The sequence below is a fragment of the Variovorax sp. 01N429 genome (assembly GCF_056399425.1).
On the sequence record NZ_JBFTRG010000001.1, the window covers coordinates 112272 to 168602 of the forward strand.

A 56331-nucleotide genomic window follows, 5' to 3' on the forward strand; every position below is an offset into this window, starting at 1 on the left:
TCGGCTTTCGTGTCTTTTATGGCGATGCAACGCGGCTCGACCTGCTGCGCACCGCAGGCGCGGGCACGGCGAAGGTGGTAGTGGTGGCGGTCGACGACATGGAGCAGTCGCTGAAAATCGTCGATCTCGTCCGGCAGAATTTCCCGAACGCCAGGATCGTTGCGCGCGCGCGCAATGTGGCGCACGTTTATCAACTGCTCGACCGCAAGATCGAGCACGTCGAACGGGAACTCTTCGAGTCTTCGCTACGGAGCGCCCGCTCGGTGCTCGAAGGCCTCGGCTGGCCCGCGCACGAGGCGCGCGAAACGGCGATGCATTTCAGGCTTCGCAATATCCAGCTCATGCACGAGGTCTATCCGCACTACAAGGACCGCGCCAAGCTGATCGCCGCCCAAAAGGAAGGGCGCCATCAATTCGAAGAGCAGATCGCACGTGAGCGCGAAGAGCACCGCCAACGCACCGCCCATCTTGACTGGGACAAGAACGAGCAGGAGCAGACCTCGTAGCCCGCCTTACTTCGCGAGCTTGAGCAAGCGAACCGCGTTGTCCTTCAGGATGCCGGGCACCACCTCGGGCTTGAACCCCGCATCCTCGAAATCCTTGAGCCAGCGGTCGGGCGTGATCAGCGGATAGTCGCTCGCAAACAGCACGCGATCCTTGAGCAGCGTGTTGGCGTACTGCACGAGCTGCTTGGGAAAGTACTTCGGGCTCCAGCCCGAGAGATCGATCCAGACGTTGGGCTTGTGCGTTGCAACACTGAGCGCCTCGTCCTGCCATGGGAAGCTCGGATGCGCCATCACGATCTGCATGTCGGGGAAGTCGATGGCGACGTCGTCCAGGTGCATCGGATTGCTGTACTCGAGCCGCAGGCCGCCACCGCAGCGCATGCCCGAGCCGATGCCGCTGTGCCCCGTATGAAAGACCGCCGGCAGCGCGTACTCATTGATCACTTCGTAGATCGGCCAGGCCATCTTGTCGTACGGGTGGAAACCCTGCACTGTGGGATGGAACTTGAAGCCCTTGACGCCGTGCTCCTCGATCAATCGCCGCGCTTCGCGTGCGCCCATCTTTCCTTTGTGCGGATCGATGCTGGCAAACGCAATCATGATGTCGGAGTTCTTCTGGGCCGCTTCGGCGATCTCCTCGTTGGGAATGCGGCGCCGACCCATGTTCGACTCGGCATCGACCATGAACATCACCAGGCCGATCTTGCGCTCGCGGTAGTAGTCGATGCTCTCCTGGATGGTCGGGCGGCGGCTCGACCTGAAATATTTGTCCGCGGCGCGATCGTATTCCTCGCCGTAGTTATCAAAGGGATTCCAGCAACTCACTTCGGCATGCGTATGCGTGTCGATCGCGATGAGGTTCTGATAGTCCATGGCAGTGTCTCCAAGGGTTGGGGGCTTAGGGTAAGTCCTCATGCCGCACACCTTCATGCGGCTTGAATTGATTATTTTCTATAACCATAATCGATCGCACTCCGGAATGCAATCATGATCCACACCGACCTCCAGCTCGACATCCAGGACAACATCGCCATCGTGCGCCTCACCCGCGCCAGCAAACGCAACGCGCTGTCCGACGCATTGATCCTCGCCCTGCGCAACACCTTCGAAAAGCTGCCCAGTTCCGTGCGCGCAGCCGTGATCGACGGCGAAGGGCCGCACTTCTGCGCCGGGCTCGACCTGTCGGAACTCCAGGAGCGCGACGCCGGCCAGGGCCTCGTGCATTCGCGCATGTGGCATGCGGCGCTCGAACTCGTGCAGCACGGCCCTGTGCCCGTGATCGCGGCGCTCCACGGCGCCGTGGTTGGCGGCGGACTCGAACTCGCCAGTGCCTGCCACATCCGCGTTGCCGATGCGACCACCTTTTACGCGCTGCCCGAAGGCTCTCGCGGCATCTTCGTCGGCGGAGGAGGTTCGGTGCGCATTCCCAAGCTGATCGGCACCGCCCGCATGACCGACATGATGATGACGGGCCGCGTCTACAACGCCGAAGAGGGCGAGCGCGCCGGCTTCGCTCAATACCTCGTCCCCGAAGGCACCGCCCTGGACAAGGCGGTCGAACTCGCCAGGCGCGTGGCTTCGAATGCACCGCTGACCAACTACGCGCTGATGCACGCGCTGCCGCGAATCTCCGAGCAACCCGCGGACCACGGATTCTTCACCGAAGCGCTGATGGCAGGCATCGCGCAAAGCGCGCCAGAGGCCAAGGAGCGGGTGCGCGCCTTCCTCGAAGGCAAGGCCGGCAAAGTGCAGAAAAACTGAGGTCATCCATGCAAGCCCCTCGCTCAGCGGCAATCACGCCGCGCTACCGTCCCGTGACCTTCGGCGTGCGTCGTGTGAGCGTGCGCGAAGGCGCCGCGGGCGTCCGCTACATCGAGGCGACGGAGCCGCTCAAGGAATACGCTGAGCGCATCACCGACCGCCTGATGCACTGGGCGCACGTGGCGCCCGATCGCACTTTCGTGGCGCGGCGCGCGCAGCTTCCTGACGGGAGCACCGGGGAATGGCGGCACCTCAGCTATGCGCAGGCGCTGCAGGATGCACGGCGCATCGGGCAGGCTCTGCTGAACCGTGGGCTGAACGCCGAGCGGCCGGTCATGATCCTGAGCGAGAACAGCCTGGAGCATGCCCAGTTGTCGTTGGCATGCATCTACGCCGGAATCCCCTACTGCCCCGTATCGCCTGCCTATTCCATCGTCAGTCAGGACTACGACAAGCTGCGACACATTTTCGAGACGCTCACCCCAGGACTCGTCTTCGCGAGCGATGCCGCGCGCTTCGGCCGGGCAATCGCCGCAGTCGCGCCTGCGGACGTCGAAATCGTGCTGCAGCAGGGCCATGGCGGCGCGGCGGACGTCGGTGCGGCTTCACCCGATCTGGCCGGCCGCAAGATCACCACTTTCGACAGCCTGCTGGCCACACCGGCCACGCACGCGGTGGACAGGGCCATGGAAGCGACCGGGCCGGACACGATCACGAAGTTTCTATTCACCTCGGGCTCGACCAAGATGCCCAAGGCCGTCATCAACACGCAGCGCATGTGGTGCGCCAATCAGGTCCAGATCGCGCAATCCATGCCCTCGCTGGCCGAAGAACCGCCGGTGCTGGTCGACTGGCTGCCGTGGAACCACACCTTCGGCAGCAATCACAACGTCGGCATCACGATCTATCACGGGGGCACGCTCTACATCGATGACGGCAAGCCCACGCCGGCACTGATGGGAGAAACGCTGCGCAACCTGCGCGAGATCGCCCCCACCGTCTATTTCAACGTGCCGACCGGCTTCGAGGCCATCGCCCACGCCATGAAAGAAGATGCGCAGCTTCGCAAGACGCTGCTGTCGCGCGTGCGCATGTTCTTTTATTCCGGCGCCGCGCTGGCGCAGCCCGTCTGGGACCTGCTGCACGAAATCCAGGAAGCGGAGATCGGCGAGCGCATCGTGATGGCAACCGGCCTCGGCATGACCGAATCGGGCCCTTCGGCGATGTTCATCAACAGCCCCGACGTGCGCGCAGGCGATGTCGGCGTGCCGACGCCGGGCATGACGCTCAAGCTGGTCGACGTCGACGGCAAGGTGGAGGTGCGCTATCGCGGACCGAACGTCACGCCCGGCTACTGGCGAGCCCCTGAAGCAACGCGCGAAGCTTTCGATGAAGAAGGTTTCCTGTGCACGGGTGACGCGGTTCAGTGGATCGACGATGCAGACATCCACCGCGGCTTGCGCTTCGATGGCCGCATCGCGGAAGACTTCAAGCTCGCCACCGGCACCTTCGTCAGCGTGGGACCGCTGCGGGCCCGGATCAGCGCGGCCGGGGCGCCCTACGTACAGGACGTGGTGCTGACCGGCATCAACCTGAAGGAAGTCGGCGCGCTCATCTTTCCGACGCAGGCGGTGCGGCAACTCTCGGGCCTTCCGGAGGGCGCTTCCATGAAGGATGTCGTCGAAAGCGCACCCGTGCAGGCGCGGTTCCAGGAACTTCTGGACACGCTCGCCGCCGCGAGTACCGGCAGCGCCAACCGCATCGCGCGCGCGCACATCGTTTCCGAGCCGCCATCGATCGACAAGGGAGAAGTGACCGACAAGGGCTCCATCAACCAGCGCGCCGTGCTGAAGCATCGCGCCGCATTGGCCGAGGCCTTGCACAACGACACCTTGCCCTTCACGCTCAAACCCCGCTAAATCACCCAAGGACCACCCAAGGAGACAACCGCCATGAACATCCAAGGACAAGCAGCACTCGTCACCGGTGGGGCATCCGGCCTCGGTGAAGCCACCGCACGCGAACTCGCGCGGCTGGGCGCGAAGGTGGCTGTGCTCGACGTCAACGCCGCTCTCGCCGAAAAAGTTGCGGCCGAAATCGGCGGCATCGCCTGCGTCTGCGACATCACGCAAGCCGACAGCGTCACGGCGGCCCTCGACAAGGCCGAGGCTGCGCACGGCCCTGCTCGTATCCTCATGAACGTCGCGGGCATCGGCAGCGCCAAGCGCATCGTCGGCAAGGACGGCAATCCCGCACCGCTCGAAGACTTCGTGCGAGTGGTCAACGTCAATCTCATCGGCGCCTACAACATCAGCCGGCTCTACGCAGCGCGCTGCGCCAAGCTCGACCCGGTCGAAGGCGGCGAGCGTGGCGTGATGATGTTCACCGCATCGGTGGCGGCCTTCGACGGCCAGGTGGGCCAGCAGGCCTACAGCGCGTCAAAAGGTGGATTGGTCGGCATGACGCTGCCGATGGCGCGTGATCTTGCGCAGCACGGCATCCGCGTTTGCACCATCGCACCGGGGCTTTTCGCGACCCCGCTGCTCAAGGAACTGCCGGAACCGGTCCAGCAATCGCTCGCGGCTTCGATCCCCTTCCCGCCGCGCCTGGGCAAACCCTCGGAGTTCGCCGAACTGGCATGCCATATCGTGACCAACGGGCACCTGAACGGCGAAGTAATCCGCCTGGACGGCGCGCTTCGCATGGCCCCACGCTGACCAAGTCCCGAGTTTTTGTTAGCTACCCAAGGAGACAGTCCTCATGAACTTCAAGAAAGCAACCCTCGCTGCCGCGCTCGTGCTCGGCCTCTTCGGCGCCGCGCATGCTGACCTCACGGTCGGTGTCGTGCTGCCGCTCACCGGCCCGGCTTCGGGCCTGGGTATTCCGATGAAGAACCAGATCGCGCTGTGGCCGAAGACCATTGCGGGCGAAAACCTCAAGGTCGTCATGCTCGACGATGCGACCGATCCGACCACCGGCGTCAAGGACACCCAGCGCCTGGTGACGGAAGACAAGGTCGACGTCATCATCGGCTCGGCGGCTACGCCGGTGGCGATTCCGATGGCCGACGTGGCTGCGGAATCGGGCACGGTGCAACTCGCCGCATCGCCAGCAGGCCTGCCCCCCGGCAAGGACAAGTGGACTTTCCGCCTGCCGCAGTCGAACGACGTCATGGCCTACGCCGTGGTGCAGCACATGAAGGCACAGAAGATCAAGACGATCGGCTTCCTGGGCTACACCGACGCCTATGGCGAACTGTGGCTCAAGGCGCTGACTGCCGAAGCCGAGAAGAACGGCATGAAGATCGTCGCCGCTGAGCGCTTCGGCCGCGCCGACACCAGCGTCACCGCCCAGGTGCTCAAGCTCACGTCGGCCAACCCCGACGCCATCCTGATCGTCGCCTCGGGCAGCGGCGCCGGCATGCCGCAGAAGGCAGTGATGGAGCGCGGCTACAAGGGCAAGGTCTACCAGACGCACGCCGCCGCCACGCAGGATCTGATGCGCACCGCCGGCAAGGACGCCGAAGGCACCTTCGTTGTCTCGGGCCCCGCCACCGTCGCCGAGCAGCTGCCCGACAACCATCCGTCGAAGCAGGCAGCGGTCGCATTCGTTCAGCAGTACGAGAAGGCCTATGGCCCGGGCTCGCGCAACCAGTTCGCGGGCCACGGCGCCGACGCGCTCACGGTGCTCGAAAAGGCAGTTCCGATCGCGCTCAAGAAGGGCAAGCCCGGCACGCCTGAATTCCGCGCCGCGCTGCGCGATGCCATGGAGACCATGGGTCGCACCGTGCTCGCGCATGGCGTGCTCAACTGGACGCCCGACAACCACTGGGGCTACACGAACGAAACCGGCGTGATGCTCAAGGTGGTGAACGGCCAGTTCAAGGTCGACGCGCAACCCTGATCACGGACGAACTCGAGCGCAAGCCCCGCCATGGATTTCTCAATAGCCAGCATCCTGACGCTGGACGGACTCACGAACGGGGCGGTCTATGCGCTTCTCGGCATGGGCATCGTGCTCGTGTTCACCGTCACACGCGTCATCTTCATCCCACAGGGTGAGTTCGTCGCTTACGGCGCACTCACGCTGGCGATCTTCCAGACGGGCAAGGTGCCTGGCACGGTTTGGCTGCTGCTGATCCTTGCCGGAGTCGCCGCGCTCATGGACCTGGCGAGCACCTGGCGGCACCGCGGGCGGCTCGCGCCCGCTCTGGTGGCGGCTGTGCGCACGTTTGCCGTGCCTGCCGTCATCTGCGCCATCTCCGCATGGGCCGCGCCGCGCCAGCTTCCGCTTGCATTGCAGGCGCTGCTGACGATCTGCATCGTCACGGCGTATGGCCCGCTGGTCTATCGCGTCGCCTACCAGTCTCTCGCAGGCGCGAGTTCGCTCGTGCTGCTCATTGTCTCGGTCGGCGTGCACTTCGCGATGACTGGCCTCGGGCTGCTTTTCTTCGGCGCCGAAGGCTTTCGCAATCCGCCGTTCTGGGACGAGCGCTTTGCCATCGGGCCGCTCAATGTCAATGGCCAGGCGGTGATCATCTTCATCGCGTCTGCTGCCCTCATCGTGATGCTGTGGCTGTACTTCGAGCGCACCCTGTATGGCAAGGCGCTGCGGGCCACGGCCGTGAACCGCCTCGGCGCGCGCCTGATGGGCATTTCCACGCAGACCGCGGGGCAGCTCACCTTCGCGATGGCCGCATTGATCGGTGCGCTCTCTGGCTTGCTGATCGGACCGACGACGACGATCTTCTACGACTCGGGCTTTTTGATCGGGCTCAAGGGCTTCGTGGCTGGCGTCATCGCCGGGCTCGCGAGCTATCCCGGTGCGCTGATCGGCGCATTGGGGGTGGGCGTCATCGAATCCTTCGGCTCGTTCTGGGCCAGCTCGTTCAAGGAAGTGATCGTGTTCACCATCATCCTGCCGGTATTGCTCTGGCGTTCGCTGCGCAGCGGCCACTCGGATGAGGACCACTGATGAAAGCTCTCCCCCAGGCTTGCCCACTTCGTGTGGCCGCCACCCCCCGTCCGGGGGCAACCCCTGCGGCCCGGCAGAGCCGGTTCCGCGGGGTTTTTGGCCTCGGGCGCACCACTTGCGTCGCGGGCCAAGTCATCGCTTAGTGGAAAACTGATATGCAAGCTACGCTCAATCCACCGGCGACCGAGGCACCTCGCAAGAGCGGGCTGCGCACGTGGGGCCCTCTCGCGCTAGTCGTGTTCCTCGCGGTGCTGCCGCTGCTGCCGCTGCCGAATTTCTGGATCATCCAGCTCAATTACATCGGCATCTACACCCTGCCGGTGCTCGGGCTGGTGCTGCTCACCGGTGTAGGCGGGCTCACGTCCTTCGGGCAAGCAGCCTTCGTCGGCATCGGTGCCTACACAACCGCCTACCTGAGCGTGAACTACGGGCTGTCTCCCTGGCTCACGCTGTTCATCGGGCTTGCGCTCACGGGACTAAGCGCCGCGATCATCGGCGGCATCACGCTGCGGATGTCCGGGCATTACCTGCCGCTGGCGACCATTGCGTGGGCGCTCTCGCTGTATTACCTGATGGGCAATCTTGAGGCCCTCGGCAAGTACGACGGCATCCTGGGCGTCAAGGGTCTCACTCTCTTCGGCATCGAAGTTGGTCAGCAGCGGGTTTTCTATGCAGTGACCTGGACCTTTGCCCTGCTCGCGACTTTCGCGGTGATCCGCCTGCTTGATTCGCGCAGCGGCCGCGCCATTCGCGCGCTCGCGGGCGGTTCGCAAATGGCTGAAGCCATGGGCGTGAACACGCTGCGGCACAAGGTCGGCATTTTTGTGCTGGCCGCGATGCTGGCTTCGATCTCCGGCTGGCTCTTTGCGCACTTCCAGCGCACGGTCAACCCGTCGCCCTTCGGCATCAAGATGGGCATCGAGTACCTGTTCATGGTGGTGCTCGGTGGCGCGGCGCATGTCTGGGGCGCGATGGCGGGCGCCGGCGTGGTCAAGCTGCTCGAAGATCAGTTGCAGGTGCTGCTACCCAAGCTCATCGGCACGAGCGGAAGCTACGAGCTCATCGTGTTCGGCATCATGATCGTGCTGGTCCTCAAGTACCTGCCCGATGGGCTCTGGGACTTCGTCGACCGGCGCCTGCCGCGTGCGCCACGCCCCATCGACTGGAACGGCGCTGCGGATCTGCCGGCACGAACGAAGCCGGCCGCTGGCGACGTGGTGCTCGATGTCCAATCGATCCGCAAGACCTTCGGCGGCCTGGTGGCGGTGAACGACATCAGCTTCCAGACGCGCGCGGGCCAGATCGTCGGCCTGATCGGCCCCAATGGTGCTGGCAAGTCCACGACTTTCAACCTGGTGACGGGCGTGCTGAGCCTCACGAGCGGCGCGGTGAAATTTCGCGGCGAGGCCATCGGCGGGCTCTCGTCGCGGGCCATCGCCCAGCGCGGCGTCTCTCGCACTTTCCAGCACGTCAAGATGGTTCCGGACATGACGGTGCTGGAGAACGTCGCACTCGGCGGGCATCTGCGCGGCCACAAGGGCGCGGTTGCGGCGATGCTGCATGCCGATCGCGCCGAAGAACGCCAACTATTTCGTGAAGCCGAACGGCAACTGCAGCGCGTCGGCATGGGCGACTACCTGCAGGAACTCGCCGGCAATCTCGCGATGGGTCAGCAGCGCCTGCTTGAAATCGCCCGCGCGCTGTGCGCCGATCCGGCGTTGCTGCTGCTGGACGAACCCGCTGCCGGCCTGCGCCACAAGGAGAAGCAGGCGCTCGCCGATGTGCTGCGGACCTTGCGTGGCGAGGGCATGAGCATCCTGCTGGTCGAGCACGACATGGATCTCGTGATGGACATCTGCGACCACATCGTGGTGATGGAATTCGGTACTCACCTGATGGAAGGCACGCCGGCGGAAGTGCAGCAGAGCCCCAAGGTGCGCGCGGCCTATCTCGGAACGGAACACTGACATGACGACGCCCCTTCTGAGAATCAAGGACCTGCGCGCCGGCTATGGCCGCGCCGAGGTGCTGCACGGCATCGACCTGCAGGCGGGCGAAGGCAGCGTGGTGACCGTGATCGGCCCGAACGGCGCTGGCAAATCCACCTTGCTCAATGCGCTGATGGGCGTGCTGCCTTCCAAGGGAAGCATCGAGTTTCGTGGCCAGGCCATTGGTGGCCTGTCGCTCGAGGAACGCGTGATGCTCGGCGTCGCGCTGGTGCCCGAGAAGCGCGAACTCTTCGGCACGATGCCGGTGGAAGACAACCTCGTGCTCGGCGGTTTCCGTCAGGTGCGCCTCGGCAATCGCCAGTGGCGTGATCGCATCGACGAGGTCTACACCATCTTCCCGCGCCTGAAGGAGCGTCGCGCTCAACTCGCGGGCACGCTCTCGGGCGGCGAAAGGCAGATGCTGGCGGTGGGCCGCGCGCTGATGTCGCGGCCAGCGCTGCTGATGCTCGACGAACCCAGCCTCGGCCTGGCGCCGCTCGTGGTGCAGGAGATCTTCCGCACCGTGACCGCGCTGCGCCAGACGGGCGTGACGATCCTCCTTGTCGAGCAGAACGCACGCGCAGCCCTCGAAGTCGCGGATCACGGGTACGTGCTCGAGATGGGCAGCGTGAGCGTCGAAGGCGAAGCGCGCCAACTCGCCGGCGATTCGCGTGTGATCGACACCTATCTTGGCGCCAAGCGCGCCTGAGAACCGCGGCGCAAACCAGCGCCATAGCCGGAGACGCATGATGGATGCACGAAAAGGCCTGTCGATCTGCGCGATCGCACTCGCTTGCGCCCTATTGGCAGCCGCCTGCGCGAGCCCGGGGCACCCTGGTCGTGCCTTGCCGCAGCTCACCTCCGCAAAGCCCGGCGCGCTGTTGTCGTGCGCCGACTTGGCGAACAAGGCTGCAATGCAAGGAACGGTCTATACGCAAGTCACGTCGGTCCCAGCCGGCGCGCTCACTGTCGGCAATGCCACGGTACCCGCGCCCGCTCATTGCCTGGTGCAGGGCCGCATGAACGATCGGGTCAGTCCGGTCGACGGCAATCGATATGCAATCGGCTTCGAGATGCGCCTCCCGCTCGAATGGAACGGCCGCTTTTTCTACCAGGCGAACGGCGGGCTCGACGGTGTCGTGATTCCGGCCGTCGGCGGCATTGGTGGCGGTGGGCCCACGAGCACTGCGCTACAGATGGGATTCGCCGTCATCAGCTCGGATGCGGGGCATGCAGGTTCTCTCGGCCCGCGCTTCGGCATCGACCTGCAAGCACGGCTCGACTACGGCTACAACGCGGTCGCACAGCTCACCCCCATGGCCAAGAACCTGATTGCGAAGGCATATGGCCGCGGACCGGATCGCTCGTATTTCGGCGGATGCTCGAACGGCGGCCGGCACGCGATGGTCGCAGCTGCACGGTCGCCAGGCCAATACGACGGCATCATCGCCGGTGACCCGGGCTACAACCTGCCTCGGGCCGCTGTCGCGCAGCTCTATGGCGCACAGCAGTACGCAAAGGTGGCCGCTGCGACGTCCGCAGGCCAGCCCGATCTGCAGACCGCTTTCACGCCTGCGGAACTGAAGCTGGTTGCAGACCGTGTACTGGCGCGCTGCGATGCGCTGGATGGGCTTGCGGATGGAATCGTCGCTGACGTGAAGTCATGCAAATCGCGCTTTCACCTCGAAAACGACGTACCCACGTGCATCGGCGCCCGAGACGGGCAATGTCTCACCAGCGCGCAGAAGACCGTGTTGTCCAGCGTGTTTGCCGGTGCACACAACAGTTTCGGAAAACCGATCTACAACACCTTTCCGTTCGATGCCGGAATCAGCGGGAGCAACTGGCGCGAGTGGAAGTTTGCCAGTCCGGCAACCCGCGACGCCGGCGCGGTCGCCTTCATCTTCGCGTCGCCGCCGATGGCGGATCGCCCGGCCGGACTGCCCTTCGCGCTCGGCTTCGACATGGATACGGACGCACCCACCATCTACGCGAGCAGCGGCATCTACAGCGAATCGGCCATGTCCTTCATGCCGCCGCCAGAGCCGGACAACCTTGCGGTACTGCGCGAGCGCGGCGCCAAACTGATCGTCTATCACGGCACGAGCGACCCGGTGTTTTCGTCCGACGACACGGCCGAGTGGTACGAGCGACTGCAGGTGGCGAACGGCGGAGATGCCTCGGCCTTCGCGCGCTACTTTCCCGTGCCCGGAATGAACCATTGCGCCGGTGGTCCGGCCACCGACCAGTTCGACATGCTGACGGCGCTGGTGGGCTGGGTCGAGCAAGGCCAGGCGCCCGCGCGGGTAGTTGCGAGCGCGCGCGGCCCTGGCGCCGCGACGGCTAATCCCGAAGCGCCAGCCGGATGGTCGCCGCACCGTACGCGTCCACTGTGCCCCTATCCGCAGGTTGCGGCCTACACGGGCGGCGACATCGAAACCGCCGCCAGCTTTGCATGCCGCGCGCCTGCCCATTGAAGACATCGCCATGAACTACCAGCCACGCCCCGACGATGTGGGCTTCGTTTTGAACGCCGTACTGGGTGCCGTTCCGCGGTTGGGCGCCCTGCCGCCCTTTGCAGAATTCGACCTTGCGCTGCAAACGCAAGTGCTCGACGAAGCCGGCAAGTTCGTCGCCGAAGTCATCGCGCCGCTGAACCGTGGTGGCGATGAAATCGGCTGCCGCATGGTCGATGGTCAGGTCGTCACGCCGCCGGGGTTCCGCGACGCCTATCGCGCCTTTGTCGAGGCCGGCTGGCCTGCACTCTCAGCCGCGGCTGAAGACGGCGGACAGGGCTTGCCTGCCGTGCTCGAAGCGGTGCTCTTCGAATGGCTGAGTGCCGCGAACCACGGCCTCACGATGGCGCCAGGGCTATTGCACGGCGCATACGAGTGCCTCAAGCATCACGGCAGCGACGAGTTGAAGCAACGCTATCTCTCGAAGATCGCCACCGGCGAATGGCTGGCCACGATGTGCCTGACCGAAGCCCATGCAGGCAGCGATCTGGGTCAGGTGCGCACGCGCGCAGTGCCCGTTCTGGACGGTAGCTTCCTGGTGTCGGGCAGCAAGATTTTCATTTCCGGCGGCGATCACGATCTCTCGGACAACATCGTTCACCTGGTGCTCTGCCGCCTGCCCGACGCGCCGGCAGGGCCGAAGGGCCTGTCGCTGGTGCTGGTGCCAAAGGTCCTGCCCGACGGATCGCGCAATGGCGTTCATTGCGAGCGCATCGAGGAAAAGATGGGCCTGCACGGCAGCTCGACCTGCGTCATGCGCTTCGATGAAGCCATAGGCTGGATGATCGGAAATGCGAACCGAGGTCTCGCCGCGATGTTCGTCATGATGAACGCGGCGCGCCTGCATGTCGCATTGCAGGGGATCGGCCTGCTTGATGCGGCCTGGCAGAAGGCGGATGCCTATGCACACGAGCGGCGGCAAATGCGCGCGCCTGGCCCCGCGCCGGTCAGCCGCGGCGACGAACCATCGGACCTGGTCGCTGAACATCCGGCCATTCGCCGCATCCTCGACACCCAGCGTGCCTGGATCGACGGGGCGCGCCTGATCGCCTATCGCACCGCCGTGCAACTCGACGTCGCGCGCCACGACGCAGATCCCAAGGCACGCGAACGCGCACAGCGCTGGTGTGCGCTCATCACGCCCGTCCTCAAGGCTGCCTGCACGCAGCAGGCCTTCTACGGCGCAAGCGAATGCCTGCAGGTGTTCGGCGGGCATGGTTATGTGCGCGAATGGGGTATCGAGCAAATCGTGCGTGATTCTCGCGTGACCATGATCTACGAAGGCACCAACGAGATCCAGGCTATCGACCTGCTGGTGCGCAAGGTGCTCGCCGATGGCGGCGCGGGGATGTCGGCGCTGCTGGTCGAATTGCGTGACGAGCTGGAAGCGGCCCGCGAAGTCGATGCCGACGTGCAGCGAAGGCTGGCGCAGCTTCGTTATCTCACGACCACCATCGCCATGGCGGCGCAGGCTGACACCACGTTGTCCTACGAGGTGGCCGATGACTATCTGAGGATCGTCATGCTCACCCTGCTGGCATGGGCATGGGCTCGCATCGAAAGCGCTTCGCCCGACGACGCTCGCTGGTCCGCTTCGGCGGCGGCGTTCCGTCGCTGGGTGTTGCCGGAATTCGAGATGCGCCTCGGGATCGTCAAGCGCGCCTGCGAAGCGGTCACCGCGCGAGTTGTCGCCTGAGAATCGCCACTCGAAGCTCGAAGACAGTTACGCTTGCGCCATGGCAGTTTCCCGAAAGAAGCCCACTTCCGACATCCATGCCCGTGCCCACGCTCAGCGGCCTGACACACTGGATATCCGAATGCTAGAGACACTCGTCGGCTACAACGCTCGGCGCGCATGGCTGGTCGTGAGCCAAGTGTTCGCGGAGCGCATGGCAGCCTATGGACTGAAGCAGGTCGACTTTTCGGTCCTGTCGCTCATCGCGCACAATCCCGGCGCCACTTCGAGGCAGTTGTGTTCGACGCTCGACATCCTGCCGCCCAACCTGGTGAGCCTCATTGCTGCGATGGACAGCCGCGGGCTCATCGAGCGCAGGCCGCATCCGCATGACGGCCGCGCCATCGGCCTTTACCTCACGCCGGCCGGCGAAGACCTGATTCGCGAGGCAGAGCAAACGGTCATGCAACTCGAAGCTGACGCCAGCGCACGGCTCACCCCCCGCGAGCGCGAAACGCTGATCCGGTTGCTCCAGAAGATCTACCACTAGCCGCAGCCGCGAGCCACAGCGCCCGTGCAGGCCTAGAAGCGTTCCGTCAGGCGCAGCACGTCGTAGGCCGCGTCAGCGATCAATGAAGGATTCGGGTAGTAGAGCTCGCCATTGAACTCATGACGCGAAAACGCCGATCGCGCCTGGATATAGCGAGTCCGCGCCGATTGAAATGCCTGTCGCCGCCAACTGGGCTGCAGCGATTCAATGCGTGACCAGTGCGCGGGCGTCAATGTAGGGCTTTGCGGATTCGGCGCCGTGCGCTCCAGCAGCAGAAGTTCGCGCGCCTCGCGCATCAGTGGATCAAGCTCTCGATACCTGTCTCGCCGACGCGCAAGCACGTTGGACAGAAACGTTGCGGCAAACAAGCTGAGCAGGGCCAGACCGATTCCAAAATCGATGGTGATCATTCAGTCAGAGAGGAAGTCGGTGGCAGGAGCTTGTCACCAGAATTTCCACCAGGGCGTGGAAGCGCGACTCGATGGTGCGGGCGGCAGAGTTTGCAGCCCGGTATCGCGGATCCTGCGGCGCTGCTCGGCCTCGAGGGCCTGCGCCATGCGATGGGCGAGCTGGTCGCCCTGCATCGCGCGCAGCCGCCATCCCGATGCGAGGTTATGAAGCTCTTCATCCTCGAGAGATCCGGGCGACTGCGACGGGGCGGACATGCCGAAATTCTGCACATGCCCGAGCCGCGCCGCAATCGTAGAGGTTTGCATTACATCGGCAGCCCGATACCCCCGGCGGACCGCCTACTTCATCGCGCTCCGCACGACGGCGGGAAGCGCTCCCCCCGCCGTCAGACGCGCTCGAGGATGACCGCGATGCCTTGCCCGACGCCGATGCACATCGTGCATAGCGCGTAGCGACCGCCGCCCTTGTGAAGTTGGTTCACAGCCGTCGTTGCGAGCCGCGCGCCGCTGGCGCCGAGCGGGTGGCCCAGCGCGATCGCGCCGCCGTTGATATTCACACGCGCATCGTCGTCCTTGAGGCCCAGGAGCCGCAATACGGCCAGCCCTTGTGCGGCGAAAGCTTCGTTGAGTTCGATCACGTCGATCTGGTCGATCTTGAGGCCCGTCAGCTTGAGCACCTTCTCGGTCGCAGGCGCCGGGCCGATGCCCATGATGCGCGGCGGCACGCCGGCCGTCGCCATGCCGACCACGCGAGCGCGCGGCTTGAGACCGTACTTGGCAGCACTGGCTTCGTCAGCGAGCAGCAACGCGGCCGCGCCATCGTTCACGCCGCTGGCGTTGCCGGCGGTCACGGTGCCGTCAGGGCGCACGACGCCCTTGAGCTTGGCCAAGGCTTCCAGGCTGGTGTCGCGCGGATGCTCGTCCTTCGAGACGATGATCGGATCGCCCTTCTTCTGCGCGACCGTGACCGGCACGATCTCGGCGTCGAAGAAGCCTGACTTCTGCGCGGCAATGGCACGCTGCTGCGAGGCGAGCGCCATCCGGTCCTGCGCTTCGCGCTCGATCTTGTAGTCGGTTGCGACGTTCTCGGCCGTCTCGGGCATGGAATCCACGCCGTACTGCGCCTTCATCAGCTTGTTGACGAAGCGCCAGCCGATGGTGGTGTCATACACCGCGTTCGCGCGGCTGAAGGCACTCTCGGCCTTCGGCATCACGAAAGGCGCTCGGCTCATGCTTTCGACGCCGCCGGCGATCATCAGGCCCGCCTCGCCGGCCTTGATGGCGCGCGCCGCGCTGCCGAGCGCATCGAGGCCCGATCCGCACAGGCGGTTGATCGTGGCGCCGCCGAGTTCGAGCGGCAAGCCCGCCAGCAGCGCCGACATGCGCGCCACGTTGCGGTTGTCCTCGCCGGCCTGGTTGGCGCAGCCATAGAGCACGTCGGTGACGGCTTGCCAATCGACGTTCTTGTTGCGCTCCATGAGCGCCTTGAGCGGCACGGCGCCGAGATCGTCGGCGCGCACGCTGGCGAGCGAACCGCCGTAGCGGCCAAAGGGGGTGCGAACGGCGTCGCAGATGAAGGCTTGGTTGGTCATGATGATGTGTCTCTTCGTCGATTCAGATGGCGATCGGCAGGCCGACCAGTTTTTCGAGTTCGACATGCTCCAGGCCGTCGACCTTGTCGATCAGCTTCAGCCCCGTCGGCGTGCATTCGAGGGTAGCGAGATCGGAATACACCCGCTTGACACAACCGATGCCAGTCAGCGGGTAGGTGCACTTTTCGACGATCTTGCTCTCGCCCTTCTTGGTGAGCAGATCCATCATGACCCATGTCTGCTTGGCGCCGATGGCAAGGTCCATTGCCCCGCCGACCGCCGGGATGGCACCTTGCTCTCCGGTGCTCCAGTTCGCGAGATCGCCGGTCGACGAGACTTGGAATGCGCCCAGCACGCAGATGTCGAGATGGCCGCCGCGCATCATCGCAAAGCTGTCGGCATGGTGAAAGTACGCGCCGCCGGGCAGCAGCGTGACCGGCTGCTTGCCGGCATTGATCAGGTCATAGTCTTCCTGGCCTTCAGCAGGCGCCGGGCCCATGCCCAGGATGCCGTTTTCGCTGTGCAGGATGACTTCACGGCCGGCGGGCAGGTGATTGGCGACCAGCGTGGGCTGACCGATGCCCAGATTGACGACGGCCCCGTCGAAGATGTCCTGCGCGACGCGCGCTGCGAGCTGGTCCTTGGTGCGGCGTTGGTAGTTGCTCATGGTCATGCTGCCTTCTTGAAGCCGCCGGCCTCGGTGGCGACGCGCTCGATCTTGACGATCCGGTTGACGAAGATGCCCGGCGTGACGATGGTCTCGGGGTCCATTTCGCCGAGCTCGGCGATCTCGTGCACGGTGGCGATCGTCCGGTCGGCTGCCATGGCCATCACCGGGCCGAAGTTGCGCGCGGCCTTGCGATACACGAGGTTGCCCCAACGGTCTCCCTTCTCGGCCTTGATCAATGCCACGTCACCGCGAATGGGGTATTCGAGCACGTACTGCTTGCCGTCGATTTCGCGCGTTTCGCGGTCGCCTGCCAGTTGCGTGCCATAACCCGTGGGGCAGAAGAAGGCGCCAACGCCAGCTCCCGCGGCACGGATGCGCTCGGCCAGATTGCCCTGCGGCACGAGTTCCAGTTCGAGCTTGCCGGAGCGATAGAGCTCGTCGAACACGTAGCTGTCGGCCTGGCGGGGGAAGCTGCAGATGATCTTGCGAACGCGTCCGGCCTTCAGGAGAGCCGCAAGGCCGGCTTCGGCGTTGCCAGCGTTGTTGTTGACGACGGTGAGGTCCTTGGCCCCTTGTTCGATCAGGCCGTCGATGAGCTCGTTGGGAATGCCGGCGGTGCCGAAGCCGCCGATCAGCACTGTGGCGCCATCCTGGATGCCGGCCATGGCATCAGCGATCGAAGGCGCGATCTTGTTGATCATGAATTCTGTCTCCGGGGAAGAAAAAGAAGCCGAATGAAAGGTCGAACGCGCCGGCTGCGATTTTTTGCCAATTTGTTCGATACGCGAACAGTTGTTCGTATAATGAATTCTAGAGAAGATCACCACCCATGGCAACCCATCGGAAACACCCCGTTGCACCCGCACCCGGCGACAGCTACGTGCAGTCCTTCGCACGCGGTCTCCAGGTTATTCGTTCGTTCAGCGCCAACACGTCGCGTCAGACGCTCAGCGAAGTTGCCGCCGCGAGCGGACTCACCCGCGCGGGGGCGCGCCGCATCCTGCTCACACTACAGACGCTCGGGTATGTCCACAGCGACGGAAAGCATTTCACACTCACGCCGCGCATCCTGGACCTGGGCTTTGCCTACCTGTCGTCGATGCCGATCTGGAACCGCGCCGAGCCGGTGATGGAAGCGCTCGTGCAGCAGGTGCAGGAGTCCTGCTCGGCGGCCGTGCTCGACGCCACCGATATCGTCTACGTTCTGCGCGTGCCCACGCACAAGATCATGCGCATCAGCCTCGGAGTGGGCTCTCGCCTGCCGGCCTACTGCACCTCGATGGGCCGCCTCCTGCTCGCAGACCTCGAAGACCAGGAAATCCGGGACAGGCTCGCCGCCTCCACGCGCGAGGCTTTCACCAAGCACACGCTGACTGACGTGGACGCACTTTTCGCGAAGGTACTTCAGGCGCGGAAGCAGGGATGGTGCCTCGTCAACCAGGAGCTCGAAGAAGGACTGGTTTCGATCGCAGCGCCCATCGTGGATCGCGCAGGCCGCGCGGTCGCGGCGCTCAACATCAGCGGCCAGGCCAACCGGACGAGCGCAAAGGTGATGCAGGACACCATGCTGCCGGGGCTGCTCGCCTCGGCCGCGGAGATATCGCGGCTTCTCTGAGGCCCTCTGAAGCCCCGGTCAGGCGTCTGACCGAATGCCTCGCATCAGAATCACGCCGCCCAGCTGTGCGGTGTCGCTGCGCATGCGGTAGCCCAGCGCCCGCGGGGTACCGCCTTGCGCCTGCCATCCTGCGGCGAGCAAGCGCGCCTTTACATCCGGCGACCGAACGACCTCCGCCAGCGCCGCGTTCAGCTTGGCGACCGCTGTCTGCGGAAGCGTCGCAGGCGCAGCGAGTGCGGTCCAGATCTCGAGATCCGCGCCCCGGACATTGGCTTCACGCAAGGTCGGCAATTCGGCAAACAGCGGGCTTCGATCGGACGAAGTCACGCCCACGGCCTTCAGCTTGCCTGATTTCACATGCGGCTTGGCCAGCCCCGGCGGCAGAAGCGCCAGTTGAATCTGCCCCGCAAGCATCGCGTTGATGACCTGAGGATTGCCGGTGAAGGGCACGTGCTGCGCGGTGATGTTGGTTCGGCTCTTGAGCAGTTCCATGCCCAGGTGGCCCACCGTCCCGACCCCGGGAGTCCCATACTTTCCCGCGCTGCTGAGGTTGCGCGCCCATAGGAGCAACTCCTCGGCGTTGGTGCCGGCAGCGTCGCCTGAAACGGCGAGTACCAGAGGCGCAGTGCCGATCAGGCTCACCGGCGCGAAGTCCTTCTCCGGATCGAACGGGGTGTTGGGGTTCAGGAGCTTTGCGATCGTGAGATTGCCGTTGATCAGCGCGCCGATGGTGTGGTCGTCACGCGCCTTTGCCACCTGATCGGCTGCGAGGTTGCCGCTCGAACCCGGCCGGTTTTCCACCAGCACAGGTTGCCCGAGAAGCTTCGAGAGCGGTTCCGCCACCGCGCGCGCTGCAAGGTCCGGCGAAGCACCGGCCGGAAATCCGACGAGGATGCGGATGGGCTTCGAGGGCCAAACGGGCGGCGCGGCCAGACTCGGCGCGGTGCGCGTGCGGGAAGCGTCGTCCGCCCATGCGCCGGTCGTACAGAGCGATGCTGCAAAGGTCTGCAGGAGGCGGCGTTTGGTGATCATCGAATGGCGGGTTAATCGAGTTACAGAACGTTACGCGAGCTCGCTCCCGTATGCAAGTCAGCCCAAATGCTTCGTTTCGCCAGGGTCGCCCTGAGAATTCAACCTTTCACTGAAGTCAACACAGCCATGCCCGACATCGCAGTCTTTGGCAGTCTCAATATGGATCTGGTCGTCCGCGTGCCGCGCATTCCGGCGGCAGGAGAAACCCTGCACGCGCATTCATTCATGACCACACCTGGCGGCAAGGGCGCCAATCAGGCAGTCGCCTGCGCGCGACAGGGCGCGAAGGTCGCCATGATCGGCCGGGTGGGCGATGACGACTTCGGCATGGCTTTGAAGGCGTCCATGTCCAGCGACGGCATCGACGTGACCCACGTCGCCACGGCCGCCGCCTCGACGGGGGTGGCGCTGATCATGGTGGACGACAGCGCTCAGAACCGCATCTCCCTGATTTCGGGCGCCAACGCTTGCGTGAATGCCGAAGACGCGCGGCGATGGGCATTGGATTTCGCGCCCGCGAAACTCCTGTTGCTTCAACTCGAGGTCCCCATGGAGGCCGCTTCAGACGCAGCAGCACTCGCGCATGGGGCCGGTGTGACGGTGGTGCTGAACCCTGCACCGGCCCGTCAGTTGCCTGATTCGCTGCTTCAGCAAGTGGGCATCCTCGTGCTGAATGAAACCGAGGCCACCCTCCTGAGCGGCATCGCCGTGAAGGATCTGGGCAGCGCCGCGCGCGCGGCCAAGGTGTTGCTTGAGCGAGGGCCCGTCCACGTGATCCTCACGATGGGCGCCGAGGGCGTCATCGCTTGCGACGCTGCAGGTTGCCGGCACTTCGAGGCACTCGAGGTGAATGCCATCGACACCACGGCCGCCGGCGACACCTTCATCGGCGCGCTGTGCGCCGCACTCGCGAGAGGCGACGCGATCGACGCGGGCATCGCCCTGGGCATCCAGGCGGCGGCCGTGTGCGTGACCCGAGCCGGCGCCCAGGCTTCCATTCCGTACCGGCACGAACTCTCGGGGCTGCCGCCGGTAGGCCGTCCCAGGACGGTCATCCCTTCTTAAATGCCCGGCTTGACCGCCGTGAATTCCGAGAAGATGCCAAGTTCGGCATTGCGCTTCACGTCGACGAAGCCGGCCATGCGCAGTGCGTCCATCACGGATGCCGGTGCGATACAGGCCTCGATCGTGTCCCAGTAATAGCGCCAGAGTTCGGCCGTATCGTGCTGGTGCGCCACGACCTTGGCGATGACGGGTACGACGCCCCGCATGTACGCCTTGAGCACGGCAGTGCCGATGCGACCGCTGGGCTTGCTGATTTCGAGAACCAGCAGCCGGCCACCCGGCCTCAGCACACGAAAGAACTCCGCGAAGGCCGCATTCACGTCCGCAATATGGCGCAGCGCGTACCCCATGCTGATGAAATCGCTGCTCGCATCAGGGCGAGGCAATGCCTCCGCGCGCCCGCGAACGAGTTCCACGCCTGGCAACTTCACTTCTCCCATCATCCCGGGGCTTGGATCGACACCGACCAGCCTGCCTTGGGGACCAATGAGGGTGAGCGCTTCGCGCGCGACCAGCCCGGTGCCGATGCCGACGTCCAGCACCTCCGCGCCTTTGGAAAGGCCTGCCCGCTGGAGCGCCGAACGCCGATACCAAGGGCCCGAGCCCAGCGCCAGCACACGCTCGATCCGGTCGTAGTCGGGCGCCGTGTCATCGAAGATGCGGCGAAGGAACTGCTGATGCTCGGCTTCGTCCCCGTAATAGGCAGGCAGCGGGACGTGAGGCGCGAGCACCTCGGCCGGCAAGTCGGCTTCCTCCTTGCGCCCGCCATGACGACCCTGGTGTTCAGCAGATTGCACGTTCGCGGTTTCCATGACTTCGGGTCCTCCTTCGAATCCCTGGCGGCGATTGTGACCCAGTGATTGACGCGGGGATTGATGCAGGGATCGACCCTAAGATTTACCCGGCACCGGCCCCATCACCAGATCGGGCAACGCAGTGGAGATGCCTGGGAAGACACAGATCAGGAACACCGCCACGAACATCAGCAGCACGAAGGGCAGGACGCCCCAGATAATCTCCGACAGCGCAATGTCCGGCGCGATGTTCTTGATCACGAAGATGTTGAGCCCGACCGGTGGATGAATCAATCCGGCTTCCATCACGATCGTCATCAGGATGCCGAACCAGATGAGATCGAACCCCGCAGCCTTCAAAGGCGGCAGGAAGATTGGCGCCGTCATCAGGATGATGCTCACGGGCGGCAGGAAGAACCCCAGCACGATCACCAGCACCAGGATCGCCGCGAGCAGCAGCCACTTCGACAAGTGAAGCGCGACGATCCAGCTCGCCATCGACTGGCTGATGTGCAGGTAGCTCATCACGTATGAAAAAAGCAGCGACATGCCGATGATGAACATCAACATGGTCGACTCCTTGATCGTGGCCGCGAGGATCGGCGCAAGATCCCTGATGCGCCACACGCCATAGATCACCGCGATGAGCAGCAGCGCCAGAAGCCCGCCAAGGCCGGCGGTTTCGGAGGGCGTGGCAAAGCCGCCGTACAGCGCCACCATCACGCCGATGAGCAGCACCACGAACGGCACCACGCGCGGCAGCATCTCGAACTTCTGCCGCAGGCTGAAGTGCTCGTCGTCGAGCAACGCCGATGTGCTGCCGTCGCGCTCGAATGCACGCCTGGCGCGGCCATACTCCTTCCGGTAGTTGAGCATCGCGTAGCCCGCGAAGAGCGCCACCAGCAGCACGCCCGGCCCGATGCCCGCCAAAAATAGGCGCCCCAGTGATTGCTCGGCCGCAACCGCGTAAAGAATCATCGTGATCGACGGCGGCAGCAGGATTCCGAGCGTGCCTCCGGCCGCGATGATGCCGGCCGCAAAGCCCGGCGAGTAGCCTCGCTTGCGCATCTCCGGAATGCCGGCACTTCCGATGGCCGAACAGGTCGCCGGGCTCGATCCGGCCATGGCGGCAAAGAGCGCGCAGGCGAATACGTTGGCGATGCCCAGGCCGCCGGGCACCTTGTGCATCCACACGTGCATCGCCGCGTACAGATCCTGTCCCGCTCGTGAACGGCCGATGGCCGCCCCTTTCAGAATGAAAAGCGGAATCGACAACAGCGTGATGCTCGACATCTCCTCATAGACGTTCTGCGTCACCGTATCAAGCGACGATCCCGGCATGAAGAAGGCCATGAACAGCACGGCAACCGCGCCGAGGGCAAACGCGATCGGCGTTCCCGAAAACATCAGCAACAGCGTCGCGACGCCGAACAGGAGCCCCAGCGCGAGCATCGACATCAATGCACCTCCGCGCCGCTGACGGTCCGGTTCACAAGCCGGTTGATGCTGGCGCAAAGCTGCACCAGCAGTTGCACCGTGAGCAGGCTCATGCCGAGAGACATCAGCCCGTAGGGAATCCACAAGGGCGGCGCCCAAGAAGACGATGACGTCATGCCATCGACCCATGCCTCGTGCAACAGGGTCCACGATTTCCACGCGAAGAAGCCGCAAAAGGCCAGGCTGACGAAATCGATCACCACCATTCGCACGCGATTCGCGGCCGCCGACAACTGGGAGCTGATGGCCTCGATCCCGATATGCCCACGAATCGACTGCACGAACGCGCCGCACATGAACGTCATGCCGACCAGGCAGAACACCGCGGCCTCGTCCTGCCAGTCGGTGGACGCTTTCATGAAGTAGCGCGACACCACGCTGTAGGTAAGCACCACCGAAGCGGCCAGGAGCGCAAGCATGCCCAGGGCCATCGCGATGCGATTGACCGCTTGCAGTGCGCGCGCCAGCGGCAGCAGCACGCGCGGCGTGGCCGGATCGATCGGTATGCCGAGCCCGAGTGGCGCAGGCTGCAGCGCGCCGCTCACAGAAGCTTCTGCGCGGCCGTCAGCAACGCCTTGCAAGACGCGTTGCGCTCGCCGTAGTCCTTCCAGGCAGTCTCGCGTGCGATGACCTGCCACTTCTTCATCGTCGCATCGTCGATGTCGAAGACCTTCGCGCCAGCCTTGGCATAGACCTCGGCGGCGAGCTTGTCGTCGGCGCGTGCCGAGTCGATGGCGAACTTCTCCTGCTCGGCACCAGCGGCCATGATGATGTCCTGCTGCGGTTTCGGCAGCTTGGCAAAGACATCCTTGGACATCATGAGCGGCTCGAACATGAACCAATAGGCCCTGTTGCGGCCGCTCGTCAAGTTCTTCGCGATCTCCTCGAGCTTGAAAGAGATGAAGCTGGTCGACGAAGTCATCGCGGCATCCATCGCGCCCGTTTGCATCGCGGCGTAGATCTCGTTGGATGGCAGCGTGATCACCGAAGCGCCTGCCGCCTTGAGCATCATGTCCATCTCGCGGCTGCCGCCACGCACCTTCTGGCCCTTGGCATCCTCAGGCGCCACCAGCGGAGCGGTGCGGCTCGCGACGCCGCCGGCCTGCCAGATCCAGCTCAGCACGATCACGCCTTTGTCGTCGAGCATTTTCGAGAGCAGCTTGCCGACTTCGGCGGTCTTCCATGCCGCGCCGACTTCATAGCTCGGGACAAGTGCGGGCATCAGGCCGATGTTGGTTTCGGGCACTTCGCCGCCGGCATACGACAACGGGACCAGCCCGATGTCGAGCGCGCCCTTTCGGAGCGCGGAAAACTGAGAGTTGGTCTTCATCAGCGAAGAGCCGGGGTAGATCTCCGCCTTCAGCGCGCCATTGCTGCGCTTTTCGATGTCAGCGGCGAAGCGACGGCACAGCCGATCACGGAAGTCGCCCTCGGTCAGCGTCCCACCGGGAAACTGATGCGAGATCTTGAGAGTGCTCGACTGCGCACCGGCGCGGCCAGTTATCGCCAAAAGTGACACCGCTGCCGCGGTGGACAGGACGTCGCGTCGTTTGAAGTTCATAGCGTGTGTCTCCAGTTGCCGTCTTTGCGCGGCGCCAGACATACACCTTATTGGCGATGGCGCAGCGGCGCCCTTGGTGTTATCCATGACATTCCGCCGCCCAGACGCGCCGTGGTCGACCGGGCACCCGTCACTTCACCGCGTTCGGCTCCAGCACGAAATCGAACTTCAACGTATGGAAAGGCGTTGCCTGAGCGGTCCCATCCGGCGCGGCGCCCGCGGGATGCGACACGAAATCGCCGATGAGCGAGCTGCGCACCCCAAAGACCGCGTCGCTGTCGAGATAGTCGTCGCCGTCCCTGAACACATGCGTGATGAGGGTTTCGTAGCCCGGCGCCTGGATCATGAAGTGAACGTGGGCCGGCCGCCACGGATGCCGCTTGGTGGCGCGCAGCATGTCGCCCACCGGGCCGTCCGTCGGGATCGGGTACGCCACCGGCATGACGCCGCGGAACCACAGCAATCCCTTGTCGTCCGTGCGGAACACGGCGCGTCCCTGCGGAACGTCCAATCCGGCGCGCTGAACGTCGTAGAAGCCTTCCGCATCCGCCTCCCAGACGTCCACCTGGGCATTGGCGACCGGCTCTCCGTCTCGGCCACACACCGTGGCGTTCACGAACAGGGGCTCACCTTTGGCGCCGCCAGAGATGTCGGCGCCGAGTTCAAGGTGAGGGGCGCCGTGTACATGGAAAGGGCCGAACACCGTCGCCTCGGTCGCCTGCGCGCTCTTCGCATGGTTGAGCGCCACCGTGAGCATCGACAGCCCCAGCGTGTCCGACAGCAGAATGAACTCCTGCCGCTTGTCGCTGCACTTCTGCCCGGTCGCCGTCAGGAACTCGATGCCGGCTGCCCACTCGGCTTCCGTCAGGCGCACTTCGCGCGCGAAGTCATGCATATGGCGCACCAACGCCGACATGATCTCCTTCAGCCGTGCGTCCGGGGTGCCGGCGATGCGTTCGAGCACCGCGGCGGTGATGGTGTTTTCATTGATGTTTCGCATGGGGATGGAACTCCAGGTCAGAGGAACGGGCCAACGATTCGACGCGCTTCGCCCCGATGCGGTCGAGCACCACGAGGCGCCGCTGGGTGGGGAACAGCGACCAGCCCCAGCGCTGCTGCGCGAAGCCCCACAGTCCCTGTTTGAAGAAGATGGTGACGACGATCGCGAGAAGGCCGAGGCCCAGCAAATACCAGGTCCCGTAGTCGCTCAGGAATTTGTTGAGCGCCCAGAAAATCACGGCACCCACGAGGGGCCCCTCGATGCGGCCGATCCCGCCGATCACGACCATGAAAATCGCGAAGGCAGTCCAGTTCACGCTGAAGGCGGCATCAGGGCTGATGCGCAGGTTGCCGACGAAATAGAGCGCGCCCGCCAGTCCGGCGCCGAAGGCAGCGACCACGTATACCGCGAGCTTCATGCGCGCCACCGGAATGCCCTGCGATTCCGCCGCCACCTCGTTGTCGCGGATGGCGAGCAAGGCAAGGCCGCGTTTGCTCCGCAGAAACAGATAGACCAGCGCGATCGCTGCCACCACGCACGCCAACGCCATCCAGTACGTGACACTCTCGCGCGTCGCCTTCTCGATGCCGCGCAGCGCCGTCAGCGTCGTGCCCGACCCACCACCCACCGCTGAAACGTTCGCGAAGCTGAGCCGGAACACTTCGGCGATGACCCAGGTGCCGATGGCAAAGTAGCCGCCCGACAGCCGAAACGCGACAAACGAAACCGGCACTGCGATCAACCCCGCGGCGATCGCGCCCAGCGGAATCGCGATGAAGGGGTTGAGCCCCGCGAAGTTGCCCAGCATCAGCATCACGTAGCCGCCGAAGCCGAAGAACGCTTGCTGCCCGATGCTCACCATGCCTCCGTATCCCGCGAGCAGGTTCCACATCATCGCGAAGATGAAGTAGCAGGCGATCTCGACGAATTCGCGCATCCAGCTCGACTCGCCCCACAGCGGCAGGCTTGCGGCCAGCACCACAAGCGCCACCGCTGCCCAAAGCGCAGAGCGGCTGACGGCCGTGCTGCGAACCACGTTGAAATTGTTGGTCATGACAGGTTCCATGGCGTCCGTACTCAGCCGCGCGTCTTCGGAAAGAGCCCTTGAGGCCGCAACACCAGCACCAGCAGAAACACCAGATGGCCCATCCAGATGCCCCAGCCTGGATCCAGCCTGAAGCCGATCTGCTGCGTAATGCCCAAGATCATCGCGCCCGCGAGCGTGCCCCAGAACGAGCCCATGCCGCCGATGATCACCGCCTCGAAGGCAAAGAGCAGCAGCAGTGGTCCATCCGATGGCGACACTGTGGTCCGCATGCCTTGCAGAGCGCCAGCGATGGCGATCAGCACGAAAGCGATGGCCGTGGCCAGCGCATAGACCTTCTTTGCGTTCAGGCCCATCAGCTCGGCGATTTCCCTGTCGTCCGACACGGCGCGAAAGGAGCGACCGAGCGAGGTATTGGCGAAGAGCCATTGGAGCGCCCCCGTCGCAACCAGCGCGACCGCGAGTACGATCAGCGGCAGGACGCCGACCGACAGCGACTCACCCAGTTGCAAGCCCTGCGTGCTGAGTCCTCCGGTCTCGATCGAGCGCGGATCGGCCGAGAACAACTCGAGCAGCAGGTTCTGGATCACGATCGACAAGCCGAAGGTCACCACCAGCGAGGGCAATGGGTCCTTGCCCAGCGTGCCGTTGAGCACATAGCGCTGCAAGGCATAGCCGAAGCCGAAGGCAATCGGCAGCACCGCCAGCGAGATCAGCAGCGGAGCGTCGCCGAAAAGCGTGACGCCGCCGATGACGGCGAATGCGCCGAGGATGATGAAGTCCCCCTGCGCGGTATTCGTAAGGCGCATGACGCCGAACATCAACGACTGCCCCAGCGCAAACAAGGTATAGAGGCCGCCGAGCAGCACGCCCTGGACAATGGTTTCAAGCACGGGATGTCTCCTCGCTCACATGCCGAAGTAGGCCTGCGAAATCTGCTCGCGCGTGATCGAATCCGAGCGGCCCTGGAGCGACACGCGACCCTCCTGCAGGCAATAGATGCGTTGGGACACGCGCTGCGCCATCGTCACGTCCTGCTCGACGATCACCACGGTCATGCCCTCTCGCGTGATGGCGGGCATCGCAGCGTAGATCTCGCGAATCACGATAGGTGCCAAGCCCAGCGACAGCTCGTCGCACAACAGCACCTCCGGATTGCTCATCAGCGCGCGGCCGAGCGCCACCATCTGCTGCTGGCCGCCCGAGAGTGCCGTGCCCGGGTTATGGCGCTTCTCCGCCAGGATCGGAAACAGCGTGTAGAGACGCTGCAGGTTCCATGGCCCCTTGCGGCCCGTGAGGCCGCCGATTTGCAGGTTCTCCTCGACGCTCAGGCTGGGAAAAAGACGCCTGCCTTCCGGAACCATGGCCAACCCGCGCTTCACGACGTCGCCCGGTGGCAAGCCGCCGATTGCTTCGCCCTTGAATTGCACCGCCTCACGCGGCGCACGCACGAGCCCCGTCAGGCACTTGAGCAAAGTCGACTTCCCTGCGCCGTTCGATCCGATGATCGCCACCAGTTCGCCTTGCGAAAGCGTGAAGTCGACGCCGAACAGCGCCTGGGCATCGCCGTAGAAGGCCTTGAGACCGTGGGCTGCGAGCAGTGCGGTCATGGCTTCATGCCTCCATCCCCATGTACACGCGCCGAACCTCTGGGTCGTTCATCACCGCGCGCGGCTCACCCTCCGCCAGCTTCTGCCCGAAGTTGATGACGAAGAGCCGGTCGGCCAACGACAGAAGCGCGTGCACCACGTGCTCGATCCAGATCATGGTCACGCCGCGCGCCTTGATCTGCTGCAGTTCCTCGACGAGTTGCTTCGCCTCGGGTTCGGTGAGCCCGCCCGCAATCTCATCGAGCAGCAGCAGCTTTGGCCGCGTGGCCAACGCACGCGCGAGTTCGAGGCGCTTGCGGTCGAGCAGCATGAGCCCGCCCGCGGGCTTGTTCGCGTGCGGCATCAGACCCGTCTGCGCCAATACTTCATGCGCCGTCTGCCAGGCATCCTGCTCGCGCTCCTGCGCGCCGAAGCAGGCTGCGGTCACGAGGTTCTCGAACACGCTCATGTTGCCGAAGGGCTGCGGCACCTGATAGCTCCGGCCGATGCCCGCATGGCAACGCTGGTGCGGCTTGAGCGTGGTCACGTCGTGCCCTTCATACTCGACACGCCCGGCATCCACACGAACATCACCCGAGATCAGGTTGAACAGCGTCGTCTTGCCTGCACCGTTTGGCCCAAGGATGCCAAGCGTCTCGCCTTCGGTCACGGAGAGCGTGATGTCGTCCGTCACCTTGAGCGCGCCATACGACTTGCTGACGGCATGAAGGGCAAGCAGGGTCATGGCTTTTTCATGCCGGCATGGGGCGCAGGGTTCCGCCGACGGGGATGTTCGGCGCACCTTCGTTGCTCACGATGGTGAGCTCGTGCTTGTACTTCGTGCCTTTGCCCCACTGGCCGAGCACCAGTGGCGTCTTGCTGACGTTCTTGAACGGACCTTGGCCGCCCCACTTCACCGGGCCGATCACGGTCGTGAGCGTCGTCGCCGCGACAGCGTCGCGCACGTCCGATGCCTTGTCCGACTTGGCCCGTTTGAGGGCATCGGCAGCGACCTCGAACAGCGCATGCGCGAACCCGACGGGCTGCGTCCACTGCTTCTTCGTGCCGGCCTCGTAGGCATCGGCCAGCGCCTTGGCGCTCTGCTTGGTGAGGCTCGACGTGAAGGGATGAGAAGGGCTCCACCACACCTCCGTCGACAGGCCGTCGCCCAGATCGCCAAGCGCGTCGATGGCGCCCGGGAAAAGCAGCGCCTTGCCCAAGGTGATGATCTTCGGACGAAATCCCTGCTGCCTCGCCTGCGTGAGGAAAGTCTTTGCATCGGGCGGGATCACCACGCCCGTGACGATCTCCACATTGCCACCCTTGAAGGCCGCGATCTGCGCACTGAAGTCCTGCGTGCCATTCTGGAAGCGGCCCGGATCGATGAGCGTGAAGCCCATCTGCGACAGCGGCTTCGGAAAACCGAGTTCCTTGTCGCCCCATGCATTGCCGTCGCCATCGTTCGGAAACAGCCCGCCCACCTTCTTGTTGGTCTGCAGCGATTTCCAGCCGGTGGTGTAGTTGGCGATGACGTCCTCCAGGCCCCAGAAGAGGTGATAAGTCCAGTTGAAGCCCTTGGCCGGGTCGCCCTTGCGTCCAAAGAACCAGGGCTGCCAAGGTACGACCGTCGAAATGCAGGGCAGCTCGTTGAGTTCGCAGGCATCGCTGACCGGATTCGCAGTCTCCGGCGTTCCGGCGGTGAGCACCAGCGCGACCTTGTCCTTGAGGATCAGGTCGTTCGCGACCTCGCCCGCGCGATTGGGGTTGGACTGGCTGTCCTTCAGCACGATCTGCACCGCGTACTTCCTGCCGCCAACGCTGATGCCGTCCTTGAAGGCCGTCTTCATCTGGTCGATGACCCACTTGTCCGCCTCACCGAAGGGTGCGAGCGGACCCGTCTGCGGCGACACATAGCCGATCTTGATCGTGTCGGCGGCAAACACCAACGGCGCTGTGCCGCCGGCTGCCAAGGCGGCCGCGGCCTGGGTGAACTGTCTGCGATTCAATGACATGGTTGTCTCCTTCTTTTCGGTTTTCGTTCTCTACCTGCACAAATCGCTGGGTGATCGCTCGCTTGCTCAGCCCGGCGGGTCGCCGTCGAAGGCGCGCTGCAGCAGCGCACGGATCTCATCGCGCTGCGCCGGGCCGAAGGGCCTGGGATTCCAGTAGGGATTGCCCACCGCGAGGTCGGCCGCGCGGTCGAGGTCTTCGGCGCGCATGCCGATGTCCTTGAGGGCTACCGGCGCGCCGTTGTCGCGGGCCAGCGCCTGCAGTCCCAGCGGCGCCGATGTCGAACCGAGGGCCTGCGCAATGCGTTCCATGGCACGTGGAGCGGCCTCGGCATTGAACGCAATGGCATGCGGCAGCACCACGGTGTGCACTTCCGCATGCGGCAGGTTGAAGCTGCCGCCGAGCGTATGACAGAGCTTGTGATGCAACGCCATACCGACGCTGCCGAGGACGCTGCCGCAGAGCCAGGCACCGCAGAGCGCATCGGCGCGCGCTCCGATGTCCTGGGGCGCCCGACGGATGACCGGCAACGATCGCGCGATCGCAGCAATGCCTTCCTGCGCCATCAGGTCCATGACGGGATTGCTGTCCTGCGCATAGAGCCCTTCGGCAGCATGCGCAACGGCATTGATGCCACTGGTCACGCTGAGCCCCACGGGCAACGTGCGCGAAAGCTCCGGGTCATAGATGACGGTACGCGGCAGCACCCGCGGGTCCTTGCCCGTCTTCTTGAGCCCCGCCTCCGTCAGTCCGTAGATCGGCGTCATTTCGCTGCCGGCATAGGTGGTCGGGATCGCGACGATCGGCAATCCCGAATCCAGCGCGATGGCTTTGCCAAGCCCGGTGGTCGAGCCCCCGCCGATGGCGACCGCGCAGTCGGCGTCGAGCCGCAATGCAAGCTCGCGCGCTTCTCGTGCAGTTTCGATCGGCACATGCATCACCGCGCGGTCGAAGATGCCCGCAGCCTGCGGCCCGAGCATCTCCGCCACAAGCTCAGCCTGGCCGCGCTGCTCGGGCGTCGACAGCACGAGCGCCCGTCGCGCTCCGAGCGCGTCGATCTCTCGCGCGAGATGCTGCAGCGAACCCGCGCCGAAGACGACGCGCTGCGGATGGGTGGTGTAGATGAAGTCGCGCATGGCAGTCAGCGAGCGAAGTGGGGAGGAATCTGCGCGTCGATGTTCACCCACACGCTCTTGACCTGCGTGTATTCGCGCATCGCATCGAATCCCATCTCCCGGCCATAGCCGCTCTGGCCCACACCGCCGAAAGGCGAACCGGGGTTCACGCGCTTGTAGCTGTTGATCCAGACCATGCCGGCATGCAGGTCGCGCGCCACGCGATGCGCTCGCTGCAGGTTGCTGGTCCACAAGCCACTGCCGAGGCCATAGTCGGTGCCGTTGGCAATCTCCATCGCCTCTTCGTCGGACTTGAAGGTGAGCACCGTGACGAAAGGACCGAAGACCTCTTCCTGCGCCACGCGGTCGCGGTAGGACTTCGCGCGCACCACTGTCGGATCGACGAAGCAGCCGCCCGCCAGCTCGCCGCCCGGTGATCGGCCGCCGGCAAGAACCTCGCCGCCCTCGCCTTTCGCGACATCGACATAGCTCAGGACGCGCTCCTGATGCTGGGCGCTCGTGAGCGGACCCATCTCGGTTTCTTCGTCCAGCGGGTTGCCCAGACGGATCGACTGCGCAAGCGGAATGAACTTGTCGAGAAACGCATCGGCGATCTTCTCGTGCAGCATCAGCCGCGAACCTGCGATGCAGGCCTGCCCCTGGTTGTGAAAGATGGCCCATGCACTGCCATTGATCGCAGCCGGCAGAAAGGCATCCTCGAACACGATGTTCGGTCCCTTGCCGCCCAGTTCGAGCTGGACCTTCTTCAGGTTGCCCGCGCTCGCCTGAACAACACGCCGACCGGTGGCGGTGCTGCCCGTGAACGCGATCTTCGCGACGTCCGGGTGCTCGGCGATGTACTGCCCGACCACGTGTCCCAGTCCCGGAACCATGTTGACCACGCCATCGGGCATGCCAGCTTCCGCCATCAGCTCGACGATCTTCAGCGAACTCAGCGGCGTGATCTCCGCCGGTTTCATCACGATGCAATTGCCCGCTGCGAGCGCCGGCCCCATCTTCCAGCTCGTGAACATGAGCGGGAAATTCCACGGAACGACCTGTCCGACGATGCCCACCGGCTCACGCAGCGTGTAATTCAGAAAGCCCGCCTCCACCGGAATCGTCTCGCCCTGGAACTTGTCCGCCATGCCGCCGAAGTATCGGAAGCAGGCAGCCGTGCGCGGCACGTCGAGCCGCCGCGAATCGCGCACCGGATGCCCCGTATCCAGCGATTCGAGCCGCGCCAATTCCTCCGTATTGGCCTCGATCAGATCGGCCAACTTGAGGAGAATCCGCCCTCGATCCGCCGCCGCCATGCGGCTCCACAGCGGAAAAGCCCGCTTCGCCGCAACCACAGCCTTGTCCACATCGGCCTTCCCGGCCAGCGCGACCTCAGCAATCGTCGAGTTGTCGAAAGGATTCAGCGTCGCCAGGGTCTCGCCCGATTCCGCGTCAACGAACCGCCCGTCGATGAAAAGCTGGTGCCGAATGGGTGTCTTCAGCCCCGCCGCCCTTTGGATATCTGCGAGAGTCATGGCTTCCTGCCGTGAAGTTTTGATCATTGAGTCTTGTCGGCCAGCCATGGATAGCGGGCGGTGTCCTTGCCTGCGTAGTCGGGATCGAGATAGATGAAGCAGCGTTGGATGAGCCAATCACGGATCTCGAAAACGTCGCACCAGCGGCCCGCGCCCCATTCAGGTACACCGGCCCGCCAGGGACCATCAGCGTGCTCGCCGAAGCTCGTGCCCTCGCAGGCGAAGAGGTCGGTGCCTGTGAAGAGCCAATTGAAGCCCGCGTAGTCATGCCGAATGGACTTTCCACGGCTGCCCACCTCGCCGAACAGTTGGCCGATCTGCGCCTTGCCATTTGCGAGGCCCCACTTCGGAAAGTAGACCTGCGCGTCTTCCGCAAAAAGGTCGAGGATCGAGCCACCGGTGGAAGTGACCCCGCCGTTGTCGTAGGCCTTGAGGTATTCGAGAGCGACCGACTTGCGTTGCTCGTCAGTCATGGTTTGACGTGTGAGTGCCATGGTGAGCCTCCTTCTTTCACTTCGACGACCGCTTGCGACTAGAACTCGACGGGAATCTCCGGGCTCTCGCCCTTCTGGATCTCGTACACGAGACTGGGCGACCCGTTCTCCCAGACCAGCAGCATCGAGCGCTTCGGGCTGAAGCCCTGATGCCTGCAGTAGGCGGGCATGGCCGCCATGTCACCGGCCTTCATGATCACGCGCGCCATCGGCTTGCCCGTGTTCTTGTCGCCGCAGTCCCAATGGATTTCGTCGGTCATCTGGAAGAACCACTCGACACGGTCATTGCCATGGATGATCGGCAGGATGTGCTCCTCCGTCGTCGGGCACATGAAGCTGTGCTTCACGACAGAAGTGAAGCTCGGGTTCCACGTCACTTGCGAGCGACTTAGGAAGCCGAAGAGATTGAAGGCATGCACTTCGTTCTCGAAGCCCGCCTCAGGATGCAACTCAGGCTCCGCTTGCGGAACATCCGCGAAAGCGCGGTTGATGGGCGCACCCCGCTCGTCGCTGCGCAGATCGAGATCGCCCTTGAGGCCGACGCAGCGCTTGGCCAGTTCGCGCGCTCGGGTGATCTTGGCAGTGTTGTTGCCGTTCTTGCGACCGTAGGGTGAGCCGGTTTCCTGCGGTGCCGAGAACGGGTCGAAGCTTTCGTTGGTCCAGTCGTCGAGCATGGCTTCGAAGGTCGCGCGGATCTGCGCGGTCGGGAAGTTCTCCAGCAAGTCGATGCCGGCTTCCTTCATCGTGCCGTTGAAGCTGCCTGCATACAGGTCCACCGACTGGTAGTGATTCACGGTGCCGACTACGTCGTCGAAGTTGACCCAACCATAGAAGAAGCCCCAGGCGACGTCGCGCATGAGCGCGCGCAGGTAATTGCCGATGTCCATCGTGTGGCTCATCGGCCGGCCGTCGCGGGTCTTCCAGGTGACGTGGGCGAAATACTCGTCGCGGCGGAAGCCGAAACTCCCGAGCGAGAAATCCTTGTAGCCAAGCGTGGCGTCGGGTTGCGACGCGATGACGTTGGCGAGTTCAGCGGGTGCGTTCATGGAGGTGCTCCTTTTGAATCAATGCGTCTGGCTCAATGGGTCTGGCAGATGTCTGCCCACTTTTCGACGGAGAGGTCGCCCTTGCACGTTTGCAGGACCATCACTCCCGGATCGCCTGCGACGCGAAATTGATAGGCGGTGTTCTTCGGCAACAGCCCCTGATGGCCCCGCGTGAGCTTCATCCAGCCCATCTTCTGGCCCTTGGGCTCGCCTTGGACGAGCACGGCGCCGTTCTTGTTTTCGTCGAGGACTGTCTGGCTCGCGTCCAGCTTGACCAGATGCACCTCCACCTCACCGTCCATCACCAGCGCGAACTCGTCGTGCGCGCTCGTGTACCAGGGCGACGTACCTTCAGCGCGAAGCGCCTCCAGCACGTAGATCTGGTTCTGGCCGAAAACGACCTTCTCGTACGGCTTGCTCTTGTTCGCGATGTCGAAGCAGTTCGACATCGCGTAGTGCCGGACGTCATCGTCGATCGGCTCGACATGGCCCTTCTCGAAATGCTTCAGCGACCCGAAGCGGGTCTGGTAGGCAGTGGTCATGGGTTGTCTCCTGAGTGGCAAAGGCAGCGTTTCTGCTGCGGTGAACGCACTGTAGGAAACAGGGACCGTCTGCGGTAGGCATCAAAACCGGGCCGCATTGTTCGCCGATTCCGGTCAATCGGCAGGGTTTACCCGATCGGACGAGTTTTCGACGCGGGCTGCATGGCCAAGCGGTCTACACGTCGGCGATCAACTCCGCAGGCAGGAGCCCGCGTTCAACCATGGCCGCGTCCCATGGCGGCACCCGTGTGAAAGCCGCCGTGATGTGCTCAATGAACAACTTGAGCTTGAAGGCATTGCGCGAAGTCCCCGCATAAACCGCGCTCAGGGAGAACGACGACAGCTGGTGCTCGGCAAGAACGACCTGCAGGTCGCCGCGAAGGATCGCATCTCCGGCCACCAGCGTCGGCAGGCAGACGATCCCGGCGTGCTCCATGGCGTATTCGCGCAGCAGATGCACGCTGTTCGTCAGCAATGCCGCGCTCATGTAGAGCGTGATCTGTTCGCCTTCATGGTGAAACGTCCAGCGATCGCGCGTCGGATAGCCCGAATACAGCCCCAGCGTGTGCTTGTGCAGATCGCGCGGACTCTCCGGCGTGCCGTGCATGCGCAGGTATTCCGGCGTGGCGCAGAACACGCGCCTCACCGGAAAGAGCGGCCGCGACACCAGTTCGGTCGAAGCGGCCGGAAAGATCTGCAGCGCGCAGTCGACGCCTGCCTTGACTGGATCGACGACCGCGTCGCTGACGATCAGCTCGAGGTGAATATCCGGAAAGCTCACCTGGAACGCCCGCAGCAAGGTCGCGAAATGACCGAGCACGAATCCCGTCAGCGCATGAATTCGTAGCGTGCCCGTCGGCCCGACCCGCGCGCCGCGCATCTGGTCCATGATGTCGTTGGCGCGGCCGACAAGCTCCGTGCAGTCGCGCAAGAAAGCCTGCCCMACGTCGCTGAGCCTCACAACGCGCGTGCTGCGATGAAAGAGCGGCGCGCCGACGTGATCCTCGAGCTGCTTGACGCGGCTCGTCACCACCGACTTCGCGACCCGCATCTGCCGTGCGGCCTCCGCGAAGCTCTGGGTCTGCGCAACGCGGACGAAGGTCTCGATGTTTTCCAGGCGATCCATGGCTTGGCAATGTAGCGGCGAGCGGGGCAATGCGCTCTGAGGGTCGGTGCTAACCTCGGCGGATGTTCAATCCCTCCCAAGAGGAAGTGCGTCGTTTTTTTTGCGACGTCTTCGCCAAGAGCCGTCGCGGCGAGCCGATGGAAGCGCTCGAAATCATCGCCAGCCGATGGATTGACGAGCACCCTGAATACCACCCCGATCTTGCCGACGCCGACGCCGCCGTGGCGCGCGTGTACGACGGCAAGGACGGTCGCGAGAACCCATTCCTGCATCTGTCGATGCATCTGTCGATCAGCGAGCAGTGCTCGATCGATCAGCCGCGCGGCATCCGGCAGGCTGTCGAACTTCTCGCTGCGCGCCGCGACTCGCTGCTCGACGCGCACCACGAGGCCATGGAGTGCCTCGGCCAAATGATGTGGGAAAGCCAGCGCGCCGGCCGCCCGCCTGATGGCGAAGCCTACGTCGCCTGCGTTCAGCGGCGCGCCACGCGCGACTGATTCGCGCCCGCTTCGCGCAGCAGCGCGATCAATGCCTGCCTCGCGGGTGATGCTTCAGCGTCGGTTCGCAGCAGGAGACCCACTGGCTCTTCGGTGCCGGCCGTGTCGATCGCCAGCCGCGCAAGCCGTCCCGAAGCCAGGTCGTCGGAAGCGGCGCCGATCGGTGTGAACCACAGGGCATCCGATCGAACCAGCAACGCACGCGCCACCGAGAGGTCCAGCGTCTGGGTCGTATGGGGCGGCAGGCGCAGCCCGAGCCCCGAAAGAAAGCTCTCGGTGTGATGGCGCGGTATCGTCCCCTCGCCGTAGATCACGAGCGGATAGGCCAACACATCCTGGACCGACGGCGTGCCGGCTGCCAAGGGGTGCCCGACTCTGGCGACCACAGCCAGCGGCTCGGTGTAGAGCAATTCGAAGGTCAGCCCCGTCATCAACTGCGGGTCGCTCATGCGACCTGCGACCAGGTCCAGGTCTCCCGCTCGAAGGGCGTCGAGCAAGGACGCGTTGGCGCCCGTCTGGACTTGCACTTGCAGCGAAGGGACGCGCTCGCGCAGCGCAGCCAATGCTGGCGGCAGCAGTGAGGGCCCGACGCTGGGCAGCGCGCCTATACGAAGCCGCTCTGGACGTTCGCCGGACGCCGGAATCACGGCCTGGGCGCTTGCATCGAGGGCATCGAGCACCCGCAGCGCGTGCGCCAGCAGATGCTCGCCCGCGGCGGTGAACCCCTGGATGCCGCGCCGGCCGGCGGTGCCGCGCTCGACGAGCCGCGCTCCCGACAGTTCCTCGAGCTCAGCCAAGGTCTTCGAAACCGCGGGCTGGCTCAGTGCCAACCGCTCGGCGGCACGCGCCAGATGTCGCTCTTGGGCGACGGCCACCAGACAGCGCAGATGCCGCAGTTGAACGCCTCGGAGAAAGACTTCGGAAGAACTCGGCATCTGATTACTGCTGGTTATGAAAAATCGTTGATCCGTCAATTTACATCAGCAATGCGCATGAATAGAGTGGCGGTCATCCCATTCGAAAACCGGAGACAAACCGAATGTCCGATTCCACTTCGACGTCCAAGGCCACCAAGGCTGCGGGCCTGACGCCGCGCGACTGGCCGAGTCAACCCTCCTACGTCTATCCGGGCTACCGCTCGACGGTCAAGCGCGGCCCGACGCAGTCGCTGATCCCGCTCAAGGCATCCCTTGGCGAATTGCGCCAGCCCGTGTACGGCCACAGCAGCATCGGCGAACTCGACCACGACCTGACGCGCAACGCGCGCAAGAACGGCGAGCCGCTCGGCGAACGAATGATCCTCACCGGCCAGGTGCTCGACGATCACCGCCGCCCCGTGCGCAACACCCTGGTCGAAATCTGGCAAGCGAATGCATCGGGCCGCTACGTGCACAAGGTGGACCAGCACGACGCACCGCTCGACCCGAACTTCCTGGGCGCAGGTCGATGCCTCACGGACAACGAAGGCCGCTATCGTTTCCTGACGATCAAACCCGGCGCCTACCCATGGGGCAACCACCCCAACGCATGGCGGCCGCAGCACATCCACGTGTCGCTCTTCGGCGAGCACTTCGGCAGCCGGCTGGTGACGCAGATGTATTTCCCGGGCGACCCGCTCATGCAATACGACCCGATGATCACCGGCACGCCCGAGAAGGTGCGCAATCGACTGGTCTCGGACTTCAGCCTCGACGTTACCGAGGACGGCTATGCGCTCGGCTACGTGTTCGACATCGTGCTGCGCGGCGCCGACGAGACGCCTTTCGAAACCCGCTGAGGAGACCCGCATCATGATGAGCGCACTCGAAACCAATTTCGGCCAGACCCCATCGCAGACGGTCGGCCCCTACTTCGCCTACGGCCTCGCGGCCACCCAGTACGGCTATGACTTCGACCAACCCTTCGACGCGATCGTTGCACTTGATGGCGCGCGCGGCGAGCGCATCCGCCTTGAAGGCCGTGTCATCGACGGAGACGGCAATCCGATCAACGACGCCCTGATCGAGATCAGCCAACCCGACGGCACCGGCGCTTATCCGCAGTCGGTCGACAACGCAACCGAAATCGGCTTTCGCGCCTTCGGCCGCGCCGGCACGGGGACCGACGCGCAGAACCGCTACGTGTTCCACACGGTCAAGCCCGGCGCGGAATCGCCCGGCGAAGCCCCGCACATCAACATGATCGTGATGATGCGCGGCATGCTGCTGCACGCTTTCACGCGCGTCTACTTCAGCGACGAATCCGCGGCCAACGCCAAGGATGCCGTGCTCAACAGCGTGCCGGCCGAGCGTCGCAATACGCTCGTCGCCAAGCGCACCGAAACAGGCGGCGCGGTGACCTACCGCTTCGACATCCACATGCAGGGTCCGGCAGAGACGGTCTTCTTCGACGTCTGATCGAACGACGCGACCCCAAACGACAAAGCCCGCTCGAGCGGGCTTTGTCGTTGATGGGCGGGAGGCGCTGTATGCGCCTTAGACGCTGTGGACGCTGTCAGTCTTCGTGATGGAAGCGCGATTCCGGCACCGTCTTCAGATCGCCAGGAAGCGAACTGATGTAGGTGGCGAGTTCCTTGAGTTCGTCGTTACTGTACTTCTTGGCCTGGCCGCCCATGACGGCATGCGAACGGCCGACGTTCGGACGATTTGGCACCTTGTACGACTTCAGCGCGACGTAGAGGTAATCGGCATGCTGGCCCGCGAGCTTGGCAACCGAACCGTCGTTGGGTGTATTGAAGTTGGCGCCATGGCACTTGGTACAGGCGTTGTCCTTGTCGCGTGAAATGAGCGCCTGCACGTGTTCGCTCGGCGCCTTGGGCGTCGCGGGCGGCGCGACGCCTTCGTTGAGTCCGAGCTGGCTGTAGTAGGCGGCCAGGTCAGCCATGTCCTGCTCGCTCAGCGTGTCGGCGATGGCGCGCATGGTTGGGTGCTTGCGCTCGCCACCCTTGTATTGGGTGAGCGCCGAAACGATGTACGTAGCGCTTTGGCCCGCGATCATCGGCACCTTGTGAATCTCGGGGAAGCTCGCCTGGTAACCAATGATGCCGTGGCAACCCATGCACATCGCGGTCTTCTTGGCCCCATTTTCGGCATTGCCCGTGATCTTCTGGGCTTGGGCCGAGACCGTCACGCAAGCGACAGCGAAGGCAAACATCGTGGTCAACAACTTGTTCATTTTGCGCGCACAATCTCGTGGAGATACAAGGTTCAAATCAACATTTGATTATATGGGGGCTCTTCGCGAGGCCTCATAAGCGAAGCAGTCGAAGTGCTCGCAGCACAGATCGATGTTGTGTTCTTTCAACCACCCTTCCCAATGCCATCCATGAAATTCAAGGGTTCAGACAATTACGTCGCCACGCAGGATCTGATGCTCGCGGTCAATGCGGCCATCACGCTCAAACGACCGCTGCTCGTCAAGGGCGAGCCCGGTACCGGCAAGACGATGCTTGCCGAAGAGGTCGCGCAGGCGCTCAATCTGCCGCTGCTCCAGTGGCACATCAAATCGACGACGAAGGCCCAGCAGGGCCTGTACGAATACGACGCGGTGAGCCGGCTGCGCGACTCGCAATTGGCGGACGTCGACGGCGGTGAGCGCGTCAAGAACATTCACAACTACATCGTCAAGGGTGTGCTGTGGCAAGCCTTCACCGCCGACGAGCCGGTTGCTTTGCTGATCGACGAAATCGACAAGGCCGATATCGAATTCCCGAACGATCTCTTGCGCGAACTCGACCGCATGGAGTTCTATTGCTATGAAACGCGCGAACTGATTCGCGCCAAGCACCGGCCGGTGGTGTTCATCACCTCCAACAACGAAAAAGAGCTGCCGGACGCATTCCTGCGCCGCTGCTTCTTCCACTACATCAAGTTCCCAGATTCGGAGACGATGAAGAGCATCGTCGCGGTGCACTTCCCGGGCCTCAAGCAGGAACTGCTCACCGCCGCGATGAAGACTTTCTACGACGTGCGCAACTTGCCTGGGCTCAAGAAGAAGCCGTCGACGTCCGAACTGCTCGACTGGCTGAAGCTATTGGTCGCCGAAGACATTCCGCTCGAAGCACTGCAGAGCAAGGACGACAAGGTTGCGGTTCCCCCGCTCGTCGGTGCGTTGCTCAAGAACGAGCAAGACGTCACCTTGTTCGAAAAACTCGTCTTCATGCAGCGGAACAACCGCTGAGGCGCTCCCGCGATGTGCGGATATGAGGATCTGAGGACCTGAAGATGGCTTTCGTTGAACCCATCACGCTCCGGGCGCGCGGCATCGCCCTCGTGCCCTTGTCGCTCGACCATGAGGAAGGGCTGCGCGAAGCGGCCGCCGACGGCGAGTTGTGGAACCTTCGAGTGACTTCGGTGCCGGAGCCCAAGGACACGCGCGCCTACGTCGAAAGCGCACTGCAAATGCGCGAAGCGGGCAACCGTTTCGCGTTTGCTGTGACCGACGAAGCCAGCGGAACTGTGCTTGGCACCACGAGCTTTCATGACATCCTGCCCGCCGTGAAACGCGTCGAAATCGGCTACACGTGGTACGCCAGCCGCTGCCAGCGCACGCACGTCAACACCACCTGCAAACTGCTGATGCTCACGCATGCTTTCGATGCGCTGGGTTGTCATGTGGTGGGCTGGCGCACCGACAACTTCAACCACGCCTCGCAGCGCGCCATCGAGCGTCTGGGTGCAAAGAAAGACGGCGTGATTCGCGGCCATGCGCTGCGCCGCGACGGCACCATTCGCGACACGGTGATGTACAGCCTGCGCTCGGGGGAGTGGCCCGAAGTGCGCGCCCAATTGCTCTACCTGCTGGACAAGCCCCGCTCGAGCCCACCGCCCCAGGAGTGATTCGCCATGCTGATCGACTTCTTCTACACGCTGCGTTCGGCGAAGCTGCCGGTCTCGGTCAAGGAATACCTGACGCTGCTCGAGGCGCTGCAGGCCGACGTCGTCGGCCCCAACTCCGACGGCGCCTTCAGCCTCGACGATTTCTACTACCTGTCGCGCACCTCGCTCGTGAAGGACGAGAAACACTACGACAAGTTTGATCGTGCCTTTGCCGCCTACTTCAAGGGCGTCGAGATGCTGGCGGACTTCACCAAGGAAGTGCCGCTCGATTGGCTGCGCAAGACGCTCGAACGCGAGTTCACGGCTGAAGAAAAAGCCAAGATCGAGAAGATGGGCTGGGACGAGCTCATGGAAACGCTCAAGAAGCGCTTCGAGGAGCAGAAGGAGCGTCACGAAGGCGGCAACAAGTGGATCGGCACCGGCGGCACTTCGCCTTTCGGCCATGGCGGCTACAACCCGCAGGGCGTGCGGATCGGCGGCGCAGGCAAGAACAAGAGCGCGGTCAAGGTATGGGACCAGCGGGCGTACAAAGATTACGACGACAGTCAGGAACTCGGCACACGCAACATCAAGGTCGCATTGCGCCGGCTGCGCAAGTTCGCCCGCGAAGGCCATGAGGAAGAGTTGGATCTGGACGACACCATCCGCTCGACGGCAGCGAATGCCGGCTACCTCGACATCAAGATGGTCCCGGAGCGGCACAACAACGTGAAGGTGCTCCTGCTCATGGACGTGGGCGGCACGATGGACGAGCACATCCAGCGGGTGGAAGAGTTGTTCTCGGCCGTCAAGACGGAGTTCAAGCACCTGGAGTTCTATTACTTCCACAACTGCGTCTATGACTTCATGTGGAAGAACAACCGGCGCCGCTTCTCCGAGAAGTTCGCGACCTGGGACATCATTCGCAAGTACAACAAGGACTACAAGCTCATCTTCGTCGGCGACGCGACCATGAGCCCCTACGAGATCCTGCAGCCTGGCGGCAGTGTCGAATACAACAACGAAGAAGCCGGCGCCGAGTGGATTCAGCGGCTGACGCACGCTTTTCCGAAGTTCGCCTGGATCAACCCGGAGCCGCACGGTGTGTGGCAGTACCGCCAGAGCATCGCGGTGATGCAGCAACTCGTGTCGCACCGCATGTATCCGCTCACGCTGCGGGGGCTTGAAGACGCGATGCGGCTGCTCTCGAAGTAGCCGCGCCACATCGGCACACATCGGCACACATCGGCACCACATCGGCACCACATCGGCACCACATCGCGTGCTTACATTTGGACAAATTCGTAAAAAATTTGTCACGGATAACCCGCTTTGCTCTAAAGTGACGCCTTAAGGATTCAATACGTACAACTCCAGAATCCTAGGAGTCATCGATGTCTGCACGACCTTTGCAAGCGTTCAATAGCGAGCTTCACGAGCAACCCTGGTCGTCGGACTGCATGGATGCCATGCTTCGCTCCTCCATGGACTACGTCTGTATTCGCGGAGTGCAACTCCCACTCGACAATCTGGTCGACCGCTCGTTCTTCGAGCCGGAGCGTTGCAAGCAACTTCGCGATCAACTCGCCGGCGCCCAACCTTTCCCCTACCTCGTGCTCGATGGCCTTTTTCATCCGGCACTGCTCGAACTTGTGGCCGCCGAGTTCGACGAGCTCCCCAGTTCGGAATGGACCGACGTCAGGACCAAGTACGAGTCGACACGGCGATCGGTCCCCGGCGTATCGCTCCACCCAGCTTCCCAGTTGTATTTCGACATCGTGAACTCGGGCTGGTTTACGGAATGGCTGTCGTCGGTCACCGGCGTTTCTTATTTGCTGCCCGACCCCAAACTGGTGGGAGGCGGGCTCCATGAAAGCAGGGAAGGCGCGACGTTCGCGGTGCACCGCGATTTCAGCCGCCACCGCGACATCGGCCTGCGCAATGCAATGGTGTTCATCACCTACCTGAACAAGGGATGGGACCCCGAATGGGGCTCGGCACTGGAGCTCTGGGACAAGAAGGCCGACCGCTGCGTGACTTCGATCCAGCCCGAATTTGGCCGGACGATCGTGATGCCGCACGGCCCCATGAGCTACCACGGGCACACTAAGCCGCTTCGCACCCCCGACAGTCGTCCAAGGCGTTCCGTCGCCGCGTATTTCTATACGAGCCCCGCAGCCGGCAAACGCCTGGGCGATGAATCCGCATCGAAGTTCATGCACACCGAACGGATGGACCAGGCCAAGGCCATCGCGCGAATGATCGTCCCGCCGATCGTCTGGGCACTGGGCCGCAAGCTTTTCGGTCGCTGACGACGGGCATCGCCCCGGGGTGGCCCATGCCCATGCTGTCAGAATGGCCGCATGCGTTGGGCGGTCCGATCTCTCACGCCGGCTTGGATGCCGGCGTTGTTATTTGCAAGCATCCTTCTTCTTCAGGGATGCAGCCTTCTGCCGCAAAAACAAACTGAAGCGACGGACACGTCGGCCCTCCCGGTCGCGGGCGCTTCCAGCGAATCGGGCAGCGGCTCTTTCTCCGTCGAAGTGCAGGCGCCTGATTCAGTCCGCGACTTCCTCGTGCGCAACCTCGAGATCCAGCGCTACAAGAAGCTCGACGACTTGGGCGCTGTCGAACTCTCGCGGCTGATGGTCGCCGCAGAGGGCAACGCGCGTGAGCTGCTCAACACACTGGGCTACTTCACGCCACGTCTCACGCTCGAAATGCAGGAAACGCCCGGCGCCAAGACGCCGCGCAACGTCAAGATCACCGTCGAGCCGGGTGAACTCACGCGCGTCAGCGATGTCCGCATCGATTTCAGCGGGCCGATCGCTGAAGACCCGAAGTCCGAAGCGCGCCGTGAAGCAATCCGCTCCGGCTGGTCGCTGCGCCAGGGCCAGCCTTTCAATCAACAAGCCTGGGACAACGCCAAGGCCGCCGCGCTCCGCAGCCTGACCGCCCGGCGCTATCCCACTGGCAGCATCGTCTCGAGCCGGGCCGAAATCGACGCCGATCGCGGTGAAGCCAAGCTCAGCGCGGCGTATGCGTCGGGGCCAGCCTATCGCTTCGGCCCGCTCGTGCTCCAGGGCAACAAGCGCTACGACGCGGACAGTATCCGGAGGATCGCGCGCGTCCCGACAGGCTCGGACTACGACCAGCAGCAGTTGCTCGATGCGCAGCAGCGCCTGGCGAGCAGCGGGTTCTTCGAATCGGTGTTCCTCACGCTCGACACGCACGAATCCGACCCTCTGCTCGCACCGGTCATTGCGCAGCTGCGTGAGGCACCCTTTCAAAGAGTGGTCGCAGGCGTGGGTTTCACGACCGACAGCGGATTGCGGCTGTCGCTCGACCACATCCACAACAGCATGCCGCTGCTCGGCTGGAGAGCAGTCTCCAAGCTTTCGCTCGACAAGGACGAGAAATCGCTCGGAACCGAATGGAGCGCCATTCCGGGCGACGATGGCTGGCGCTCGTTCACGTCGGCCGGACTGAAGAGCGAAGTCTCGGGCAGCTACACGGTCGACAGCGGGCGCCTGCGCGGCGGGCGCAACCAGAACAGCGACCACATCGACCGCAGCTACTTCCTGCAATACGACTACGCGGTGAATCACGGCTTCAATCCACCGCCATCGGCGTCCGCACTGAGTCTGAACTGGGGCTGGACCGGCCGCTACTTCGACAACGCCGCCGCGCCGACTCGAGGCTACGGAATCTCGTTGGAGCTGGGCGCGGGCTACACGCTCAGTGGCGAACGCGATCCCTTCACGCGGACTTACGCGCGGTGGGTCGGCTTCCTGCCCGCGGGCAGCGTACAGGCTGGCGACAGCGGCACGCCGGCACGCCAGGCGCGCATTCAATTGCGTGCCGAGGCTGGGGCAGTCGTCGCAAAGGACACCGCGCAAATTCCATCGACACTGGGCTTCCTGACCGGTGGTGACACCACCGTGCGCGGCTATGGGTTCCGATCCATCGGCGCAGTCAAGCCGGATGGCCAGATCATCGCCGGACGCTATCTCGGCGTAGGCAGCATCGAGTACCAGCGCCCTTTCGTCTATGACGGCAAATTCACCGATTGGGAAAGCGCGGCCTTCGTCGACGTGGGTGCAGTGGCCGACCAGCCCAGCGAAATGCAGGCCAAGGTGGGGGTGGGCGTCGGGGCTCGATGGCGAAGCCCCATCGGGCCGGTCCAGATCGATGTGGCGTACGGCGTGCAGGTGAAGTCCTTCAGGCTGCATCTGCGCCTGGGTTTCACCTTCTGAGGTCCTCAGAGCCTATGCCGACTGAACCATCCGAGATGCAAGAAGCGCCGGCCTCGCCTGACGGGCGCCCGCGTGGGCGGCGCGTGCTGCGCGTCATTGCGTGGGCGGTGACGGGGCTGGTGACGCTGGTGCTGGCGCTCGCCGCCGGTGCCTGGTGGTGGCTCGGAACTGACGAATCGCTTGCGTTTGCACTGGCGCGAACCGCGCGCTACCTGCCTGCCGGTCAGAGTCTTGAGAGCCGCGACGTGTCGGGCTCCTTGCGAGCCGGAGGACGCATCGGATGGTTGCGCTGGCAAAGCGAGACGCTCGCGGTGGAAGTGAACGGAGCGCGAATCTCCTGGCGGCTCGCGCCGCTGCTGAAGCGCAGGGTGCAATTGGGCGAAGTGCATGCCGACCGCTTGCTGATCGAAAAGCGCGGGCCGACCACGGACCAACCTGTTGAGCCGCTTCAGCAGATCGTGCTGCCGGTCGAAATCGAGGTGCCTTTTTCCGTCGACTTGTTGCAATGGGCCGGTCCGCCGGCTCTGCAAGCCACGAAGCTCGAGGGTAGCTATCGCTACGTCAACGAGCATCACGTGCTCGAAGTCGCCGGCGTCGACGTGGCTGATGGCCATTACGGTGCGCACGTCGATCTTCAGGGACCAGCGCCCATGGCGCTCGATGCCAGTTTGAAGGGACGCGTGCGCGCGCTCCTGCCCGAAGATCGGTCCATCGACATCCTGGCCGAAGCGTCCGTCAAAGGGACATTGGCCGGAGCCGATGCCCGTCTGGCTGTCGATGCGCAGCTCCAGCCCGTGGAGGAAAGCGCGGAGTCGCCGATGCGCGCGCAGTTGCAGGCGAACATCGCGCCGTGGCAGCCGCAGCCCGTGATCGACGCTCACGCGGAGTTCGAGAACATCGACCTTTCCACCCTATGGCCGCAAGCGCCCGCGAGCTTGCTGACGGGTGAGGTCGAGGCCGGACCCGATGCGGCCGCCGGCGAGAAAAACTGGAAAGCCCATGCCAACATTCGCAATGCAATTGCCGGACCCTGGGACACCGGCAAGTTGCCCGTCGAGCAGATCGAGGCGCAAGCCGGCTTCGACGGCAAGAGCTGGACTTTTCCCGACGCAACGGTGCATCTGGGCAGCGGTCGTATTCAGCTCAAAGGCAGTTGGAGCCCCGCGCCGGAGCCCTGGAAGGCGCATGCCAGCGTGATCGGAGTGCAGCTCGGCGAATTGCATACCGAGCTTGCCGGCGCGCCCTTGAATGGCACGGTCACGGCCGATCAGCAAGGCGACGCGATCCGCTTCGACGTCGCGCTGCGCGCCGCGGGCGGTGCCGGCCTGCAGGGCTTGCGCCTGCAACGCGCGATCGCACAAGGACAGTGGCGGAACGAGGTGCTCGATCTGAAGTCGATGCGCATCGAAGCGCAACACGCCAGCATCGATGGCCGCTTGCAAGTGCGGGTCGCGGAGCAAGCCGGCAGCGGCAACCTGAATCTCATCGTTCCTGGCGGCACTGCGCAGTTGCGAGGGCGCATTGCGCGCACCACCGGCGACGGCCAGGTTAGCGCGCAGATCAACGACGCAGCCAGCCTGCAGCACTGGATTGAAGGGCTGCCCGAATTGGAAAGCGTGTTTGCCGGCGCGGCCATGCAGGGCAATGCGCGGCTCGATGCCAGTTGGAAAGGCGGATGGCAGGCGGTGCAGCGCCGGTTGCAGAACGCGAGCGAGCCCGCACCGCGAGGCAGCGTGGAGCCGACGGTGCAGGCCACGTTGACGGTTCCCAAGCTCGACCTCCGGCTTCCGCCACCGCAGACCGGGGACGCGACTTCAGTCGCGCTCAACGGGCTGCGCGCCGACTTGTCCGGCAGCCTCGCACAGGCCACGCTGACGCTCAACGGCGAGGCCACCAGCGGTACTCGCAAGATCACTCTCGACACGCGCGCGAGCGGCGGCATCGAGCGTGCCAACCAGTGGCACGCCGCCATCGCCACATTGCGCGCACAGATCAACGACAGCGAGCGTCCCGGCCCTTGGACGGTGGAACTTCGCCGCGCCGTCAGCGCCACCGTTCGCACAGTTGATGCCAACCCTTCGCGCGTTGAAATCGAAGCGTCGGGCGCTACGGCGGAACTGCACGGCCCGCTGCCCGGCACGGTGACGGTCGATTGGCAGCCGTTGCGCTTCAGCAGCAGCGGATCGGGCGATGCGCGCGCCATCCGCCTTCAATCGAAGGGGACGCTGAAAGGCCTGCCCATGGCCTGGCTCGAGGCGGCTGGCGAAACGGATGCACTCGCCCGGATCGGATTCAGCGGCGACTTGCTTTTCAACGGCGAATGGGACGTCGACGCCGGCGACACCCTGCGCGCGCACGCCCGCGTCACGCGCGAGAGTGGGGACATTCGCGTACAGGCAGGTGAAGCGGCCCTGGTCACTCGAATCACCAGCCATGGAACCGGCGCAGCAAGCGAAATCACGATGGATGCCGCCGGCCCCGGCGTCAGCACGCCCGCAGGGCTGCGGCAAGCCGAACTCAAGCTCGACGCCGAAGGCGACACAGTGCGTGGCAGCCTGGCGTGGGACAGCCAGCGCGCCGGCGAGATCCGCGTCGAGGCCAGCACGCGGCTGCAGAAGCGCCCGGGCGGCTGGCAGTGGGCGTCGGACGCGCCGCTCGCCGGTCGCGTCACCGCGCGAATGCCCAACTTGGGCGTCTGGTCGATGCTGGCGCCGCCGGGATGGCGTATTGCCGGCACGCTCCAGGCCGACGCCACCCTTTCCGGCAACCGGGCAGAGCCACTGTGGAACGGCACGCTCGGCGCCGACGAGCTTGCGTTGCGCGCACTCGTCGAAGGGCTCGACCTGCGCGCCGGACGCCTGCGAGCCACGCTGGCAGGCAACCACGTCGACGTCACCGAGTTCACCCTGAAGGGCGGCCTGGGCAGCCAGACTCGCATTCCCGGCCAGAGCGGCAACATCAGCACCGCAGCAAGCGAAGCGTCGCGCGACGGCGGCACCCTTTCGGCAAGCGGCCAGATCGCATGGGGCTCCGCGCCAACGGCTGGAGCAGGGACGGGAATCCGCATGGCTATGCAGGCGCAAGTTCGGTCGCTGCGCGTGCTGGTGCGCTCGGATCGGCAAGTGACGCTTTCGGGCGATCTGCAGGCCAAGCTCGACAACGGCCAGTTCACCGTCCGCGGCGACCTCAAAACCGACCGCGCCGTCATCATCCTGCCCGAGCAGACCGCGCCGAACCTGGGCAGCGATGTGGTGATCCGCTCGGCGGCGCGCGACCGCGAAGCACAGGAGGAAGCCAAGCGGCAGGCCGAAGCCAACGGGGGCCAAGTTGCCACTGCACGGACCGCCAAGCCGCCGGACATCAGGGTGAGCTTCGACCTCGGCAACGATTTCGCCGTGCAGGGGCATGGCCTCACCACGCGGCTGGCGGGCAAGCTCGACATTCACAGCACCGCACTGGAAGCGCTGCCGCGTGTCACGGGCGAGGTCAGGACCGTCAGCGGTCAATTCCGAGCCTACGGCCAGCAACTCACCGTCGAGACCGGCATCGCGCGCTTCAATGGCCCGGTCGACAATCCGCAACTGGACATTCTCGCCATCCGGCCGAATATCCAGCAGCGCGCCGGCGTTGCCATCACGGGTACAGCGCAATCACCCCGCGTGCGGCTGTATTCCGAACCGCAGCTGTCGGACCAGGAGACGCTCTCATGGCTCATGCTCGGACGCGCGTCAGCCACCAGTGGCGGCGAATCCGTCCTGTTGCAACAGGCTGCGCTGGCCCTTCTCGGGGGTTTGGGCAGCGGCGGAACAGGCGGCGGACTCGCCAGCCGCTTCGGCCTGGACGAGATCGGCTTCAAGGGCCCGGGCAATGGCGGCGACGTGCGCGAATCGGCAGTTACCGTCGGCAAACGCTTTGCGCGCGATTTCTACATCACCTATGAACGCAGCCTTGCCGGCACGTTGGGCACGCTCTTCATCTTCTATGACCTTACCCAGCGCCTTACGCTGCGCGGGCAAGCGGGGCAACCGAGCGGGCTCGACCTGATCTACACGGTGCGGTTCGACTGAACTGGTAAAGTTGCGGCCGCTCTCGTCCTCGTAGTTCAATGGATAGAACGGGGTCCTCCTAAGACTCAGATACAGGTTCGATTCCTGTCGAGGGCACCATGTGCCTCCTCACGTGTCCGCGTCCACCGCGGAGAACCGCCGCTTACCAAGCCGCCAGCACACGCAGCACCACCGCGGCGACAACACTCGCGATCGCGATCAGTGCAATTCGTCCCCAAGGCACCCCCAATCCGATGGCCTTCAGGGGCTCGTGCGTCAAGTCTGCACGGTGCAGGGCCGCAAAGGTACTGAAATTCTGCATGTCGGTTGATGATTTCGCCATGGATCGATTGTCTTGATGGCCTACGCCGACGCCCAAGGAAAAATCGCACACTTTAGTTTTCAGTTTTTCGAGCCAGAATCGACCCGGCCGGCGCCGCTGCCCGTCACCGCATACCCATTTGCGCGACAGGCAGACCGACGCTGGCGCCATACTGCATCCGCCCCAGGAAGGAGGTCACCTCATGGCCCAGCACGCAATTTCTGCTGTCCACTACAAGGACGGGAAAATCGATCTCGTCGCCATCCACCCGGTGGTCCACAAAGAGTTGGGCTCGAGCGGATTGGCTCTCGGCTCTGCGCAGCGCATCAGCCTCGACGAGTGCCTCCAACTTCTTGCGGCCGGCGAAGAAATTTGCCTGGTTCGCCGCACCGAAGATCACACCTGGGAGATCACCTGGGACGTTGAGCTTGGGCCGAGCGGAAAGGAAATCACCAGCGTCGACCTGACCGACCGGCCCAACACCGCGTTGCAAGACCTCCCGAGGTGGGAATAAACCGCCCTTCGGCGCAAAGTTAAAATCCATCGCCCATGCCACGCTGGCTCATTGCCTCCTTCTTTGCGTTTCTGCTGTCTTGCTACGGCTTCGCGACCATCGCGCAAGCCGGAGGGAGCGAGCCGCACGACGGCACCAGCAAGCTCGTGACCGTAGTGCAAGACGCCTCTTCCATGGGCGATCCGCTCAACCCTGACGCGAACGATGAGACGGCGGGCCTGGATGAGGCAAGCCCCGACTTCACCGAATGCCTGACCGGCGGACAACCGCTGGTGGTCGAGGCAATCGCGTCCGCATGGCCGCCCCGATCGGCCGCGAACAGCTCGCCTTCTCCCTGGCTCGAGCGGCCCAAGCGGCCACCTCGCAGCACCGCCCTCCCCGTCTAAGCCTCGCCGCCTCGAGAGCCTTTGGCTCCGCTTTTCTCTCGATGCGAGCGCCTGCATCGCGCATCCGTGCGCCCGATGTGCTTATCCGGCGGCGACAGCCGCTCCCCGTACAGGAAGAATCACCATGCGTCTCACCACCAAGGGCCGATTTGCAGTCACCGCCATGATCGATGTGGCACTGCAAGGCGCCGCGGGCCCCGTCAACCTGGGCTCCATCAGCCGCCGACAGCGGATTTCGCTGTCGCACCTCGAACAACTCTTTGCCAAGTTGCGCCGCCACAACCTGGTCGAGTCCACCCGCGGCCCCGGCGGGGGATATTCGCTCGGCAAGAAGCCAGCGGAGATCACCGTCGCGAGCATCATCATGGCGATCGACGGCATCGCGGACGACACGGCAAGGCCCCTGTCGGGTGATGTGCCAGGCGCGGTGGATCGCCACGCGACAGACGAACTCTGGGCCTCCGTCCGCCATCGCGCGGTGGAATTTCTCGACTCGATCACGCTGCAGAGCCTGGTCGACGAACAGATCGCGCGCGGTGTGGAAGTCGAAAGACCGGGTCGCCGCGTTGTCGTGCCCGCCGCGCGCGTGAAGCCGGCGCCCATCAACGCGCCGAACTCGGTTTTCGCGCTGGGAAGCATGCTGGCAAAGCGCTCTTGATGTGGACTTGAGCGCGTCGCAGGAATCAAATTGCGCGAGCGGGGCGTTCGCAAAGTAGAACGCCCTATGCTCTCGCATTCAATATGACTTCCTCGCATTCTTCGACGCGCGATCTCGCTGTTCTCATCGGCCGCTTCCAGCCATTTCATGAGGGCCATCTTTCCCTTCTGAGGCAGGCGCTCGACGCGGCCACCCATGTGGTCGTGGTGATCGGCTCGGCATTTCAGGCCCGCTCGCCAAAGCACCCATTCACCTGGGAAGAGCGAGCGGAGATGGTGCGCCGGGCCCTGCCTGCACTGGAACAGCAGCGCGTCATGTTCGTGCCGGTGCGGGACTATTTCAACGAGGCGCGATGGTTGGCGGCAGTCCGACGAGGCGTAGCGCAGGCCCTGGCTGAGCACAGCGTTGAAAAACCGTCTTCGACCGTGCTGGTCGGACACATTCGGGACGCGACGCGCGAATACCTCCGCGAATTTCCAGAATGGTCGCTTCAGCTTGGAGAAAGCCTGCCCATTCGCCCCGCGAGCGCTATGCGCGATGCCCTGTTCGCCACGCCCTCCAAGGCCCTCGTCGAGTTGGCAAAGGAGGTTCCCGCAAGCACTGCGGACTTCCTCAGGGATTGGAGCGCACAACGCCTCTTCGAGGCACTTCAGCAAGAGGCTGCGGTGCTTCGCGAATACGACGCATCGTGGGCATCGGCACCCTATCCGCCGGTGCTGGTGACCGTCGACTGTGTGGTGAAGTGTCAGGACAAGGTCTTGCTCATCGAACGTGGGCACGCGCCTGGCAAAGGACTGCTCGCCGTGCCGGGAGGATTCCTGGAACAGCGCGAAACGACGCTGCAGGCCGCCTTGCGCGAGTTGGACGAAGAAACGCACCTCGCGCTCCCGCCTGCCACGCTGCGCGCGGCCCTGAGGGCCAACGACGTGTTCGACCGGCCCGACCGGAGCCAGCGCGGACGCACCATCACCCACGGGCATTTCTTCGATCTCGGAGAGCGCGAGCTCCCATCCTTGCAGGCGGACGACGATGCGGCCGCCGCCGACTGGGTGCCGATCGCGCACCTGCTGGAGCGGGAAGATCGTTTTCTGGATGATCACTTCCAGATGCTCGACMACTACCTCGGCCTGTTGCCCCTTTTGCCGCGCCAGGGATCGCTGTAGGCAGCGGACGACGTCCGCCCGCAGCCTTTTCCGGCAGCGAAACGCCCAAGCGCGGCCTAAGGTGAATACCTAGGCATTAAAAAGAGCCCTTCGCGAAACCTCCGAGACGCGTTGGCCGGTCAGGCACGCCCCCGACGACGATTTCCTCCTCCCGGCGCTCATGGCGCCGTTGCACAGCGCCCTCCCGGGCGCTGTTTTTTGGACGGGCCCGCCATCAGGCCCGGAAGCAAAGAACGCTATTTCAGATCACGGCGAAGCGTCTGGACGTCAGCGTGAAGGCTTCGCGCCCACTCACGCCGCTCGCGTCCATGCGACGGCTGGGGCTCTCCGAATCGGACAATTGCAAGCAGCGGCGGTGCTTTCAGCGTATTCCAGACGGACGTGAGCAGGTTGTCGTCGTCGATGTATCGCGGCGCATAGCTGGTCTCCCCCGAAGCCGCATCGGCAAACCGCAGGGCGGCGGGTTGCACCGGCGCACCGGAGGAGATGGCTGCTTGTAGAAGATTCGCATGAAAAGGAAGCAAGCCATGGCCGTCGCTGGTCGTTCCCTCCGGGAAGACGGCGATCACGTCCCCCTTGCGCAACGCCTCCGTCATGTGATGCACCACGCGCATGGCGTCGCGTCGCCGCTCACGCTCGATGTAGAGCGATCCGGCCCCAGTCGACAACGTGCCGATGACCGGCCAGTGCCGCACGACCGACTTGGAAACGAAGCGCACATGCCTCGCCGCATGAATCGTCAGGATGTCGAGCCACGAGAGGTGATTGCAGACCACCAGCACCGGCCCGTGCGTCGGCGGCGTACCTTGCACCGTCAAGCTGATCCCCATCAGGTTCAGCATTTGCTCTGCCCATTGCTGCACGCGGGCTTCGCGCTCGGCCGCCGATAGATGCGGAAACCGGGTCCGGATGGTCCACCAGCCTCCGAACACATGCGCGAGGGCTCGCAGCAGCCTGAGGCTCGCGGAAAGGGCCTGCATCGTGCGGGTCAGCCGTGAACGACGCGTCCGTCCACCAGCGTGTAGCGGGCACGTGCGTGCATGGCATAGCCGCCGAAGGGCGTGTGCTTGCCTTGGCTCCTGAGCGCGTCGGGCGTGACTTGCCATTCGTAAGCGGGGTCGACCACGCACAAATCAGCGGCACCACCCTCGGCCAGGCGACCCGCACCTGCGAAGCCGATCAGGCGCGCGGGCGCGGCGCTGACGACCTCGATCGCACGCGACAGCCCCGCACCGCTTTGCTCGCCCCACTGCAGCGCGAGCGGCAGCAGCAATTCAAGGCCCGTCGCACCAGCCTCGCTCTCGGCGTAGGGAAGGGTCTTGGCGTCCGCTTCGACGGGCGTGTGATCGGACACCAGCGCGTCGATGGTTCCGTCGGCCAACCCGGCCGACAGCCCGTCGCGGTCCCGCTGCTGGCGCAATGGCGGATTGAGGCGCGCCCGGCTGTCGAAATAGCCGATGTCGGTATCGACCAGATGCAGCGAATTGATGCTCACATCGCAGGTCAGCGCCAGGCCTTCGGCTTTGGCCGCGCGCACCTGCTCCACGCCGGCGGCGCTCGACAGGCGACACAGGTGCACGCGCGCTCCCGTGCTACGCATGAGTTCGATGATGGTGAAGATGGCGATCGTCTCGGCTGCCACGGGCACTCCCGCCAAGCCCAGGCGGGTCGCCAGCGGACCGCTGGCAGCAACGCCCCTGCCCAGATCGCGCTCCTGGGGGCGCAGCCAGACCGTGTATCCGAAGGTGCTGGCGTACTGCAGCGCGCGCTGAAGCACCTGTGTGTTGCCAAAAGGGACTTCGGCTTGGCCGAAGCCGATGCAGCCGGCCTCGGTCAGCTCGGCCATTTCGGTCAACACTTCGCCGGCCAGCCCGCGCGTCAGCGCTCCCTGCGGGAAGAGGCGAGCTCTCTGCAGTTTCTCGGCGCGGAACTTGAGCATCTCGACCAAGCCCGGCTCGTCGAGCACCGGGTCTGTGTCGGGCGGACAGACCAGGCTCGTGACGCCGCCAGCGACTGCGGCGGCCATTTCGCTTTCGAGCATGCCCTCGTGCTCGTAGCCGGGTTCGCGCAACCTCGCAGCCAAGTCGACCAGACCCGGCACCACCCAACACCCTTGGGCATCGAGCGTGCGGTCGGCGCGAAACTCGCTGGAGACGTTGCCGATGGCGAGAATCTTTCCGTCGGCAATTGCGACGTCAGCCATGCGATCAAGCTTGGAGGCAGGGTCGATGACGCGACCGTTGGTGATCAGAAGATTGCTCATGCTTCGTTCCCTGCAACGATGCTCATCACGGCCATCCGGACCGCGATGCCGAAAGTGACCTGCGGCAGGATCACGCTTTGCCGGCCATCGACCACCGCGGAGTCGATCTCCACGCCGCGGTTGATGGGCCCCGGATGCATCACGATCGCATCAGGCTTTGCCAACTGCAATTTCTCGGGGGTGAGGCCGTAGGTCTTGAAGAATTCCTGCGACGAAGGCAGCAGCGCACCGCTCATGCGCTCGTTCTGCAGCCGCAGCATGATGACGACGTCGCAGTCCTTGATGCCTTCTTGGAGCGTGTGGCAGACGCGGACACCCATCTGCGCAAGATCGCCGGGCACCAGCGTCTTTGGGCCGACCACCCGAACTTCAGCGCAGCCCAGCGTGGTGAGCGCATGGATATCGGAGCGCGCCACACGCGAATGCAGGACGTCGCCGACGATCGCTACCGTGAGGTTCGTGAAGTCCTTCTTGTAGTGGCGGATCGTGTACATGTCGAGCAGCCCCTGCGTCGGGTGCGCATGACGACCATCGCCGGCATTCACGACGTGCACATGCGGCGCCACATGCTGCGCGATCAGGTAAGGCGCGCCGGACTCGCTGTGGCGAACGACGAACAGGTCGGCCGCCATTGCGCTCAGGTTGGCGATGGTGTCGAGTAGCGATTCACCCTTGGTCGCCGAGGAGCGGGCAATGTCGAGATTGATGACGTCCGCAGACAAGCGCTTGGCCGCGATCTCGAAAGTGGTCCGCGTGCGGGTCGAGTTCTCGAAGAACAGGTTGAACACGCTCTTGCCGCGCAGCAATGGCACCTTCTTGACCTCCCGGTCGCTCACGCTGGTGAAGTTCGCGGCGGTGTCGAGGATATGGGTGACGATGTCCTTGGGCAAACCCTCGATCGAGAGCAGGTGAATCAGTTCGCCGTTCTTGTTGAGTTGGGGATTTCGTTTGTAGAGCATCAAGCGTTCTCCTCCACCTTGAAACTGAAGGCACCGGTGTTGCCGCGGGCCAGTGCAAGCAACTGCGTGGCAGGCAGTTCGAGTTTCTGGGCGGCGAAATCAGCGGCCACAGGTAGCTCACGGCCGCCGCGATCGATCAGCACCGCCAGCCGTACGCGCGCCGGCCTGCCGAAGTCGAACAATTCATTGAGCACGGCCCGAATCGTCCGTCCGGTGTAGAGCACGTCATCGAGCAGCAGCACATCGGCGCCGTTGACATCGAAAGGGAGCGACGTCTGCGCGCTTGCGGACAAGCCGCGCCGGGCGAAATCGTCGCGGTGCATGGCCGACGAAATCACACCCGGCGCGCCGGGCAGGCCCAGGTCTTTTTGCAGGCGCTCCACGAGCCAGGCGCCGCCCGATGTGATGCCGACGAGGCGAGTGTCCTCGCGCATCAGGGATTTCACGCCGCGCAGCAACCCGAGGTAGAGCGCTTCGGCGTCAGGGATGGAGTTCACGGAAGGCTCCTCAGGAACTGTTCAAGAATGATGCAGGCCGACGCGGCGTCGGCATCGCGCGCACCCGAGGCGAGCGCCTCCGTGGTGCTGTAGCGTTCGTCGACCTCGTACACCGGCAGCTTGAAGCGGCCGTGCAGTTGACGCGCGAAGCGCTGGGCGGCACGGGTGTTTTCATGCGGCGCCCCGTCGGGATGATAGGGAACACCAACCACCAGCGCGTCGGGCTGCCATTCGCCGATGCGCGC

At 64.2% G+C, this 56331-nt stretch carries 57 protein-coding genes and 1 tRNA gene (2 of these 58 running past the window's edge); 27 read left to right on the forward strand and 31 right to left on the reverse strand.

Translation table 11 applies throughout. The annotated features are described in order from the left end of the window. On the forward strand, nt 1-506 hold the end of the coding sequence (gene kefC, locus AC1DSF_RS00550; RefSeq protein ID WP_478124774.1) for a glutathione-regulated potassium-efflux system protein KefC. It extends 1342 nt beyond the left edge of the window; the window shows 506 of its 1848 coding nt (coding positions 1343-1848); its start codon lies beyond the left edge, outside the window; the stop codon is at nt 504-506. 6 nt (nt 507-512) lie between these two features. Here the strand turns inward: kefC and AC1DSF_RS00555 are convergent, their stop codons facing one another. After that, on the reverse strand, nt 513-1379 hold the full coding sequence (locus AC1DSF_RS00555) for an amidohydrolase family protein (protein ID WP_478097890.1): 867 nt from the start codon (nt 1377-1379) through the stop codon (nt 513-515). Between the two features lie 114 nt (nt 1380-1493). Between AC1DSF_RS00555 and AC1DSF_RS00560 the strand changes: the two genes are divergently transcribed. The 10 genes from AC1DSF_RS00560 to AC1DSF_RS00605 all read left to right on the forward strand — a co-directional run bounded on the left by AC1DSF_RS00560 (nt 1494) and on the right by AC1DSF_RS00605 (nt 13970). Next, complete coding sequence (locus AC1DSF_RS00560) at nt 1494-2267, forward strand: crotonase/enoyl-CoA hydratase family protein (protein ID WP_478124775.1); 774 nt, start codon at nt 1494-1496, stop codon at nt 2265-2267. Nucleotides 2268-2275: 8 nt separating this feature from the next. Continuing rightward, on the forward strand, nt 2276-4186 hold the full coding sequence (locus tag AC1DSF_RS00565) for a feruloyl-CoA synthase (RefSeq protein WP_478144013.1): 1911 nt from the start codon (nt 2276-2278) through the stop codon (nt 4184-4186). A gap of 33 nt (nt 4187-4219) precedes the next feature. Then, nucleotides 4220-4984 carry an SDR family NAD(P)-dependent oxidoreductase gene (locus AC1DSF_RS00570; protein WP_478124777.1) on the forward strand — a complete coding sequence of 255 codons (765 nt, stop codon included), beginning with the start codon at nt 4220-4222 and terminating at the stop codon, nt 4982-4984. Between the two features lie 43 nt (nt 4985-5027). After that, entirely contained in the window at nt 5028-6170 is a 1143-nt protein-coding gene (locus AC1DSF_RS00575) for an ABC transporter substrate-binding protein (RefSeq protein WP_478124778.1), read from the forward strand. A gap of 30 nt (nt 6171-6200) precedes the next feature. Next, a complete protein-coding gene (locus AC1DSF_RS00580; protein WP_478124779.1) occupies nt 6201-7241 on the forward strand; it encodes a branched-chain amino acid ABC transporter permease in 1041 nt (346 codons plus the stop codon). Between the two features lie 155 nt (nt 7242-7396). Next, nucleotides 7397-9208 carry a branched-chain amino acid ABC transporter ATP-binding protein/permease gene (locus AC1DSF_RS00585; RefSeq protein ID WP_478124780.1) on the forward strand — a complete coding sequence of 604 codons (1812 nt, stop codon included), beginning with the start codon at nt 7397-7399 and terminating at the stop codon, nt 9206-9208. A 1-nt stretch (nt 9209) separates the two neighbouring features. Continuing rightward, nucleotides 9210-9938: an ABC transporter ATP-binding protein gene (locus AC1DSF_RS00590; RefSeq protein ID WP_478124781.1), complete on the forward strand. Its 729-nt coding sequence runs from the start codon at nt 9210-9212 to the stop codon at nt 9936-9938. A 40-nt stretch (nt 9939-9978) separates the two neighbouring features. Beyond that, on the forward strand, nt 9979-11706 hold the full coding sequence (locus AC1DSF_RS00595) for a tannase/feruloyl esterase family alpha/beta hydrolase (protein ID WP_478124782.1): 1728 nt from the start codon (nt 9979-9981) through the stop codon (nt 11704-11706). A 10-nt stretch (nt 11707-11716) separates the two neighbouring features. Then, a complete protein-coding gene (locus tag AC1DSF_RS00600) occupies nt 11717-13441 on the forward strand; it encodes an acyl-CoA dehydrogenase family protein (RefSeq protein WP_478124783.1) in 1725 nt (574 codons plus the stop codon). Nucleotides 13442-13562: 121 nt separating this feature from the next. Then, nucleotides 13563-13970 (forward strand): MarR family winged helix-turn-helix transcriptional regulator, encoded by a 408-nt coding sequence (locus tag AC1DSF_RS00605; RefSeq protein WP_478124784.1) that lies wholly within the window; start codon nt 13563-13565, stop codon nt 13968-13970. Between the two features lie 32 nt (nt 13971-14002). Here the strand turns inward: AC1DSF_RS00605 and AC1DSF_RS00610 are convergent, their stop codons facing one another. The 5 genes from AC1DSF_RS00610 to AC1DSF_RS00630 form a co-directional block, all read right to left on the reverse strand. Next, the gene (locus AC1DSF_RS00610; protein ID WP_478124785.1) at nt 14003-14380 is read right to left on the reverse strand and encodes a hypothetical protein; all 378 of its coding nucleotides are present in this window, start codon (nt 14378-14380) and stop codon (nt 14003-14005) included. A gap of 33 nt (nt 14381-14413) precedes the next feature. Beyond that, entirely contained in the window at nt 14414-14635 is a 222-nt protein-coding gene (locus AC1DSF_RS00615) for a hypothetical protein (RefSeq protein ID WP_478124786.1), read from the reverse strand. A gap of 131 nt (nt 14636-14766) precedes the next feature. Continuing rightward, entirely contained in the window at nt 14767-15972 is a 1206-nt protein-coding gene (pcaF, locus tag AC1DSF_RS00620) for a 3-oxoadipyl-CoA thiolase (protein ID WP_478124787.1), read from the reverse strand. 22 nt (nt 15973-15994) lie between these two features. After that, nucleotides 15995-16639 (reverse strand): 3-oxoacid CoA-transferase subunit B, encoded by a 645-nt coding sequence (locus AC1DSF_RS00625; RefSeq protein ID WP_478125273.1) that lies wholly within the window; start codon nt 16637-16639, stop codon nt 15995-15997. A 2-nt stretch (nt 16640-16641) separates the two neighbouring features. Beyond that, nucleotides 16642-17343, reverse strand: coding sequence for a 3-oxoacid CoA-transferase subunit A (locus tag AC1DSF_RS00630; protein ID WP_478124788.1), 702 nt, complete (start codon nt 17341-17343; stop codon nt 16642-16644). 128 nt (nt 17344-17471) lie between these two features. Between AC1DSF_RS00630 and AC1DSF_RS00635 the strand changes: the two genes are divergently transcribed. Further along, entirely contained in the window at nt 17472-18257 is a 786-nt protein-coding gene (locus tag AC1DSF_RS00635; protein ID WP_478124789.1) for an IclR family transcriptional regulator domain-containing protein, read from the forward strand. A gap of 18 nt (nt 18258-18275) precedes the next feature. Here AC1DSF_RS00635 and AC1DSF_RS00640 read toward each other — a convergent pair whose 3' ends face one another. Next, nucleotides 18276-19289 carry a Bug family tripartite tricarboxylate transporter substrate binding protein gene (locus tag AC1DSF_RS00640; protein WP_478124790.1) on the reverse strand — a complete coding sequence of 338 codons (1014 nt, stop codon included), beginning with the start codon at nt 19287-19289 and terminating at the stop codon, nt 18276-18278. A 126-nt stretch (nt 19290-19415) separates the two neighbouring features. Here AC1DSF_RS00640 and rbsK point away from each other — a divergent pair, with 126 nt between their 5' ends. Then, complete coding sequence (gene rbsK / locus AC1DSF_RS00645) at nt 19416-20354, forward strand: ribokinase (protein WP_478124791.1); 939 nt, start codon at nt 19416-19418, stop codon at nt 20352-20354. Here the strand turns inward: rbsK and AC1DSF_RS00650 are convergent. The 16 genes from AC1DSF_RS00650 to AC1DSF_RS00725 form a co-directional block, all read right to left on the reverse strand. Next, complete coding sequence (locus tag AC1DSF_RS00650; protein ID WP_478124792.1) at nt 20351-21166, reverse strand: class I SAM-dependent methyltransferase; 816 nt, start codon at nt 21164-21166, stop codon at nt 20351-20353. The two genes, rbsK and AC1DSF_RS00650, sit on opposite strands and share 4 nt — an antisense overlap. 78 nt (nt 21167-21244) lie before the next feature. Beyond that, nucleotides 21245-22606, reverse strand: coding sequence for a TRAP transporter large permease (locus AC1DSF_RS00655; RefSeq protein ID WP_478124793.1), 1362 nt, complete (start codon nt 22604-22606; stop codon nt 21245-21247). Beyond that, complete coding sequence (locus AC1DSF_RS00660; RefSeq protein WP_478124794.1) at nt 22606-23190, reverse strand: TRAP transporter small permease; 585 nt, start codon at nt 23188-23190, stop codon at nt 22606-22608. Before AC1DSF_RS00660 ends, AC1DSF_RS00655 begins: the two co-directional genes overlap by 1 nt. Continuing rightward, a complete protein-coding gene (dctP, locus tag AC1DSF_RS00665) occupies nt 23187-24206 on the reverse strand; it encodes a TRAP transporter substrate-binding protein DctP (protein WP_478124795.1) in 1020 nt (339 codons plus the stop codon). The genes AC1DSF_RS00660 and dctP overlap by 4 nt, the downstream gene beginning before the upstream one ends. 130 nt (nt 24207-24336) lie before the next feature. Further along, nucleotides 24337-25206, reverse strand: coding sequence for an intradiol ring-cleavage dioxygenase (locus AC1DSF_RS00670; RefSeq protein ID WP_478124796.1), 870 nt, complete (start codon nt 25204-25206; stop codon nt 24337-24339). Beyond that, a complete protein-coding gene (locus tag AC1DSF_RS00675; RefSeq protein WP_478124797.1) occupies nt 25190-26260 on the reverse strand; it encodes a branched-chain amino acid ABC transporter permease in 1071 nt (356 codons plus the stop codon). The genes AC1DSF_RS00670 and AC1DSF_RS00675 overlap by 17 nt, the downstream gene beginning before the upstream one ends. Before the next feature lie 23 nt (nt 26261-26283). Next, on the reverse strand, nt 26284-27144 hold the full coding sequence (locus AC1DSF_RS00680; protein WP_478124798.1) for a branched-chain amino acid ABC transporter permease: 861 nt from the start codon (nt 27142-27144) through the stop codon (nt 26284-26286). Nucleotides 27145-27159: 15 nt separating this feature from the next. Further along, on the reverse strand, nt 27160-27861 hold the full coding sequence (locus tag AC1DSF_RS00685) for an ABC transporter ATP-binding protein (protein WP_478124799.1): 702 nt from the start codon (nt 27859-27861) through the stop codon (nt 27160-27162). A 4-nt stretch (nt 27862-27865) separates the two neighbouring features. Next, complete coding sequence (locus tag AC1DSF_RS00690) at nt 27866-28585, reverse strand: ABC transporter ATP-binding protein (protein WP_478124800.1); 720 nt, start codon at nt 28583-28585, stop codon at nt 27866-27868. 7 nt (nt 28586-28592) lie between these two features. Beyond that, nucleotides 28593-29852: an ABC transporter substrate-binding protein gene (locus tag AC1DSF_RS00695; protein ID WP_478124801.1), complete on the reverse strand. Its 1260-nt coding sequence runs from the start codon at nt 29850-29852 to the stop codon at nt 28593-28595. A gap of 66 nt (nt 29853-29918) precedes the next feature. After that, complete coding sequence (locus AC1DSF_RS00700; RefSeq protein ID WP_478182165.1) at nt 29919-30986, reverse strand: maleylacetate reductase; 1068 nt, start codon at nt 30984-30986, stop codon at nt 29919-29921. A 5-nt stretch (nt 30987-30991) separates the two neighbouring features. Next, nucleotides 30992-32455: an aldehyde dehydrogenase family protein gene (locus tag AC1DSF_RS00705; RefSeq protein WP_478182321.1), complete on the reverse strand. Its 1464-nt coding sequence runs from the start codon at nt 32453-32455 to the stop codon at nt 30992-30994. 68 nt (nt 32456-32523) lie between these two features. Continuing rightward, on the reverse strand, nt 32524-32994 hold the full coding sequence (locus tag AC1DSF_RS00710; protein WP_478144025.1) for a nuclear transport factor 2 family protein: 471 nt from the start codon (nt 32992-32994) through the stop codon (nt 32524-32526). 38 nt (nt 32995-33032) lie between these two features. Further along, complete coding sequence (locus tag AC1DSF_RS00715; RefSeq protein ID WP_478182166.1) at nt 33033-34040, reverse strand: hydroxyquinol 1,2-dioxygenase; 1008 nt, start codon at nt 34038-34040, stop codon at nt 33033-33035. 32 nt (nt 34041-34072) lie between these two features. Further along, nucleotides 34073-34582, reverse strand: a complete 510-nt coding sequence (locus AC1DSF_RS00720) for a cupin domain-containing protein (RefSeq protein WP_478182167.1) — start codon at nt 34580-34582, stop codon at nt 34073-34075. A 175-nt stretch (nt 34583-34757) separates the two neighbouring features. Then, nucleotides 34758-35708 (reverse strand): LysR family transcriptional regulator, encoded by a 951-nt coding sequence (locus tag AC1DSF_RS00725; RefSeq protein WP_478144028.1) that lies wholly within the window; start codon nt 35706-35708, stop codon nt 34758-34760. A 62-nt stretch (nt 35709-35770) separates the two neighbouring features. Between AC1DSF_RS00725 and AC1DSF_RS00730 the strand changes: the two genes are divergently transcribed. Continuing rightward, nucleotides 35771-36205 (forward strand): DUF1841 family protein, encoded by a 435-nt coding sequence (locus tag AC1DSF_RS00730; protein ID WP_478144029.1) that lies wholly within the window; start codon nt 35771-35773, stop codon nt 36203-36205. On the opposite strand, the gene AC1DSF_RS00735 is transcribed toward AC1DSF_RS00730, so the two are convergent. Continuing rightward, nucleotides 36181-37140, reverse strand: a complete 960-nt coding sequence (locus tag AC1DSF_RS00735) for a LysR substrate-binding domain-containing protein (protein WP_478182168.1) — start codon at nt 37138-37140, stop codon at nt 36181-36183. The genes AC1DSF_RS00730 and AC1DSF_RS00735 overlap by 25 nt on opposite strands. Before the next feature lie 104 nt (nt 37141-37244). Here AC1DSF_RS00735 and pcaH point away from each other — a divergent pair, with 104 nt between their 5' ends. Both pcaH and pcaG read left to right on the forward strand, forming a co-directional pair. After that, nucleotides 37245-37982 (forward strand): protocatechuate 3,4-dioxygenase subunit beta, encoded by a 738-nt coding sequence (pcaH, locus tag AC1DSF_RS00740; RefSeq protein ID WP_478124809.1) that lies wholly within the window; start codon nt 37245-37247, stop codon nt 37980-37982. 13 nt (nt 37983-37995) lie between these two features. Continuing rightward, nucleotides 37996-38601, forward strand: coding sequence for a protocatechuate 3,4-dioxygenase subunit alpha (pcaG, locus tag AC1DSF_RS00745; protein WP_478124810.1), 606 nt, complete (start codon nt 37996-37998; stop codon nt 38599-38601). Nucleotides 38602-38698: 97 nt separating this feature from the next. On the opposite strand, the gene AC1DSF_RS00750 is transcribed toward pcaG, so the two are convergent. Next, nucleotides 38699-39379: a c-type cytochrome gene (locus tag AC1DSF_RS00750; protein ID WP_478124811.1), complete on the reverse strand. Its 681-nt coding sequence runs from the start codon at nt 39377-39379 to the stop codon at nt 38699-38701. Between the two features lie 150 nt (nt 39380-39529). Between AC1DSF_RS00750 and AC1DSF_RS00755 the strand changes: the two genes are divergently transcribed. The 7 genes from AC1DSF_RS00755 to AC1DSF_RS00785 all read left to right on the forward strand — a co-directional run bounded on the left by AC1DSF_RS00755 (nt 39530) and on the right by AC1DSF_RS00785 (nt 49444). Continuing rightward, a complete protein-coding gene (locus AC1DSF_RS00755) occupies nt 39530-40384 on the forward strand; it encodes an AAA family ATPase (RefSeq protein WP_478124812.1) in 855 nt (284 codons plus the stop codon). A gap of 44 nt (nt 40385-40428) precedes the next feature. Then, entirely contained in the window at nt 40429-41043 is a 615-nt protein-coding gene (locus AC1DSF_RS00760; protein WP_478124813.1) for a GNAT family N-acetyltransferase, read from the forward strand. Nucleotides 41044-41049: 6 nt separating this feature from the next. Further along, entirely contained in the window at nt 41050-42237 is a 1188-nt protein-coding gene (locus tag AC1DSF_RS00765) for a vWA domain-containing protein (RefSeq protein WP_478124814.1), read from the forward strand. 179 nt (nt 42238-42416) lie between these two features. Next, a complete protein-coding gene (locus AC1DSF_RS00770) occupies nt 42417-43334 on the forward strand; it encodes a 2OG-Fe(II) oxygenase (RefSeq protein WP_478124815.1) in 918 nt (305 codons plus the stop codon). A gap of 51 nt (nt 43335-43385) precedes the next feature. Then, nucleotides 43386-45278: an autotransporter assembly complex protein TamA gene (locus AC1DSF_RS00775; RefSeq protein ID WP_478124816.1), complete on the forward strand. Its 1893-nt coding sequence runs from the start codon at nt 43386-43388 to the stop codon at nt 45276-45278. A 35-nt stretch (nt 45279-45313) separates the two neighbouring features. Then, nucleotides 45314-49345 (forward strand): translocation/assembly module TamB domain-containing protein, encoded by a 4032-nt coding sequence (locus AC1DSF_RS00780; protein ID WP_478182169.1) that lies wholly within the window; start codon nt 45314-45316, stop codon nt 49343-49345. 24 nt (nt 49346-49369) lie between these two features. Next, a tRNA-Arg gene (locus AC1DSF_RS00785) sits at nt 49370-49444 on the forward strand. Between the two features lie 43 nt (nt 49445-49487). Here AC1DSF_RS00785 and AC1DSF_RS00790 read toward each other — a convergent pair. Continuing rightward, the gene (locus AC1DSF_RS00790; RefSeq protein ID WP_478124818.1) at nt 49488-49817 is read right to left on the reverse strand and encodes a hypothetical protein; all 330 of its coding nucleotides are present in this window, start codon (nt 49815-49817) and stop codon (nt 49488-49490) included. A 31-nt stretch (nt 49818-49848) separates the two neighbouring features. Between AC1DSF_RS00790 and AC1DSF_RS00795 the strand changes: the two genes are divergently transcribed. The 4 genes from AC1DSF_RS00795 to AC1DSF_RS00810 all read left to right on the forward strand — a co-directional run bounded on the left by AC1DSF_RS00795 (nt 49849) and on the right by AC1DSF_RS00810 (nt 52367). Beyond that, nucleotides 49849-50160, forward strand: a complete 312-nt coding sequence (locus tag AC1DSF_RS00795; RefSeq protein WP_478124819.1) for a hypothetical protein — start codon at nt 49849-49851, stop codon at nt 50158-50160. A gap of 35 nt (nt 50161-50195) precedes the next feature. Then, nucleotides 50196-50546, forward strand: a complete 351-nt coding sequence (locus AC1DSF_RS00800; protein ID WP_478124820.1) for a hypothetical protein — start codon at nt 50196-50198, stop codon at nt 50544-50546. A gap of 124 nt (nt 50547-50670) precedes the next feature. After that, the gene (locus AC1DSF_RS00805; protein ID WP_478124821.1) at nt 50671-51204 is read left to right on the forward strand and encodes an Rrf2 family transcriptional regulator; all 534 of its coding nucleotides are present in this window, start codon (nt 50671-50673) and stop codon (nt 51202-51204) included. Between the two features lie 83 nt (nt 51205-51287). Then, nucleotides 51288-52367: an NUDIX domain-containing protein gene (locus tag AC1DSF_RS00810; protein ID WP_478182170.1), complete on the forward strand. Its 1080-nt coding sequence runs from the start codon at nt 51288-51290 to the stop codon at nt 52365-52367. A gap of 236 nt (nt 52368-52603) precedes the next feature. Here AC1DSF_RS00810 and AC1DSF_RS00815 read toward each other — a convergent pair whose 3' ends face one another. The 5 genes in view from AC1DSF_RS00815 to ruvX are tightly spaced (at most 8 nt apart) and all read right to left on the reverse strand, a layout consistent with a single transcriptional unit that may run on beyond the window. Next, nucleotides 52604-53347 (reverse strand): lysophospholipid acyltransferase family protein, encoded by a 744-nt coding sequence (locus tag AC1DSF_RS00815; RefSeq protein WP_478124823.1) that lies wholly within the window; start codon nt 53345-53347, stop codon nt 52604-52606. An 8-nt stretch (nt 53348-53355) separates the two neighbouring features. Further along, a complete protein-coding gene (locus AC1DSF_RS00820; RefSeq protein ID WP_478124824.1) occupies nt 53356-54630 on the reverse strand; it encodes a dihydroorotase in 1275 nt (424 codons plus the stop codon). Then, the gene (locus tag AC1DSF_RS00825) at nt 54627-55589 is read right to left on the reverse strand and encodes an aspartate carbamoyltransferase catalytic subunit (protein WP_478124825.1); all 963 of its coding nucleotides are present in this window, start codon (nt 55587-55589) and stop codon (nt 54627-54629) included. The genes AC1DSF_RS00820 and AC1DSF_RS00825 overlap by 4 nt, the downstream gene beginning before the upstream one ends. Then, nucleotides 55589-56086 carry a bifunctional pyr operon transcriptional regulator/uracil phosphoribosyltransferase PyrR gene (pyrR, locus tag AC1DSF_RS00830; RefSeq protein WP_478124826.1) on the reverse strand — a complete coding sequence of 166 codons (498 nt, stop codon included), beginning with the start codon at nt 56084-56086 and terminating at the stop codon, nt 55589-55591. Before pyrR ends, AC1DSF_RS00825 begins: the two co-directional genes overlap by 1 nt. Next, a protein-coding gene (gene ruvX, locus AC1DSF_RS00835) for a Holliday junction resolvase RuvX (protein ID WP_478124827.1) crosses the window boundary here: on the reverse strand, nt 56083-56331 show its 3' portion. The gene runs 165 nt beyond the window's last position; 249 of the gene's 414 nt are visible here — the last part of the coding sequence; its start codon lies off the right edge, out of view — the gene reads right to left on this strand; the stop codon is at nt 56083-56085. Before ruvX ends, pyrR begins: the two co-directional genes overlap by 4 nt.

Coding starts and splice junctions, on each gene's coding strand:
- AC1DSF_RS00555 (WP_478097890.1), bottom strand. CDS start 1,379: ATGGACTATCAGAACCTCATCGCGATCGACACGCATACGCATGCCGAA.
- AC1DSF_RS00560 (WP_478124775.1), top strand. CDS start 1,494: ATGATCCACACCGACCTCCAGCTCGACATCCAGGACAACATCGCCATC.
- AC1DSF_RS00565 (WP_478144013.1), top strand. CDS start 2,276: ATGCAAGCCCCTCGCTCAGCGGCAATCACGCCGCGCTACCGTCCCGTG.
- AC1DSF_RS00570 (WP_478124777.1), top strand. CDS start 4,220: ATGAACATCCAAGGACAAGCAGCACTCGTCACCGGTGGGGCATCCGGC.
- AC1DSF_RS00575 (WP_478124778.1), top strand. CDS start 5,028: ATGAACTTCAAGAAAGCAACCCTCGCTGCCGCGCTCGTGCTCGGCCTC.
- AC1DSF_RS00580 (WP_478124779.1), top strand. CDS start 6,201: ATGGATTTCTCAATAGCCAGCATCCTGACGCTGGACGGACTCACGAAC.
- AC1DSF_RS00585 (WP_478124780.1), top strand. CDS start 7,397: ATGCAAGCTACGCTCAATCCACCGGCGACCGAGGCACCTCGCAAGAGC.
- AC1DSF_RS00590 (WP_478124781.1), top strand. CDS start 9,210: ATGACGACGCCCCTTCTGAGAATCAAGGACCTGCGCGCCGGCTATGGC.
- AC1DSF_RS00595 (WP_478124782.1), top strand. CDS start 9,979: ATGGATGCACGAAAAGGCCTGTCGATCTGCGCGATCGCACTCGCTTGC.
- AC1DSF_RS00600 (WP_478124783.1), top strand. CDS start 11,717: ATGAACTACCAGCCACGCCCCGACGATGTGGGCTTCGTTTTGAACGCC.
- AC1DSF_RS00605 (WP_478124784.1), top strand. CDS start 13,563: ATGCTAGAGACACTCGTCGGCTACAACGCTCGGCGCGCATGGCTGGTC.
- AC1DSF_RS00610 (WP_478124785.1), bottom strand. CDS start 14,380: ATGATCACCATCGATTTTGGAATCGGTCTGGCCCTGCTCAGCTTGTTT.
- AC1DSF_RS00615 (WP_478124786.1), bottom strand. CDS start 14,635: ATGTCCGCCCCGTCGCAGTCGCCCGGATCTCTCGAGGATGAAGAGCTT.
- pcaF (WP_478124787.1), bottom strand. CDS start 15,972: ATGACCAACCAAGCCTTCATCTGCGACGCCGTTCGCACCCCCTTTGGC.
- AC1DSF_RS00625 (WP_478125273.1), bottom strand. CDS start 16,639: ATGAGCAACTACCAACGCCGCACCAAGGACCAGCTCGCAGCGCGCGTC.
- AC1DSF_RS00630 (WP_478124788.1), bottom strand. CDS start 17,343: ATGATCAACAAGATCGCGCCTTCGATCGCTGATGCCATGGCCGGCATC.
- AC1DSF_RS00635 (WP_478124789.1), top strand. CDS start 17,472: ATGGCAACCCATCGGAAACACCCCGTTGCACCCGCACCCGGCGACAGC.
- AC1DSF_RS00640 (WP_478124790.1), bottom strand. CDS start 19,289: ATGATCACCAAACGCCGCCTCCTGCAGACCTTTGCAGCATCGCTCTGT.
- rbsK (WP_478124791.1), top strand. CDS start 19,416: ATGCCCGACATCGCAGTCTTTGGCAGTCTCAATATGGATCTGGTCGTC.
- AC1DSF_RS00650 (WP_478124792.1), bottom strand. CDS start 21,166: ATGGAAACCGCGAACGTGCAATCTGCTGAACACCAGGGTCGTCATGGC.
- AC1DSF_RS00655 (WP_478124793.1), bottom strand. CDS start 22,606: ATGTCGATGCTCGCGCTGGGGCTCCTGTTCGGCGTCGCGACGCTGTTG.
- dctP (WP_478124795.1), bottom strand. CDS start 24,206: ATGAACTTCAAACGACGCGACGTCCTGTCCACCGCGGCAGCGGTGTCA.
- AC1DSF_RS00670 (WP_478124796.1), bottom strand. CDS start 25,206: ATGCGAAACATCAATGAAAACACCATCACCGCCGCGGTGCTCGAACGC.
- AC1DSF_RS00675 (WP_478124797.1), bottom strand. CDS start 26,260: ATGACCAACAATTTCAACGTGGTTCGCAGCACGGCCGTCAGCCGCTCT.
- AC1DSF_RS00685 (WP_478124799.1), bottom strand. CDS start 27,861: ATGACCGCACTGCTCGCAGCCCACGGTCTCAAGGCCTTCTACGGCGAT.
- AC1DSF_RS00690 (WP_478124800.1), bottom strand. CDS start 28,585: ATGACCCTGCTTGCCCTTCATGCCGTCAGCAAGTCGTATGGCGCGCTC.
- AC1DSF_RS00695 (WP_478124801.1), bottom strand. CDS start 29,852: ATGTCATTGAATCGCAGACAGTTCACCCAGGCCGCGGCCGCCTTGGCA.
- AC1DSF_RS00700 (WP_478182165.1), bottom strand. CDS start 30,986: ATGCGCGACTTCATCTACACCACCCATCCGCAGCGCGTCGTCTTCGGC.
- AC1DSF_RS00710 (WP_478144025.1), bottom strand. CDS start 32,994: ATGGCACTCACACGTCAAACCATGACTGACGAGCAACGCAAGTCGGTC.
- AC1DSF_RS00715 (WP_478182166.1), bottom strand. CDS start 34,040: ATGAACGCACCCGCTGAACTCGCCAACGTCATCGCGTCGCAACCCGAC.
- AC1DSF_RS00720 (WP_478182167.1), bottom strand. CDS start 34,582: ATGACCACTGCCTACCAGACCCGCTTCGGGTCGCTGAAGCATTTCGAG.
- AC1DSF_RS00730 (WP_478144029.1), top strand. CDS start 35,771: ATGTTCAATCCCTCCCAAGAGGAAGTGCGTCGTTTTTTTTGCGACGTC.
- AC1DSF_RS00735 (WP_478182168.1), bottom strand. CDS start 37,140: ATGCCGAGTTCTTCCGAAGTCTTTCTCCGAGGCGTTCAACTGCGGCAT.
- pcaH (WP_478124809.1), top strand. CDS start 37,245: ATGTCCGATTCCACTTCGACGTCCAAGGCCACCAAGGCTGCGGGCCTG.
- pcaG (WP_478124810.1), top strand. CDS start 37,996: ATGATGAGCGCACTCGAAACCAATTTCGGCCAGACCCCATCGCAGACG.
- AC1DSF_RS00750 (WP_478124811.1), bottom strand. CDS start 39,379: ATGAACAAGTTGTTGACCACGATGTTTGCCTTCGCTGTCGCTTGCGTG.
- AC1DSF_RS00755 (WP_478124812.1), top strand. CDS start 39,530: ATGAAATTCAAGGGTTCAGACAATTACGTCGCCACGCAGGATCTGATG.
- AC1DSF_RS00760 (WP_478124813.1), top strand. CDS start 40,429: ATGGCTTTCGTTGAACCCATCACGCTCCGGGCGCGCGGCATCGCCCTC.
- AC1DSF_RS00765 (WP_478124814.1), top strand. CDS start 41,050: ATGCTGATCGACTTCTTCTACACGCTGCGTTCGGCGAAGCTGCCGGTC.
- AC1DSF_RS00770 (WP_478124815.1), top strand. CDS start 42,417: ATGTCTGCACGACCTTTGCAAGCGTTCAATAGCGAGCTTCACGAGCAA.
- AC1DSF_RS00775 (WP_478124816.1), top strand. CDS start 43,386: ATGCGTTGGGCGGTCCGATCTCTCACGCCGGCTTGGATGCCGGCGTTG.
- AC1DSF_RS00780 (WP_478182169.1), top strand. CDS start 45,314: ATGCAAGAAGCGCCGGCCTCGCCTGACGGGCGCCCGCGTGGGCGGCGC.
- AC1DSF_RS00790 (WP_478124818.1), bottom strand. CDS start 49,817: ATGGCGCCAGCGTCGGTCTGCCTGTCGCGCAAATGGGTATGCGGTGAC.
- AC1DSF_RS00795 (WP_478124819.1), top strand. CDS start 49,849: ATGGCCCAGCACGCAATTTCTGCTGTCCACTACAAGGACGGGAAAATC.
- AC1DSF_RS00800 (WP_478124820.1), top strand. CDS start 50,196: ATGCCACGCTGGCTCATTGCCTCCTTCTTTGCGTTTCTGCTGTCTTGC.
- AC1DSF_RS00805 (WP_478124821.1), top strand. CDS start 50,671: ATGCGTCTCACCACCAAGGGCCGATTTGCAGTCACCGCCATGATCGAT.
- AC1DSF_RS00815 (WP_478124823.1), bottom strand. CDS start 53,347: ATGCAGGCCCTTTCCGCGAGCCTCAGGCTGCTGCGAGCCCTCGCGCAT.
- AC1DSF_RS00820 (WP_478124824.1), bottom strand. CDS start 54,630: ATGAGCAATCTTCTGATCACCAACGGTCGCGTCATCGACCCTGCCTCC.
- AC1DSF_RS00825 (WP_478124825.1), bottom strand. CDS start 55,589: ATGCTCTACAAACGAAATCCCCAACTCAACAAGAACGGCGAACTGATT.